Annotated in this window: 37 protein-coding genes and 1 tRNA gene (1 of these 38 running past the window's edge); 27 read left to right on the top strand and 11 right to left on the bottom strand. The window is 70.5% G+C overall.

All coding sequences use genetic code 11. The annotated features are described in order from the left end of the window. The 4 genes from AB0G74_RS23975 to AB0G74_RS23960 form a co-directional block, all read left to right on the top strand. Positions 1 to 1,874, top strand: partial view of a M48 family metalloprotease gene (locus tag AB0G74_RS23975; protein ID WP_361149690.1) — the 3' portion only. The gene continues 301 nt to the left of window position 1, outside the view; 1,874 of the gene's 2,175 nt are visible here — the last part of the coding sequence; the start codon falls outside the window, past its left edge; the stop codon is at positions 1,872 to 1,874. A 184-nt stretch (positions 1,875 to 2,058) separates the two neighbouring features. Beyond that, complete coding sequence (locus AB0G74_RS23970; RefSeq protein WP_361149687.1) at positions 2,059 to 3,033, top strand: hypothetical protein; 975 nt, start codon at positions 2,059 to 2,061, stop codon at positions 3,031 to 3,033. Positions 3,034 to 3,130: 97 nt separating this feature from the next. Further along, entirely contained in the window at positions 3,131 to 3,427 is a 297-nt protein-coding gene (locus AB0G74_RS23965) for a metalloregulator ArsR/SmtB family transcription factor (RefSeq protein WP_361149685.1), read from the top strand. Continuing rightward, positions 3,424 to 3,816, top strand: coding sequence for a VOC family protein (locus AB0G74_RS23960; RefSeq protein WP_361149682.1), 393 nt, complete (start codon positions 3,424 to 3,426; stop codon positions 3,814 to 3,816). The genes AB0G74_RS23965 and AB0G74_RS23960 overlap by 4 nt, the downstream gene beginning before the upstream one ends. Positions 3,817 to 3,971: 155 nt before the next feature. Here the strand turns inward: AB0G74_RS23960 and AB0G74_RS23955 are convergent, their stop codons facing one another. After that, positions 3,972 to 4,652 carry a GntR family transcriptional regulator gene (locus AB0G74_RS23955; RefSeq protein WP_361149680.1) on the bottom strand — a complete coding sequence of 227 codons (681 nt, stop codon included), beginning with the start codon at positions 4,650 to 4,652 and terminating at the stop codon, positions 3,972 to 3,974. A gap of 278 nt (positions 4,653 to 4,930) precedes the next feature. On the opposite strand from AB0G74_RS23955, the gene AB0G74_RS23950 reads away from it, so the two are divergent. Together AB0G74_RS23950 and AB0G74_RS23945 are read left to right on the top strand one after the other, a co-directional pair. After that, positions 4,931 to 5,362 (top strand): hypothetical protein, encoded by a 432-nt coding sequence (locus tag AB0G74_RS23950; RefSeq protein ID WP_361149678.1) that lies wholly within the window; start codon positions 4,931 to 4,933, stop codon positions 5,360 to 5,362. A gap of 102 nt (positions 5,363 to 5,464) precedes the next feature. Then, entirely contained in the window at positions 5,465 to 7,081 is a 1,617-nt protein-coding gene (locus AB0G74_RS23945; RefSeq protein ID WP_361149675.1) for a hypothetical protein, read from the top strand. A gap of 181 nt (positions 7,082 to 7,262) precedes the next feature. On the opposite strand, the gene AB0G74_RS23940 is transcribed toward AB0G74_RS23945, so the two are convergent. Next, positions 7,263 to 8,135 (bottom strand): TetR/AcrR family transcriptional regulator C-terminal domain-containing protein, encoded by an 873-nt coding sequence (locus AB0G74_RS23940; RefSeq protein WP_361149673.1) that lies wholly within the window; start codon positions 8,133 to 8,135, stop codon positions 7,263 to 7,265. Positions 8,136 to 8,518: 383 nt separating this feature from the next. Here AB0G74_RS23940 and AB0G74_RS23935 point away from each other — a divergent pair, with 383 nt between their 5' ends. The 3 genes from AB0G74_RS23935 to AB0G74_RS23925 all read left to right on the top strand — a co-directional run bounded on the left by AB0G74_RS23935 (position 8,519) and on the right by AB0G74_RS23925 (position 14,205). After that, entirely contained in the window at positions 8,519 to 9,529 is a 1,011-nt protein-coding gene (locus AB0G74_RS23935) for a helix-turn-helix domain-containing protein (protein WP_361149671.1), read from the top strand. Between the two features lie 74 nt (positions 9,530 to 9,603). Then, the gene (locus AB0G74_RS23930; RefSeq protein ID WP_361149669.1) at positions 9,604 to 13,584 is read left to right on the top strand and encodes a hypothetical protein; all 3,981 of its coding nucleotides are present in this window, start codon (positions 9,604 to 9,606) and stop codon (positions 13,582 to 13,584) included. A gap of 15 nt (positions 13,585 to 13,599) precedes the next feature. Beyond that, positions 13,600 to 14,205 (top strand): GNAT family N-acetyltransferase, encoded by a 606-nt coding sequence (locus AB0G74_RS23925; RefSeq protein ID WP_361149666.1) that lies wholly within the window; start codon positions 13,600 to 13,602, stop codon positions 14,203 to 14,205. Between the two features lie 136 nt (positions 14,206 to 14,341). Here the strand turns inward: AB0G74_RS23925 and AB0G74_RS23920 are convergent, their stop codons facing one another. After that, positions 14,342 to 16,477 (bottom strand): DEAD/DEAH box helicase, encoded by a 2,136-nt coding sequence (locus tag AB0G74_RS23920; RefSeq protein ID WP_361149663.1) that lies wholly within the window; start codon positions 16,475 to 16,477, stop codon positions 14,342 to 14,344. Then, positions 16,474 to 17,808, bottom strand: coding sequence for a BREX system ATP-binding protein BrxD (brxD, locus tag AB0G74_RS23915; protein ID WP_361149661.1), 1,335 nt, complete (start codon positions 17,806 to 17,808; stop codon positions 16,474 to 16,476). The genes AB0G74_RS23920 and brxD overlap by 4 nt, the downstream gene beginning before the upstream one ends. Positions 17,809 to 17,979: 171 nt before the next feature. On the opposite strand from brxD, the gene AB0G74_RS23910 reads away from it, so the two are divergent. Together AB0G74_RS23910 and AB0G74_RS23905 are read left to right on the top strand one after the other, a co-directional pair. Further along, positions 17,980 to 19,788 (top strand): DUF262 domain-containing protein, encoded by a 1,809-nt coding sequence (locus AB0G74_RS23910; RefSeq protein ID WP_361149659.1) that lies wholly within the window; start codon positions 17,980 to 17,982, stop codon positions 19,786 to 19,788. Positions 19,789 to 19,796: 8 nt separating this feature from the next. Further along, on the top strand, positions 19,797 to 20,852 hold the full coding sequence (locus AB0G74_RS23905) for a CBS domain-containing protein (RefSeq protein WP_361149657.1): 1,056 nt from the start codon (positions 19,797 to 19,799) through the stop codon (positions 20,850 to 20,852). 49 nt (positions 20,853 to 20,901) lie between these two features. On the opposite strand, the gene pglZ is transcribed toward AB0G74_RS23905, so the two are convergent. The 4 genes from pglZ to AB0G74_RS23885 form a co-directional block, all read right to left on the bottom strand. After that, complete coding sequence (gene pglZ, locus AB0G74_RS23900) at positions 20,902 to 23,829, bottom strand: BREX-2 system phosphatase PglZ (protein ID WP_361149655.1); 2,928 nt, start codon at positions 23,827 to 23,829, stop codon at positions 20,902 to 20,904. Further along, positions 23,826 to 27,743 (bottom strand): phage resistance protein, encoded by a 3,918-nt coding sequence (locus AB0G74_RS23895; RefSeq protein WP_361149653.1) that lies wholly within the window; start codon positions 27,741 to 27,743, stop codon positions 23,826 to 23,828. Before AB0G74_RS23895 ends, pglZ begins: the two co-directional genes overlap by 4 nt. A 211-nt stretch (positions 27,744 to 27,954) precedes the next feature. After that, a complete protein-coding gene (locus AB0G74_RS23890) occupies positions 27,955 to 28,161 on the bottom strand; it encodes a DUF397 domain-containing protein (protein WP_361149651.1) in 207 nt (68 codons plus the stop codon). After that, positions 28,158 to 29,030: a helix-turn-helix transcriptional regulator gene (locus AB0G74_RS23885; RefSeq protein WP_361149649.1), complete on the bottom strand. Its 873-nt coding sequence runs from the start codon at positions 29,028 to 29,030 to the stop codon at positions 28,158 to 28,160. Before AB0G74_RS23885 ends, AB0G74_RS23890 begins: the two co-directional genes overlap by 4 nt. 172 nt (positions 29,031 to 29,202) lie before the next feature. Between AB0G74_RS23885 and AB0G74_RS23880 the strand changes: the two genes are divergently transcribed. Then, the gene (locus AB0G74_RS23880; RefSeq protein WP_361149646.1) at positions 29,203 to 29,856 is read left to right on the top strand and encodes an ATP-binding protein; all 654 of its coding nucleotides are present in this window, start codon (positions 29,203 to 29,205) and stop codon (positions 29,854 to 29,856) included. Here the strand turns inward: AB0G74_RS23880 and pglX are convergent, their stop codons facing one another. Together pglX and pglW are read right to left on the bottom strand one after the other, a co-directional pair. After that, entirely contained in the window at positions 29,857 to 33,438 is a 3,582-nt protein-coding gene (gene pglX, locus AB0G74_RS23875; RefSeq protein WP_361149730.1) for a BREX-2 system adenine-specific DNA-methyltransferase PglX, read from the bottom strand. It lies immediately after the preceding gene. 215 nt (positions 33,439 to 33,653) lie between these two features. Then, positions 33,654 to 38,303, bottom strand: a complete 4,650-nt coding sequence (gene pglW / locus AB0G74_RS23870; RefSeq protein ID WP_361149644.1) for a BREX system serine/threonine kinase PglW — start codon at positions 38,301 to 38,303, stop codon at positions 33,654 to 33,656. Between the two features lie 202 nt (positions 38,304 to 38,505). Here pglW and AB0G74_RS23865 point away from each other — a divergent pair, with 202 nt between their 5' ends. Both AB0G74_RS23865 and AB0G74_RS23860 read left to right on the top strand, forming a co-directional pair. Then, positions 38,506 to 39,933 (top strand): HNH endonuclease, encoded by a 1,428-nt coding sequence (locus tag AB0G74_RS23865; RefSeq protein ID WP_361149642.1) that lies wholly within the window; start codon positions 38,506 to 38,508, stop codon positions 39,931 to 39,933. A gap of 288 nt (positions 39,934 to 40,221) precedes the next feature. Continuing rightward, a complete protein-coding gene (locus AB0G74_RS23860) occupies positions 40,222 to 42,108 on the top strand; it encodes a DNA/RNA helicase domain-containing protein (protein WP_361149638.1) in 1,887 nt (628 codons plus the stop codon). A 172-nt stretch (positions 42,109 to 42,280) separates the two neighbouring features. On the opposite strand, the gene AB0G74_RS23855 is transcribed toward AB0G74_RS23860, so the two are convergent. Then, a tRNA-Arg gene (locus tag AB0G74_RS23855) sits at positions 42,281 to 42,352 on the bottom strand. A 147-nt stretch (positions 42,353 to 42,499) separates the two neighbouring features. On the opposite strand from AB0G74_RS23855, the gene AB0G74_RS23850 reads away from it, so the two are divergent. From AB0G74_RS23850 to AB0G74_RS23790, 13 genes are all read left to right on the top strand, one after another. Then, positions 42,500 to 42,982, top strand: coding sequence for a response regulator (locus AB0G74_RS23850; protein WP_361149635.1), 483 nt, complete (start codon positions 42,500 to 42,502; stop codon positions 42,980 to 42,982). Between the two features lie 54 nt (positions 42,983 to 43,036). Further along, positions 43,037 to 43,984, top strand: a complete 948-nt coding sequence (gene nrtL, locus AB0G74_RS23845; protein WP_361149632.1) for an ArgS-related anticodon-binding protein NrtL — start codon at positions 43,037 to 43,039, stop codon at positions 43,982 to 43,984. A 13-nt stretch (positions 43,985 to 43,997) separates the two neighbouring features. Further along, a complete protein-coding gene (lysA, locus tag AB0G74_RS23840) occupies positions 43,998 to 45,389 on the top strand; it encodes a diaminopimelate decarboxylase (RefSeq protein ID WP_361149630.1) in 1,392 nt (463 codons plus the stop codon). A gap of 97 nt (positions 45,390 to 45,486) precedes the next feature. Then, on the top strand, positions 45,487 to 46,776 hold the full coding sequence (locus AB0G74_RS23835) for a homoserine dehydrogenase (RefSeq protein WP_361149728.1): 1,290 nt from the start codon (positions 45,487 to 45,489) through the stop codon (positions 46,774 to 46,776). A 6-nt stretch (positions 46,777 to 46,782) separates the two neighbouring features. Next, positions 46,783 to 47,841 (top strand): threonine synthase, encoded by a 1,059-nt coding sequence (gene thrC, locus AB0G74_RS23830; RefSeq protein ID WP_361149626.1) that lies wholly within the window; start codon positions 46,783 to 46,785, stop codon positions 47,839 to 47,841. 521 nt (positions 47,842 to 48,362) lie between these two features. After that, positions 48,363 to 49,379, top strand: a complete 1,017-nt coding sequence (gene thrB, locus AB0G74_RS23825; RefSeq protein ID WP_361149623.1) for a homoserine kinase — start codon at positions 48,363 to 48,365, stop codon at positions 49,377 to 49,379. A gap of 548 nt (positions 49,380 to 49,927) precedes the next feature. Next, positions 49,928 to 51,931 (top strand): transcription termination factor Rho, encoded by a 2,004-nt coding sequence (gene rho / locus AB0G74_RS23820; protein WP_361149621.1) that lies wholly within the window; start codon positions 49,928 to 49,930, stop codon positions 51,929 to 51,931. 288 nt (positions 51,932 to 52,219) lie between these two features. Continuing rightward, positions 52,220 to 53,356, top strand: a complete 1,137-nt coding sequence (locus AB0G74_RS23815) for an LCP family protein (RefSeq protein ID WP_361149619.1) — start codon at positions 52,220 to 52,222, stop codon at positions 53,354 to 53,356. A 268-nt stretch (positions 53,357 to 53,624) separates the two neighbouring features. After that, a complete protein-coding gene (gene rpmE / locus AB0G74_RS23810; protein WP_358827644.1) occupies positions 53,625 to 53,846 on the top strand; it encodes a 50S ribosomal protein L31 in 222 nt (73 codons plus the stop codon). A gap of 105 nt (positions 53,847 to 53,951) precedes the next feature. Continuing rightward, complete coding sequence (prfA, locus tag AB0G74_RS23805; protein WP_361149616.1) at positions 53,952 to 55,031, top strand: peptide chain release factor 1; 1,080 nt, start codon at positions 53,952 to 53,954, stop codon at positions 55,029 to 55,031. 48 nt (positions 55,032 to 55,079) lie between these two features. Then, a complete protein-coding gene (gene prmC, locus AB0G74_RS23800; RefSeq protein WP_358827642.1) occupies positions 55,080 to 55,925 on the top strand; it encodes a peptide chain release factor N(5)-glutamine methyltransferase in 846 nt (281 codons plus the stop codon). Positions 55,926 to 55,995: 70 nt separating this feature from the next. Beyond that, on the top strand, positions 55,996 to 56,643 hold the full coding sequence (locus AB0G74_RS23795) for an L-threonylcarbamoyladenylate synthase (protein WP_361149613.1): 648 nt from the start codon (positions 55,996 to 55,998) through the stop codon (positions 56,641 to 56,643). Next, positions 56,640 to 57,290, top strand: a complete 651-nt coding sequence (locus AB0G74_RS23790) for a protein-tyrosine-phosphatase (protein ID WP_361149610.1) — start codon at positions 56,640 to 56,642, stop codon at positions 57,288 to 57,290. The genes AB0G74_RS23795 and AB0G74_RS23790 overlap by 4 nt, the downstream gene beginning before the upstream one ends. Positions 57,291 to 57,671: the final 381 nt, after the last annotated feature.

Raw genomic sequence — 57,671 nt, 5'->3', positions numbered from 1 at the left:
CCCGGTGCGTCGACGGCGTACGGCTCGATCAGGCCCTGGTCGTCCTCTGCGGCCCCCTCGCCCTGCTGCCGCTCGCCCTCCTCGTCCGGGCGGCGGCCCGGTCCCGGGCGCTCTCCCCCCGGCGGACCCGCCCCGCCGGGCCGGAGATGGCGGCCCGGCTGGCCGCCGTCGTACCCCCGGGAACGGCCCGGCCTCCCGTCCTGCTGATCCGCCGCGGCCGGGGCCTCGGCCTCGGCGCCCGTGCCGAAGGCACCGCCCGCCGCCCCCGGGTGATCGCCGGGGCCGGGGCCCACCTCCAGTCCGAGGCGGATATCGGCGCCCTGCTCCGCCACGAGGTCGCCCATATCGCCGCCCGGGACGTCGGCCGGGTCCGGCTCGCCATCGCCGCCTGGTGGATCCTGTGCGCCGGGGTCACCGTCCCGCTCGCCGCCGAACTGGCCCTGGACCCGGGGAGCATCGGCGGCGCGGTCGCCCTCCGACTGGCCGCCGTACTCGCCGTCTCCGGCCTCGCGCTCTGCGGCGTACTGCGGATCCGGGAGCACGACGCCGACGTACGGGCGTCCGCCGATCCGCGCGACGCCGGAGCCCTCGCCTCGTACGTCTCCCGGGACCGGCCGCCGACCGCACGGCGCCGGATCCCCCGGCTGCTCGGCCTGGCCACCCACCCCACCCGCGAGGACCGGCTCGCCGTCCTGGCCCGCCCCGGCCGGCTGTGGGGCCTGTCGGTGCCGGAGAGCCTGGCCACCGGAATCGCCGCCGGACTCGTCTTCACCGACGCGGCCCTCCTGATCACCGCCCTCACCCCCGACAGCATCGCCACCGGCTACCGGATCACCGGCGCCCTGACCGGCTGGGCGGTCGCCGGGGTCGTCACCGTCGCGCTGTGGCGGGCGGTCGCCGTACGCCACCCCGACGCCTACGGCCTCCGGCCCGCCCGCCGGGGCGCCGCCCTCGGTACCGGCCTGCTCGCCGGATCCCAGCTCTCCGCCCGCGCCTCCGGCGACTGGACCGACGCCTTCGGCACCGCGGACGGCCTCGCCGCCGACTTCTCCCTGCTGAACGCCGCCCCCGGCCGGGCCGCCGCCCTCGCCGCCGCCCTCGTCGTCGGCGGGGCCCTCTTCGCCACCTGGGCCGCCGCCCTGGCCCGCGCCGCCCGCGCCTCGGCCACCGGACCCCGGTCGGGACCGGCGTGCGCGGCGGCGGTCGCGCTCTCCGGCGCCGTACTCGCCGTCCCGCTCGGTACCTGGTTCCTGTTCGCCGCCCTCGCCGCCGTCGAGGCGGACTCCGTGCCGTACTGGGGCGCCGTCGACTCCACCGCCTGGGTCGTCGGCGCCACCCTCACCCTCCTCGGCGCGCTGACGCCCTTCGCCCTGACGGCGCTACGCCGCCGGGCGCCCCGGCCCCGGCTCGTACCGGCCCTCGCCACCGCCCTGTTCGTACTGCCCGCGGCGGCGGTCTGGATCCCGCTCGCGAACGCGGACGATCCGAGCCCCCGCCGCGTACTGCTCCCCGGCACGATGCCCGCGCCACCCGGTTCCACCGGGGTGCTGCGCGCCCCGGTGGAACCGGTCCGCGACGACCGGCCCGTGGACATCGACGACCTTCCGGTCCTGCCGCCGCCGGACGAGGAGGGCCACCAGGAGGAGGTCCGCGACCCCTTCAAGGCGTGCCTCGCCCTCAACGTCGGCAAGTCGGCGCTCTGGGCCGGGCCCGAGGGGCGGAAGGAGACGGCCGAACTCCTCGACGCCGTCGACGACACCGTACTGAGGGCGGTCTCGGCCGCCCTGAAGGACGCCCGTGGGGCACCCGTGCACAGCGATGTGCAGCAGGCGGCGATCCTCCGCTGCGATCTGCTGCGGCGCTACGGCCGGTGAGCCGCGCGGGGGCGGGCGGGGCGGCCCCGGGCCTCTGGTGTCGGCCCCGGGCCTCTGGTGTCGGGCCCGGGTCCGGCCTCCCCGGGGGGTTCCGTACACCGACACCGGCCCCCCGCGCCTCCCGCCCGCTCGTTCTCCGTTCACAGCCCGTCAGGAGTCCGTGATGACGCCGTACCCGTACCGCATGACGCCCCACGTACCCGGGAGCCGTCCGGCGACCCCCGGGGGAGCCTTCCGGCGCGCCGGGCGCCGTACCGCGGCCGTACCGGCGCTGGTCACCCTGCTGCTCGCCGCCGCGACCGGCTGCGGTGACGACGGCGGCGGGGGCGACGACCGGGCGGGCCGGGTCCGTACGAGCGCCTCCGCGACCCCGGCCCCGGAGCCGTCGGGCGTCCGGCCGCCCCCCACCGGCCCCGCCACCGCGAGCCCTTCGACCGGCTCGCCGTCGCCGGGCGGAAGCCGGAGCCCCGGGCCCTCGGGCACTTCCCCGGGCCCGCACCCCACGGACGGCGGTACGCCCCCGACCCCGCCGCCTCCGCCGACCCCGCAGCCCACCACGCCGCCGCCACCGTCCCCGCCCCCGCCCCCGGCGAAGCCGCCGACGGCCGACCGGCTCAACCGGGCCCTGCTCCCCACCGCCGGGCTGCCCGCCGGATACGTCCGCACCGTCCTGCCCAGCCATCCGCCGAACCGTTCGAGCCGCCCCGACTGCGTGCGGCGGCTCAACGCCCTGGAACTCCACCGCACCAACCACCCCGGCGCCGTCGAGACCCGGGCGGCGTGGGCCCGGAGCCGTAGCGGACCGTTTCTCCAGCAGGTGCTGCGGTGGTACCCGGGCCGGGCCGCGTCCGCCCAGGTCTCGACGGCGGCCCGGGAGCTGTCCGGCTGCGGTACGTACGAGCTGGCCTGGCCGGACGGCGATACGGCCCGCCAGACGGTGACCCCGCTCGGCGGGGCGGGCATCGGCGACACGTCCTGGCACGCCACCATCACGGTCCGGTACGCGGCGGCGACCGTGGAGGAGACGATGGTGCTGGTCGCGGTGCGCGGCTGCCTGATCGTCCTCAGCCATCTGGGCAGCCCGGAGGCGCCCGCCAGGGCCCAGACCCTGGGACTCGCCCGGACGGCGGCGGCCCGGCTGCCGGACTGCCGCACCTGAGGCCCCGACCCGGCCCCGGCTGAAGCCCCGGCCCCCGCTGAGGCCCAGCCCGGCCCCCGCTTGATAGGCAAGCTTTGACTTGCCTATCGTGGGGGTCATGGCAGAAGATGTCTTCAAGGCGCTGGCCGACCCCACCCGGCGGCTGATCCTGGACGAGCTGGCGGACCGGGACGGTCAGAGCCTCTTCGAGATCTGCGCCCGGCTGACGACCAAACACGGCCTCGGGCTGTCGCGCCAGGCGATCAGCCAGCATCTGGCCGTACTGGAATCGGCGGGTCTCGTCGTCCCGCGGCGCCAGGGCCGCTACAAATTCCACGACCTGAACACCGAGCCGCTGACGCATGCCGTCACCCGATGGCTCAAACCCCCCGACGCATCGGAGAAAACCCCATGAGAATCCATGTCACCAGCGTCTTCGTCGAGGACCAGGAACAGGCCCTGCGCTTCTACACCGACGTACTCGGCTTCGTTCGGAAGAACGACGTACCGCTGGGCGGCGGCGCCCGCTGGCTGACCGTCGTCTCCCCGGAGGCCCCCGACGGCACCGAACTCCTGCTGGAGCCCTCCGGCCACCCGGCGGTGCCCCCGTACAAGACGGCACTGGTCGAGGACGGCATCCCGGCCGCGTCGTTCGCGGTGGACGACGTGCCCGCCGAGTTCGAACGGCTGCGGGGGCTGGGCGTGGTCTTCACCCAGGAGCCGCTGACGATGGGCCATGTCACCACCGCCGTACTGGACGACACCTGCGGCAATCTGATCCAGATTGTCCACGTGGCGGGATAGCCGGATCGTCCGGTACGGCCCGGACCCCGGCCCCGGACCCCGGCCCCGGCCCCGGACCCCGGCCCCGGGCGCGGTACCGGCCGCCTCGACGGGCGTCGCCGGGGGCGTATTCGGTGTACGACCCCCGGCGCCCGCCCCTCGCCACCGGCTCCGGCTCAGTCCGCGTTGCCGATCCGCGCCGTCCGCTCACCGACGCGGTACGCGGCGCTCAGCCGGATGTGCTCGGTCATCACCCGCTCGGCGCTCTCCCCGTCCCCCGCGCCGATGGCGTCGAGGATCTCCGCGTGCGCGTCGACGATATGGCGCTGAACGTGGTTGTCGTCCAGCCAGAGCGACGCGTCCTGCGGAACCGGATAGCTGTTCCGGATGGCCCGGGCCTGCTCGCCCAGGAACGCGGGCCCGCCGATGTCCGTGATCGCCAGATGCAGCCCGCGGCTCAACTCGCCCAGCCGCTCGCGCCGCCCCGCCGCGATGTCCTCGACCATCGACGCGTGCACGGCCCGCAGCCCGGCCAGCTCCTCGGCCGTGATCCGGGCGGCGGCCAGCCGGGCGCCCAGACCCTCCACCACGGCCCGTACGTCGTAGTACTCCACCAGGGCCTCGTCGCTGAGATCGATGACCGTGGCCCCGTGATGGCTCTCGTAACTGATCAGCCGGTCCTTCTCCAGCCGCCGTAACGCCTCCCGCACCGGAGTGATCGACACCCCCAGCCGGGCGGCCACCGGCGCCGCCCGCAGCGGCGAACCGCCCGGGATCCGGGCGTTGCGGATGTCGTCGAGGAGGACGCCGTACACATAGTCGGCCTTGCTCTGAGGCGCCGTCCGCCGCTTCCGCACACCAACCACCCCTTCCGTTCAGGCAGTCCGCCGTGCCCGGAGGCCGTGCGCACCCGGTCGGGGCGGTAACTACCCATTTCTCGGCGTGATTTGACCGCGAGCGCGAACCTCTTTGCGGTCCGCGCGCCCGATCTTCCGGCGTGCGGCCGGGCCGAGGTATCACTTCCGGCACAGGGCGCGCAGCCGCCCCGCGTACCGGGGTGACCGACCGTGCCCCGTACGGAGAACGTCGCCAGGCACCAATCCGTGAACCGCTTAAACCCCTGAAAAGGATCACAGTGAAGAAGCGCCTTCTCGGCACACTGCTCTCGGCCGCATTCCTCGGCTCCATCGCGACGGCCGCGCCCGCGAGCGCCGGGCCGACAGGACCTACGGCTGTGGAGAACTTCCACGTCTGCTACAAGAACTCCGACTGCAACATGGGATACACCTCGGGCACCATCGACTGGGGCCCCGTCTTCGACTTCCCGCCCAGCATCAAGGGGAAGGTGCACAATCGGGTCGGAAGCGACTACTCCACGACGGTCAAGATCGAGTACTACCAGGGTCCGTTGCTCGTGCACTCGGACTCCCGGACCGTGAGGGACGGCAGTAAGACCTTCGAGATCGGTTACACCCACACTTACGTGGACCGGATCAAGTTCAAGGTGTGCCAGAACTTCTCCACCGGGGAGCAGTGCGGCCTGCCCGAGAACTACAGCCGCGCCTGACCCACGCCCCCGGCCGCCCGCCGACCCCCGTCGGCGGCCGGTCCGGTCCGTTCCGTCCGACAGCGCCCCATGACGTATCCCACCCGATGAGGGGGACCCGACTTGCACCCACGACCGTACGGAAGGAAGACCCCGCGGCCGTCGACCGCCGCGGCCCTGTTCGGAACCGTCGTCGCCCTGCTGGCCCTGCTGCTGCCGGGCGCCGCGTCCGCCGGCTCTGTCGACGCCACCGACTCAGCCGAATCGACCGGACCGGCGGCCGTAGCCCTCCCCGGCGGCAAGGCCAACTGGGTGGTCTCGGTCGGCCGGCTCCAGGACACCAGCGACGCCGTACGCCCGCCGACCTGGACCCGCCTCGGCTACTACGTCTTCGGGACGGACGGCACCGTCAGCACCCAGTACTGGCAGTGGGGCCAGGCCGACCAGGCGCCCCGGATCAACGCCAAGAAGGCCGACTGCGGCGGAGCCGTTCCCGTCTGCGACGTCCGTACCGCCGACGGGTTCACCGCCGCGCCGACGGGCGCGTACCGGGGGACGTACACCCACACGCCCGGCGGGAAGCTGACCGTCGTCTGGCGGACCGGCGCGACCGGCGCCGCCCTGCCGAGGCCGCTGACCGAGCACTGGGACGTCACCGCCGGACTCGCCTCGGGCGATGTCGCGCGGATCACCAGCCCCACGTTCTACCCCGGCGTCCAGGACAGCCCGACCCGCCCCGGACCCGTACAGTTCCCGGCCCCGGGAGAGTTCAGCGACTACGAGGCGAACTTCGGCGTCGGCTACGGCAGCAACGCCCCGCTCACCGCCCAGAGCCGGACCTCGATGAGCGCCCTGGTCAGCGACGCCCGCTACAACGCCCGCCACTACCTCGGGTCCTTCGTCTCGATCGGCTCGGGCAAGGTCCACCGCGAATGGGCCGGGGGCTACTTCACCTTCGGCGCCCGCGACGGCGAGAACACCGCGAACCCTTGGAAGCCGTGCCCCGACGGCGGCTGTATCGGCTATCTCCAGCACGACACCGGATGCAAGGACGTGAACTACCCGGACAAGGACCGGGTCCGCTACCTCGCCGAGATCGGCGGCGGCCGGCAGACCGCCTCCGAATACTGGTGCCAGACCCTGACCAAGGGCGCCAAGGACTGCTATCTCGCCAACTCCCACGTCCAGCCGATGCTCCAGGTCGTCGGCGACTCCGGCCGCTTCTACGGCTGGGTCGGCGTCGAGGCGTCCCCGCACGTCGACACCCGTACCCTCCAGCCCACGGAGTTCTGGACGCAGTACTACTTCGGGATTTTCGACCAGGTTTCGTATGAAGAACTGCGACCACTGATCCCGGTCCGGGCCGTGGTGCCCCAGGCGCCCGCGACCGACTTCCGGCTGGACTACGGCAACAGCAACGCCATCGGCTATCTCCGCTGGCCCCGGGGCGGTGCCGAAGGGCCCGTCACGTACAGCGGACGGAACCGCCCCGTGAGCGGCTGCCGCTACGCCGAGTTCACCGCGTACGCGGCGGACGGCACCTCCGTATCGAGCACATCGAGCCAGTTCTGCGCGGGCAACCCGAACGCGACCGTCCGCGACTTCGCCGGAACCCTTACCCTCCCGGGGACGAACCCGGGGCCGGTACGGCGGGTCAAGGTCGTGTACTGGGTCTCGGACCAGCCCGGGGAGTGGCGCCCGGGTCCCGAGACCACCTGCACGGCGACCGGCTGCTCCTGAGCCCGGCCGCCGGTCGCACCCGGCTCCCGGCACCACCGACCGCCGCATGAGAGTGGCCTCCATGGCGGCGGCGCGTGCGACCGAGGAGCCGGCCCGCCTCCGTCCCGTCCCTCTCCCCCGGGGGACGGGACGGAGGTCTGTCCCCGGTTTTCCGGGTCCTTACTTGCTTCGGGCGGGGCCGTTACGACTCCGGAAGAGCGGCCTCCGCCCGTACCGGCTCCTTACGCGCCCCCTCCGGCCCGGCCCCGGGCCCCTCCGCTCCGGCCCCGGCCGTACCGGAACCGGTCGCAGCCGTACCGGAACCCGCCCCGGGCCCCTTCCCGGCCGTACCGGAACCCGCCCCGGCGGCTACCGTCCCCGCCGCCAGCCGTGCCGAGATCCCGTCGAGCAGGAACTCCAGCCCGTCGGTGAACAGGTCGTCCCAGCCGGTGCAGTAAATACTGTCGTTGCGGACGAGGTTGGGATACCGGTCGCTGTTGTCCCGCAGCAGCTCCCGTCCCGCCTCCCGCTCCGCGTCGGGGACGCGGACGGTCGACCCCGACCAGGTGAACCCCATCACATGGTTGAACACGGCCCAGGTCGCGGATTTGAGTTCGGTGCCGCACAGCCCGGCCCGGACGAGCGCCGCCTGGAGAAGCTCCATCCGGGCCAGGAAGTTGGGCCCCACCGACGGCGGACGGCTGGCCAGCGCGGCGGTCGCCCAGGGGTGCCGGAGCAGGGGCTCCCGGATGCCCGCCACCACCGCCTGCACGTCATCCCGCCACGACCGCCCGGACAAGTCCGCACCGCCCGGCGGCGGCCCGAAGACCGCGTCCAGGGCGAGATCGATGACATTGTCCTTGGTGTCGATATGCCAGTACAGGGATGGGGCCATCACGTCAAGGCGGTCCGCCAGCCGCCGCATGGTGAGCCGGTCGATACCCTCTTCGTCCAGCAGTGCGACGGTGGCCGTCGCGATCCGGTCGAGTGAGAGCGGGGGCTCGCCCCGTGGCGTCTTCTCGGGCCACAGCCAGATGTTCCAGGTCGTACCACCCCTGGTCTTCCCGCCCGTCACGCCATCACGCTCCACGTTCCGTTGCCGTCGGTGCGCCGCCCCGCCGTCCCCTGCCCCGGGCGTCCGGCGGAGCCCGGCCGGTCGCGTTCCGGCGGGCGTACGAACCTCCGCGGACCGGGCAACCGGCCCCGGAAACCGGATGGTTCGGGGGTGGTGATTCGGATCTGCCGTGCCGTCAGTGTAGTAGCGTGAAGGAGCGATCTAACAGTGTTAGGGATGTCGACCAACGTTCGACGACGTAAGTAGACAGGCCGGGGACCGACCACCCCGACAGCCCTTCCGGCGGCTCTACGACCGGCTCCGCCGTCCCGCGCCCACCCCCGCGGGCACCGCGCGCCCCGCGCCACGACCGGGCGACGGCGGCTTCGCAGAGAGGCAGTGCATTGATCCCACTGATCGGAACGGACCTGGTTCCCGTCACCGACCGCTTCGACTGGTTCACCGACCTGGTGGGCCGTGACGTCGCCCCGGTACGGATCGGCTGTCCCGACCCCACCGCCTTCCAGGCGCGCGCGGGCACCCTCGAACTCGACAGCACCGCGTTCTCGATGTTCGAGTACACGCCCGTGCAGTCGGTCCGGACGCCGTCGCTGATCCGCCGCTCCGACCCGGAGCACTACCAGCTCGCCCTTATCACCGGGGGATCGATGATGTTCTCCCAGTACGGCAACTCGGTGGCGCTGAACACCGGTGACTGGGTGCTGTTCGACACCTCCCACGAGCTGGAGTCCTGGACGACCGACCCGGCCGGGGTGCGCCATGTGATGCTCCGGCTGCCGCGAATGGTGATCCCGCTGCCCGCCGACCGGACCGACGGACTCCTCGCCCGACGGCTCACCGGCGGCGGGGGAGTCGGCGACGTCCTCCGCGGCTATCTGCTCTCCTGCGCCCGGCACGGCGGCCGGATACCGCAGGCCGACCGGCGCAGGCTGGACACCGTCACACGCGACCTGGCCGTGACGTTCCTCGCCCACCACCTCGACCGGCAGCGGACCCTGCCGGACGAGACGCGCCGTACGGCCCTGCTCACCCGGATCGACTTCTTCATCGACGTCAACCTGGGCGACCCCCGGCTGACCCCGGCCGCGATCGCCGCCAAGCACCAGATGTCCCTGCGTACCCTGCACGCCCTCTTCGAGGGGCGCCGGACGACGGTCGCGGCGACCATTCGGGAGCGCAGGCTGGAACGCTGCCGACGGGATCTGTGCGATCCGGCGCTCGCGTCCTGGCGGGTCGCGGACATCGCCGCGCACTGGGGGTTCACCAACCCGTCGGTCTTCAGCCGGACGTTCCGGGCCGCGTACGGCGCGGCGCCGGGCGCCTACCGGCGCACCGAACTCCCCGCGGGCCCGGGAGAAGGGCGGGCCGACCGGATTGTCAGTGGCGCGTGCTGAGATGGGAACCACGGAGGCCGCCGGGGTCGTGACGCGGCGGTGGGAACCGGGGAGCACGGGGGACGGACACGGACATGCCGAGGACCGAGCGGACGGAAGAGCGTGACGGGCAGCGGGGGCCGGACGGCCCGGCGGAGCCGCCTCTCACGGCGGGCGAGACGAGGCTGCGGGACGGACTGCTGGCCCTGCTGACCGCCGGAGGCCCGGTGGGGGAGGCCCCCGGCTCACCCGCGCGGGCCTCGGCATCGCCACCGGGGGAAGCGGCGGCGGCGCTGCGGGCCGTGCTCGGGTCGGGCCGGACGCCGGCGGCGGCCGTCGCCCGGCTCGCGGAGACGGCGCGCGCGGCCGGTGAACTGGACGGGGATCTCGTCGCCGCCCTGATCCACCACACCCGCCCGGCCCGCGCGCTGGCGACCCTGCCGCTCACCCCGCCGCCCGACGGAGGAGCCCCGCGCGAAGGCACCGCTGGGGAGGCGGCGGGCGAGGCCCCGGCAGCCACGGCCCCCGGGACCGCCCCGGCCGAACCGTCCCCGCCCTTGCCGCAGAAGGGCGGCAAGGCCCCGGAATCCGCCGCTCCGCACCTCGACCTCACCACCCCCGAACCCGCCCCGGCTCCCACCGACGGGGCCGCGCCCGGCGCAGGCCCCGGCGCCACCCGGCCCCGGACCGAACTCGCCGTACTGGTGGAGCGCCATCTCGCGGCGGACCCGCGCCGCTGGCGCGGACTCCACGACCGGCTCGGCGCCTTCCCCGGCACCCTCCCCGATCTGCTGGCATCCGCTCCCGTCCCGGTCGCCGACGCCCCGCTGCCGCCCGCGTCCACCACCGCGACCCTCGCCCTGCTGCTGGAACACACCCCGCCCGCGTGGGCCGTCGCGGCGGTGGCCGCCCTGCCGGACCGCACGGTCAAGGACCTGCTGTCCCGGGGGACCGCGCCCGGCCCCGTACTCACCGGTGCCGTCCTGCGGTACGGCGACTCCCGGACCCGGACCGCCCTCGCCCACCACCCCCGGCTGGACGCCCGGACCCTCAAGGACCTGGTCGCGGCCGACGACCCCCGGGTCAACGCCGCCGTGTACGGCAACGCGCGCTGTACGCCGTCGCTCCGCCGGACGATCGCGCACGCCGTCGACCGGGTACCGCTCGACCCCGGACTCCGGGCCGAACTGCTGTCGTCCAGCGCCGAGTCGACCCGGGGCAGAACCGCCCCCTTCCTCGGCAGCGGAGACCCCGAACTGGTCGTCAAGGCGCTGGCCCACGGGGCGCGCGGAGTCGCCCAGCGGTACGCGCTGCTACGGATCTGGGAGCGCCGGGGAGCCGGCGCGCTCCGGGCCGTACTCTCCGACCCGTCGGCGGCCCGCTCCCTCCTCCCGGCCGTCCGGGACGAGGTCTCGGCCGCCCTCGACGCCCCGGGCGAGGCGGCCCGGATGCGGTCGGACGGCGAGCCGTACGAGGACCCGGCGACCCTGCCCCGGCTGCTGGCCGCCGCCCGGGGCACCAGCACCCTGCGCGATCTGCTCAACGAGCCGTACGCGCACGACATGCCCGCGATCGCCGCCGCCAACCGCCGCACGCCCTTCATGCCGAAAGCCGCCCAGGACCTGATCCGCCACGAGGACGCCACGGACGAGGACCGGGCCGCCTTCCAGCTGACCCTCCTCAACGACGCCTGGCGGCGCGACCGGGTGGCGGGCGACCTCACACCCCCGGGGCGGCGGCTCGCCACCGAGGAACTGCCCGACACGGCGGGCCGGTGGGCGGTCGGCATGGTCCGGGCCGGACTGCTCACCCCCGTCGAACTCCTCACCACGGCGCGCCCCGCCGCGCACGCGGTCGCCGCCCTGGCGGCCCTGGCGGAGGAGGGCCTGTGGAGCCCGGCGGACCGTACGGCGCTGACGGCTCTGCTGCCGCCCGCCGACGGCCTCACTCCGGCGGTCCTCCGGGCGCTCGCCGCCCACCGGGGCACGCTGCCGACGGCGCCGACGCCATCACCCCTCGAATCCGCCTCCGCGCCCCTGCCGTCCCCTCCGCCGAACCCGTCGCCTCCGCCACCCCCTTCTTCCACGCGCACCGCGCCCCCTTCCTTCACACCCCCCTCGGAACCGGGCAGCGAGTGGGCCAGGGCGGCGCTCGGGGCGGTGGATCTGCTGCTGGACCTCGCCCCCGGCGGAGCGGCACCACTGCCCGAGGACCCCGGGGTGCTCCGCTATCTGGCGGCACACAAGGTCTCGGACACCCCCGGCCGTTATCACCCGGACTGGCTGGAACGGGCGCTCTCGGAAGGGGGCGCACCGGAGCGGGCGCACCGGTGCGAACCGCCGACCCGGGACGAGGCGCTGGCGCTGCTCGGCGAGGCGACCGACTGGGGCCGGGCCGAGCGGCTGCTCGAACGGGCCTGGGTGCACGGGGTGCTCCGGACCGAGGACCTGCTGACCCGCTGCCCCGCCGGATGGCTGCTGATGGGGCACTACCGCTGGGACGAGTTCACCTTCACCGCCGCCTGGGAACGAGCCGTGGCCAAGCTGCTGGAACAGGAACTGGGTACGGACCCCGGGGCCTGGCTCGCCCTCGCGGCGGTCGCCGACGAGGCACTGGCCGCGACCGACTGGAACCGCCCGGGACCCGGCCCGAGCTGGCAGGACCTGCTGGCCCGATCCCGTACGCCCCGGCCACCCCACCCGTCCTCTGCCACCACCCCCGGAGACCGCCCGTCGTGGTCACCGGGGGCGGGCGGAGCCGGTCCCTCCGCGCCACGCCCCGCCCCCGCCACGGCCGACGAGGCCCTGCGACTGGTCGCGCGCGGCGACTACCGCTGGCCCTGGCCGCTGGGCGCCCTGCTGTGCCTGGCACCGGAAGGGGCCGTGGCCGCCGTGCTGGAGAAGGCGGCCCCGGACACGGCCTGGCGGCTGGCCGCGTACCTCATGCGCCGCACCCCCACACCCCGCCCGGCGTTCGAACGGCTGCTGGCCTCCGGGGACCGTACGGCCCGCCGGATCCTGGCCCGGGAGGCGCGACGGCTCGACGAGCCCGCCATGGCCCGGCTCGCGGACCTCGCCGACCCGGAGGTCGACCTGACCCTGCTGCGCGGCGGTGCCGACAGCCGGATCCGGCGACGAATCGTGGCCAGGCCCGGCCGGCTGGCCGCCGACCTCATCGCGGGCGCGGCGGCGGACCCCGCCGCACCGATCCCGGGCGGCCTCGCCTGGCTGGAGTCGGCCGAACCGGACCTGATCGCCCTCACGGTCACCCGCGAGGGCAACCGGCTCAACCTGGCCCAGCAACTGACGGCCTGCCTCAACACCCTGCGCCACGGCGGCCCGAAGGCACTGGCCGGACTGGCGGACGGGGGAGCGCTCGGGGCCACCGCCACCCGGCTGGTCCAGAAGGCGCTCGCGGCGGCGGACCCGGCCGCCCCGATCACCGCCCGCCGGGACCGCGAACTCGCCGCCGACCGGCTGGTGAAACGGCTCCGCCGGGCCAAGGGCCCCTGGGAGACGGCCCGGATCCTCGACGACCACCCCGGCACCCCCGACTTTCCGGGGCTGGAAGCCGCCCACGCCCGGGAACCGATCCCCGCCTGGGAGACGGTCGTACGGAACGCCCGCGCGCCCCACGACCTCCAGCTCCGCCACGCGGCCCTGCTGCCGGTCCCGACCCGCCGGACACCCCCGGCGGACCGGGCCCTGACCCTGGCCCGGCTCCGCCACGGCCTCGGCAACTGGATCCGCGGACCGGTCGACGTCCTCTACGACGACCTCCTCCGGGACGGCCGGATCACCGGCCGGGAACTGGTCCTGGAAACGGCCCCCGCCGCCACCGTCCTCGCCTGGCTCAACCGCGCCCGCCGCCGCGACGACACCCCCGGCAAGGAGATCGCGAACGCCCTGGCGGCGGTCGCCGAACTGCTCCGTACAACCCTCGGCGACGACCCCGCGGCCTGGCACCGCACCTTCGCCCGGCTCACCGAACAAACCCCGGGCCAGTACCTCCTCACCCCCCTGCCCGAACTCCTCGCCGCTTCACCCACCCCCGCCCCCACCAGCCCCAACAGCTGATTGCAAAATACATCTATGGCTCTCAAGAACCCCCCGGCCACGGCGGTCCCCGCCGACGCCGCGACCATCAGCCGCTCCCTCGCCCGCGCCTTCGACGACGACCCGATGATGCGCTGGTTCTTCCCGGTGGACGAGACCCGCGAGGAGTCGCTCGCCGCCTACTTCGGCACCATCTTCAGCCGTCAGTACGTCCACAACGCGGTCTGCGAGCGCACCGAGTCCGCCGCCGCGTTCTGGGTCTCCCCGGAGGGCCGGGACAAGGCCGTCCCCGACGAGGACACCATCCGCGAACTCACCGCCATCCTGGGCGACCGCGCCGACCTCTTCGGCGCCGCGGTCCAGGCCGCCGCCGCCCACAGCCCCCAGGAACCCCACTGGTACCTCGCGGTCATCGGCGCCGACCCCGCCGCCCAGGGCACCGGCCAGGGCGCGGCCCTCCTCCGCTCCGGCCTCGCCAAGGCCGACGCGGCGGGCCTCCCCGCCTACCTGGAGTCCTCCAAGGAGTCCAACCTCCCCTTCTACGAGTACTTCGGCTTCACGACCCAGCAGGAGCTGACCCTCCCGGGCGGCGGCCCCACCCTCTGGTCCATGCGCCGCGCCCCCCGCCCGGCCTCGGCCTGACCCCCACTCGCCGGGGAGTCTGCCGATCGACTTCCCGGCTCCACCTCCGAGACCGGGGCAAGAGCCCCGACTTGGCTACCTTCCACGACTCCTCCATAGGCTTCCCCGCGAAGAGTGTTCGGACCCGAGGCACGCATCACACGGTTGCCCTGGTGACGAACTGGGTCGGCTTCCGCAGAATTGCTGCCGCGCCGTCGAGATCTGCGAGCCGTGCGGCGAGTGTTGCTTCCGCGAGCCGGGGCGGCAATGCCGTACTGAACTTGAGGCCCGTCAGCGCAAGTGGGTCCACCACAGGCAGGCAGAGCTGTACCGATGCGTCCGCTGTGGCCTCCGCCCAGTCCTGAGGTGTGACGTCTTCACGCAGCCGCAGATACGCCCCCGTCGGGCGTTGCAGTGGATCGGCGACCGAGCCGAGGCTGGCGGCAAGGGTGGCATTGGCCCGATGACCCGCCCAGGTCCACCACCGCACATTGGTGTCCCGCCCGCAACGGTTCACCACCGTTCCCTCGGCGTGCACCAACAGGTGATTCTCTTCGCGAGCCTTTGTCAATGCACCCTGGGCGCGGCGGGTGAGAGTGACCGGGGGAGTGGCTCCCAGCAGCACCTCCCGCACCGCACGAGCGAGCTTGTACGAGGTGGCGCGAACCGGACCGAGTCCGCTCCAGCGGGCCCGTCCACCACCGTCCGCCGCTTCTACGAAACACCGGCGCCTCGACCAGTCGATATACGTCACCTGCCAGTTGCGGCCCGCCAGCAACAGCCTGCGGGGGCCAGGAACTGCCTCTGTCAGCAGCGCAGGGTCGGTCGTACCGATCTCGGTGCGGCCAGCCAGCACCGTGAACTCGGGCGCGGCGGTGAAGACCGCGGTCAGATCCATGAAGTGGCGGTAGCCGAATCGCTTCTCGGCCTCGGGCCCGATGAACAGCATGCCGCCGTCCTGGTCCAGATAGCCCTCCGCCACCAGATGCCGCACCACCGGTTCCGCGGCCGGGCCGAAGGGACCGAGTCCGCCCCACCCGTCCTTCCAGAGCTGATCGCCCACCCTGTGTTCCTGAAGGCAGAGCGCCAGGATCTGCTGGGCGGCGATATGCCGGGGCTCCGGCGGAGCCGTCACCGGTTCCACCCAGCCGCGGCCCCATTGCAGCAGCAGGGCGGCGGCGGCGAGCAAGCCGTCTTCGTCAAGGGCGAGGAACAGACAGTTGCGCTTCGACCCCGGGCGTCGGCCCGTACGTCCGAGCCGTTGCAGGAAGGAAGCCACGGTGGCGGGTGCGTCGATCTGAATGACCCGGTCCAGGTCGCCCACGTCGATGCCCAGCTCCAGGGTGCTGGTGGAGACGATCACACAGTCCCTGGCTTCGGCGAATGCTTCCTCTGCCCGTCGTCGTTCGTCCGCGGAGAGGGAGGCGTGGGACAGGAAGGTCGTCACTCCCTTGATCCGCAGGCCGGCCGCGAGTTCCTCGACTTGTTTGCGCGACTCGCAGAAGACCAGACGCTTCTCGCCGTGGTGCAGTGCCGCGATCACCGTGGCCGCATTGGCGAGCGAGCCCACGTAGTCGAGCTGTACGTCACCCGGCGGAGGGCCGGGCGGGTGCTTTTCGCGCAGATGCGGGGCGACGACCCGAGCCGGACGCTGATTCGCGCCCGATCCCTGCAGCCAGTGCAACAGCTGTTCCGGATTCCCCACCGTCGCCGAGAGTCCGACCCGCTGGATCGGGCGCTCAACCACCCGCTCCAGCCGTTCCAGCACCGCGAGCAGATGCCAGCCCCGGTCGTCACCGGCGAAGGCGTGTACCTCGTCCACCACGATCGACTGCAGACCCGAAAAGAACGTCCGGTGGTCGACGTTCGCGCTGACCAGCATCGCTTCCAGTGACTCCGGTGTGGTCAGCAGGATGTCCGGCCGTTCACGCAGAATCCTTGCGCGCCGGTTCTGCGGAATGTCACCGTGCCAGAGCGCGGCTGTACGTCCGAGCCACGAGGCGTACATCTCCAGGCGTGGCAGCAGATTGTTGAGAAGAGCCTTGAGCGGGCACACGTACAGCACCGAGGTGCCGCTCCACTGCTCCGCCGCCATCCGGGAGAGCAGAGGGAAGGCAGCCGCTTCGGTCTTACCTCCCGCGGTCGGAGCGAGTAGCACAGCGTCCGAGCCCTCCAGGAGCGGCTCGATCGACTCGTACTGGAGCGGGCGCAACCCCGGCCAGCCGAGCACGTTGACGATATGGTGCGCGAGGCCGGGGTGCAGGAGGTCCAGTGCATCCGAACCGTGGGTCACGGCAGCTCCAACTCGACCTCGTCCGGGTTCAGAGCTGCGGCGTTGCGCTCGACGGCACTCATTTCGGACGGATGCATGGTGAGGGCGTAGTGCGTTCGCGGGGCGAAGTCCTCGAACTGGTCGATCCGGTCCAGCACATCACCCACCAGCTTCTTGAGGAACAACCGGGGTGCCACTCCCACCTTGCCGCCCAGAGCCCCGCCGACCGCCTTGGCCAGTTCGGCGACGTAGGCGTCGTCGGCAACCGTGAGTACCCGATCCGGAGCGACGGATCCCGTCGCATACAAATCCCGGATCGCGAGCCCCAGGGACACCAGCGACTCCTGGGTGAAGCCCGGCAACCTCAGCTGTACCGCGCGCGGATTGTCGAAGCGGGGATCGGTGGTGAAGTCGGTGGCCAGGCGCTGGGCAAGCGGGGCGAGGCGCTGAGCTCCCTGACGCCCGTCGTAGAAGGCCGGAGTGCCTGTGATTACCAGATAGAGCCCCGGGAACCGGCCCGAATGGACCTCGTCGATGAGCTGACGCAGCGCGTTGAGTGCCTTGTCCCGGGCGTCGGAGCGGACCCGCTGAAGGGTTTCGACCTCGTCCAGGACGAGGAACAGTCCCGCATGCCCGGAGTCCCGCAGCACGGTGAGCAGCCCCTGAACGAACCCGAAGGCACCGAAGTGGTCCAGGTCGCCTCGCACTCCGGCGACCCGGCGGGCCGAGGCAGCCACATGGGGCTGTCCGCCCAGCCACGCCATGACTGCAGCCGCAGTGCCTTCGTCACTGCTCTCCTGAGCGATGCGGTATCCGCGGAGTGCGGCGGCGAAGGACGGTGCATGCCGTGACACCTCGGTCAACCGGGCGTTCATCAGCCGGTCCACCTCTTCGGACAGGTCTTCGTCGGATGCGCCCCCGGCCAGGGCGTCTTCCTCCAGGGCGTAGAACCAGGCATCGACTACGGGGCGAAGCGCGCTGGGCGGAAAACCGGAGGTGGCGAGCCGCTCGGTCAGCCGCCGGTAGACCGTCTCCAGCTTGTGCAGGGGTGTTTCGGTCTCCGAGATCTGGATCTCGGCCACCGCGAAGTTCCGCCGTTTGGCGCGCTCTCCCAGCCATCGGGTGAAGAACGTCTTCCCGGAGCCGTACTCGCCGCGAACGGCCTTGAAGACGGAGGAGCCGGAGGCCACGGCTGCCAGTTCCGCATCGAGGGCTGTCTCGAACCGGTCCAGCCCCGTAGCCAGCAGGTCGAGCCCGGACTCGGGTACGGCCCCGCGGCGGATCGCGTCGATGACATCACGGCGGCGGGCCGCACTGACAGGGGCAACGTGCTTGGACTGATCGATGCTCACTACCACAGTGTTCCATCCGTCCCCTGCGTCCCGCCCATGCGTCGCTATCCGTAGCGGGCGGCCCTCCGCCGAGAGATTCTGCCGTCCGGAAATGGATATTGACTTCCTGCTGATCTCGTTGATGCAATGCTCTATTGCACTGTTCGCGTACGAGCCGGGGGAACACACGGCGTGTCTCTTGACAATCCGCTGCTGAAGAAGCTGCTCCACGATGTCGGGACGGGGGCGCTGCAGCTTCCCGACTTCCAGCGTGAGTGGAAGTGGGGCGACGAACGGATCAAGGCATTGATTGCGACCGTCACCCTGGACTATCCGCTGGGCGTGGTCATGGCACTGCAGACCGCGGGAACATCTCCCTTCCGGGCCCGGCCCCTGCACGGTGCGGAAGCTGTCGGCGAACGTACGCCCGAGCTTCTGCTGCTGGACGGTCAGCAGAGGCTGACCTCGCTCTTCCAGGCTCTGCACCGGGACCAGCCGGTGGAGACGGTCGACGGCCGAAACAAAGACATCAAGGTCTGGTACTACATCGACATCGCCAAGGCCGTGGGACCGCCCTCCGACCGTGACGAAGCCATCGTCTCCGTGCCGGAGAGCCGGATCGTCGAGGGCTCGTCCCGCCGTCCCGGACTCGACCTGAGCACGATCGAGCGGGAGTGCGAAGCGGGCATGTTCCCGCTCCACATCGTCTTCGACACCCAGCGCACGACAACCTGGCAGAAGGAGTACGTCAAGCTGGACGACGCTCATTGGGATGCCTGGTCGGATTTCAAGGACCTGGTCCTCAATCGGGTCCAGGCGTTCAACGTCCCTATGATCAATCTGCCCGCCGACACCACGATGGACGCGGTCTGTGCGGTATTCGAACGAGTGAACACCGGTGGTATCCCGCTCAACGTCTTCGAACTGCTGACGGCCACCTACGCCGGCGATCAGGCCCATGTCCGGGAATTCGGCACCTACTACCAGCTGCCGGAGGAATGGAAGGCGATCAAGGAACGGCTCGTCTCGCAGCACCCCGTCTTCGGCAGCCTGGAGACGGCGGGCTCCGACGACGGACTGAGCAGCAGCGACTTCCTTCAGGCCGTGGCCCTGCTGCGGACCTGGGAACTGAAGCAGTCCGGCATGCCTGGCGCCGTCTCCTGCAAACGGCGTGACCTGCTGAACCTCCCGCTGACGGACTTCCGGCGCCTCGCCCCGCGTATCGCCGATGCCTTCGCCTGGGTGGGCTCCTTCCTCGCCAACCAGTGCATCGTCCGAAGTCGCGACCTCCCCTACCGCACCCAGCTCGTCCCGCTCGCCACCGTGCGCGCCATCCTCGGCGAGGCCACCGACGAGTTCGCCGCCGAGGAGCGCATCGGCCAGTGGTACTGGAACGGTGTGCTCGGCGAGATGTACGGCGGAGCCATCGAGAGCCGCTTCTCCCGCGATGTGGAACAGCTCGTCGCCTGGATCAGGGGTGAACACCATGCCGTCCCCGACACCGTGAACGACGCGGCGTTCTTCGCCGACCGTCTCGACACCCTCACCACCCGGAACAGCGCCGCCTACAAGGGGATCTACGCCCTGCTGATCAAACAGGGCGCAGTGGACTGGTACTTCACCGAGGCGCCGCTCAACCCGGCCCGCATCCTCGCGCACGCCGTCGACGTTCGCCAGATCTTCCCCAAGAGCTGGGCCGACAAACAGGGCGGACGCCATGCCAAGCACGTGTATTCGATCGTGAACAAGACGCCGCTCTCCCATCGCGCCAGCCGCAGTATGACGGGACTGCCGGGCTCGTATCTGAAGGCTCTCCAGCTCGAGTCCGGTATGCGGCCCGAGTGGTTCGACGATGTCATCGCCACCCATCTGATCGACCCGTCCGCGCTGCACGAACTCGACTACGAGCGGTTCTACGAGAGCCGGGCCAAGCAGTTGCAGGAGCTGGTGGACGCGGCCATGGGCAAGCGCACTGTGATCCGTGACGGACTGGGTGGATGAGCGGCTCGATGTCCGACCAGCCGTCCGAGAAGGACCTGCTCAAGCTCAAGGGCCGGAGGATCCCCGTCCTCGACCTGCTGAGGTTGTTCGGTGCCCGCCGCCGGGAGCCGTCGATCGTACTCGTCATGGAACAGGCACTCGACGCGGCCGGTCTCACCACGATCCCGTCGTTCGCGACCTGCGGTCACCAGGCCGACGTCCACATCGTCGCCGTGACGGTGGTCTTCGCGGAGGAATCGGCGCCGGACACCGAGAGCACCGGCACGGAGGACGAGGAACCGGCCGTTGTCCTTCCGCAGCACCCGCTGCGCGTCGGAGACATCCTCGATCCGAACTCCGGTGTGGTCTCCCTGCCCCCGACGGCCGGGCTCCAGACGGCGACTCACCTCATGCGATCGCGTAATTTCTCCCAGCTGCCCGTTATCGAAGGACAGTCCTATGTCCGGGGGGTGGTCACCTGGAAGTCCATTGCACGTATGTATGAACAGAACCTTCCGGTCAGCCTGGCTTCGGCGATGGAGACCGATGACCTCTCGGTGGTCGAAGAGAGTCAAGATTTCTTCGCGCTGCTCCCCTCGATCAGCGAGAAGGGATACGCACTCGTCCGGCGCAACGACGGCATCATCGGTGGGATCGTGACAGATGCCGATGTCACCGAACGCTTCGCCGCGACGGCCCGGCCGTTCTTTCTTGCCGGGGAGATCGAGTTCCGGTTGCGCAGGTGCCTGGGCAAGGCGGTCTCGGAAGAAGCCATCAAGGCCGTGCAAGCGGCGATGAACAACAAGAAGACCGGCCAGGTCTCGGATTTGACCTTCTTCCAGTACGAAGTGCTGATCGACGGCCAACAGCAGCAGTATCCGGCGCTCTGTGCCCAGGCCGACCTGAACTGGGCCGCGCTGAAGTGGGGCGGACTGGACCGCGGACAGTTCCTCTACGACCTCGCCCAAGTTCGCAAGATCCGTAACAAGATCGCGCACTTCGACCCGCAGCCCCTGCCCGAGGAACGGCTGCAGCAGTTGATCGCATTCCGTCAGTTGCTGCGCGAGTACGTACCGGACCTGTGATCCCGTGACGAGGGTGGGCCCGCGGAGCCAGCCGCGGGCCCACCCCCGTTCACAGTTCGAACTGCTGCCGCAAGAGGCCGGTGTCGAGTCGCAGCGTCCGCCCGTCCGCCAAGGTTTCCAGCACCTGGACTCCGTCGTAGTTCAGCAACTGGCGCAGTACGGCTGCGAACCCCTCCGGACGCCGGGACGGCGGCAGATTCACCCGCTGCGCGAGTGCCGTGACGGGCAGCGTCCCGCCGGATCCGAGCAGGGCGTGCAGGGCCTGTTCGATGCGTGCCATATCCGGCCGACGGGCCAGCATGTCGACCTGCAGGACAAACGTCTCCGAGGCCAGCAGTGCTCCGACCAGCGCCTCGTCGGGTGCGACCAGCGCGACGGACAGCAGACTGTCCTGGCTCGGCGAGGAGGGAACCACCACCTCGTCGAAGAGGGCGTCGTGGCTCCTGGCCAGCTCCGCCGCCGCCTTGGAGCGCTTCGCGGACACCTTCGCCACGGTCCGCGTGAGCGGTGCTGACTCCGGCTCCCGGGTCTGCGGGACGGCGCCCGACGCTTCGGCGTTCCACCAGGCCGGCCGCTGACTTCCCAACTCCCGCCAGCCCTTGGGCGGGGTGGCTCCGAGCGGCAGAAAAGCCATGACCGGAATGACGAACTCGGCGAGTGAGGCGCCACCGTGGTATCCGGCCCGCCGACTGCCGTAGCGGGTGTCCGTGTCCCACAGGGCCACGATCTCACCGCCCGGATCCGGGGCGACCACCCGTGGCCCGGACAGCCTGACCTCGGCTTCGGCGAGCGGCTCCGCCGGACTTCCGGCCGCGCGGTGCCGGGCCGACTGCGCCTGATCCACGGGCACCGGCTGCGCGTACCGGTCGATCACATGGCCGTGGTCGCTGGTGAGGATCACCGCCCGACCCTGCACGGCGGCGTATCGCAGCAGAGACCGGAGCGCTCCTATGTGGGACAGCCGCCACGAACCGTCGCCGAGTTTCTGCTCGCTGGACAGCCGGTCGTCGACGGTGTTCAGCACCACGGCCACATGAGCGAGATCGCCTTCGAGCGCTGCCAGCAGCTCGGGGCCGAGCCCGTCGCCCCCACTGTCCGCCCGCAGATCGTTCTTGTGGAAGACCGCCGCCTGCCGTCCGCCCCAGAACCGGTGCGCCGGGAAAAGCCGCTTCTCGTCCTGCTGCGTTCCCTGCATCAGCCGAGCCGCGAACAGCGAAGTCCGGGAGACGGCGGTGACCGTGGGCAGCGCCGCGGCCATCCCTCGCCGCTCGGGCGTGCCCTTGATCCCGGGCAGCGGATCGTACTCGGCCCAGGACTCGCGGAGTTCCTCACCCAGCTCGACGGCGACGGCCGTGCTCATCCCGTCGACAACCAGCAGCAGTATCCGCCGCTCGGTGAGATCCGCTACCACCGGTGCCACCACTGCCGGGAGGAAAGTCTCCACCGTGAGCATCGAGGCGGAGTCCTGACCATCCCGGGTCGAGACGGCCAGCGTCCGAGCAAAAGCTCTGTCGATGGCCCGTCGGTGCTCCCTGACCGAGGTGCACAACCGGTCGTACGCCGACTTCAGAACGGGGTCGGTGTCACCGCCGGCCTGGACATGCTCCAGCGCCATGTCCACCCAGCCGGTCTCCCGCATATGCCGCTGTACGGCTTCCGCCACATGCGGGATCTCGGCCTCGGGCCGGGTCGCCAGCCACCGGGCCAGCCTCCCCGCCATGACGGCACGCTCGATCCGCACGGACTCGTCCTCGCCAGTGGCCAGCCGGTGGGCCCGCAGCGACCCCAGCGCGACGGCCAGCTGTTCCGGGGTACGGGCCGTGAGCGCGTGCCCGGCTTCGGCGAACCGCGCTTCCAGTCCCTCCCGGAGCAACGGGCTGCGCCGCGCCGCCGTCTCCGCGCCGACCTGCCGGACGAGTACCCCGGCCCGGTTCAGCAGGGCGGTGATCAACCGGCGTGCCGCGGCGACGGCCTCTTCGGACTCCGGTCGGGCCGAGACGCCTGCCAGCAGCAGACCGGAGACGAACTCCTCACAGGCCCTGCCGAAGGCCGCGACCATCGAGTCGAGTGCTTCACCGCGGACCGGCGGTTCCTCCCCGAACCAGCGTTCCGCCCGTCCCCGGGCCCGGTAGACATCGGCATCCGCCTGTACGTCCGTGTGTACCCACAGGGCCGCGCACAGCAGACCGAAGGCCACCGCGTCCGCTCCGTGCTCGGCGGCCACCAGCGCCAGCAGTGCCTGTCCCGCCTGCCCGCCCTGTTCGTCCTCACCGAGGAAGTCCGCCAGGCCCGTCCGCTCTTCGGCGCGCAGGGCCAGGAAGCGGTCCGGCCCGCCGGACTGCAGCGACCACCGCAGTAGCGCGGGTACGTCGAGTACGTCGTCCCCGAGCGTCGGCCCGTCGGCGGGCCGGTCGGGGTCGTACCGGCCGATACCCAGCCGTCGCAGCGCGAGTTTGGTCAGGGCGTCCCGCCGGTTGAGCATGCCGCCGGTGAGGGCCGGCCAGCCCCCGGGCGGGGTGGCGTCCAGGAGCGCCTCGGCCGCCCAGTTGGCATCCAGCAGCCGCCCCTCGGTGTCGCCCCCCGCACGGAAGGACTGGCGCACGACATCCCAGATGTCGACGGCGTTGATGCGCTGCTTGTGCACCTTGGCGAGAACGTCGGGACCGAGCTCCGACTCCTCGCGGTCGGTGAGGACCACGAGGACCGCGGGGCCGTCGGCTCCGGGCGCCAGATGGGCGAGCGCCAGTTCGTAGACGGCGAGTGGGGACGAGGCCGGGGCGACCCGGGCCTGCCCGCTCTCGCCCCAAGCCACCTCAGGAGCCCCGTCCCACTGAGGCGTCGCACGCAGCAGTACGACGCAACGCCCGGACGACGCGAAGGTCTTGGTCCTGGCGGTCAAATACTGGGTGACGGTGGCCGTGTTGAGCCGTACGGCGCTGGTCGGAACAGAGCCGGCGGTCCGGGCCTGTCGGCTCACTCGACCACCCGCCAGCTGATCTCGACCGTCGCGTCGGGCTCGGCGGCCACCAGCTCGGCCAGCTCCGCGTGCAGCTCCGCCAGGGCCCGGGCGGCCTTGGTCCGTCCGCCGCCGGACCGGCGCTTGGCCCGGCCACCGGTCGGATGCGTGGTCGGGACGGGCGGGCTGCTGGAACCGTCGTTGAGGTCGATGTCGTCCGGCCGCCGGGGCTCTACCGGGGCGGATACGCCCGGAGCGGTCGGAGCCACCGGAGCAGCGGGGGCCTTGGCGCGTTCCAGCACCTTCACCATCGACTGCTTCGCTTCTTTGAGCGCGTCCTCCAGTTTTGCGGTCCGCTGATCGACCCGTGCCGCACCGCGCAGCGTCTCCAGCACGGCCTCACCGGCCGCACCGTACCGGTCCGCCAGGCTCAGCAGCTCCCAGGCGGCCGTGACGAGTGCGTTCTTCACCACCTCCGCCTGCCGGACCGAGGTGCTGTAGCGACTGGGTGGCACGTCGCCCAGGTCGTAGGCGGCGAAAGCGGTGATGATCTGCTTGGGGGTGGCCGAACCGCCGCCCGTACCGCCGAGTCGGAGCAGCTCCTCCAGAAGCCCGTGGGAGCGGTGGGCCAGGGCCAGTCGGCCGGATTCGTCCGTACTGTCCAGCCCGAGCAGTATCGTGTGGCGCTCCAACTGATCGACGAGGGCCCTCACATCGTCGTGGTACTGGGCCGCCTGTGCGGTGATCTGCCGGGCGAACTGGCCCACCAGCCGACCGCGGCGCAGCGTCGGCGGCTTCTGGCCGAAGATGTCCCAGGACCTCCGTCCCGCCTCCTCCCACGCCTCTTCGTCGGGCAGCGGCTGGGTGCGCAGGGCGTCGATGGGCTTGACTCCGGCCGGTTCGGGCGACGGGTCCAGCGGAGATCCGGCCCGTACCCACACCCGGTCGTCCATCTCCGCGTACGCGGAGATCACCAGGTTCGCCAGCAGCGGGTCGAGCCCCATCGGCTGCGGCTTGTCGATCCAGTCGGTGAGCTTGACGACGGTCAGATCACCGGGACCGCCGTCGGTGCGGGCCTGCAGCGCGAAATGCTCCACCCAGCGGGTCGACAGCCGGAAGTACGCCTCCTTCTGCTGGCCCAGCTGAAGCGGCTCGGCGAGGCGCCGCATCGCCGTCCGGTCCTTTGCCTGGACCTCGGCCTGCCGATCACCGGCTTCGGCAGCCGCCCGAACATAGCCGAAGACGGTACGCACATCCGCGGTCTTGAAGGAGGTGCCGGTGTTGTCGGGGTCCAGATCGGGGTGCGCGGGGAACTGCTGCGCCAGCGCCTTCGAGGCGATGTGCCGAATGGCGTCCCCGAGGGACTGGCCGACCGAGACCCGGAGGTCGGGCACCTCGCGCAGCGACGCGAAATGGTCCTCGAAGGACGTGTCGACATCGGCGGGCACCTTCTGCGCGCAGCCGTACGCCTGCCGGAAGGCCGCCTTCACGGTCTTCCGGAGGTTTTCTCGTTGTCCCTGCAGCAGGGCCTTGGCACGGGCCCTGTTGTCGGCGTTGAGGTGCTGGGCGTACTGGGTGTCGAAACGGCGCTCGTCGGCCAGGGCGTAGTCGATGGTGACCAGCCGCTGGAAGTCCTGGAAACGGGCCGCCGACAGACGCGTGGGGATCCATGCGATGGTCTGCGGCGCCAGACCAGGCCGTTCCCGGAGCCGCTCCAGACGGTTGGCCGCTTCGCGGGCCGAATGCGAGCTCTCGTCGTACGGCAGGTCGACGATCAGGCGCCACTGGCCTTCGCGGTCCGGTACGAAGACGTGGTCGGGCATGGTGTCGGTGTTCGCGGCGTCACCGAAGACGACCTCCGCGGTCCGGCTCGACCCGCGCCATACCAGTCGCAGCTCGTCGGCGTCGCCGAGCTGGTCCTGGCGCTGGACCCGCAGCTCCTCGGCCAGCAGCCGCTTGGCCAGGGACCGGCGGTTGGACGGGTTGTTGTTGACGTTGGCGTTGGCGATGACCGAGTCCACGTCGACACCGGCCAGCTCCAGGCGGACCCCGGGGTTGGTGTCGGTACCGATGGGCTTGATCTCGACGAAGCGCGCGGACCAGTCGGCGACCTTGGCCTTGATCACTCCGACCTCGGCGCCCGGGATGGGGGAGAGGACCGAACCGTGGTTGAGGGCGCTGAGTCTGCGCAGGGTCAGATCGCGCAGGGCGGGGACGCTGGGAGCCAGAGCAGACAGAAGGAGGGTGCAGATCAGCCGGTTGTCGCCGACGAAGCCCGTGCAGCGGCCCGTGAGCTGCGGATCGGTGATCGTGCCGCGGCGGTGCCGGTACCGCTCGATGTCCTCTTCGGTGACGTCGTACGTGGCGAGGAGGTGCGGGCGCAGCTTGGTGCGGTACAGCTTGTCGGCGGCCTGGAACTCCGCCTTCAGACTGTCCACGAACGGCTTGTCACCGCCGTCGGCGATCACCGGGTAGAGGTCACCGAGCGGAATGAGGCCCTCGAGGGTGGCGTCGTCCCGGTGGTCGGCGAGGAGCTGGCCCATCAGCTTCAGACCTGTACGGGAGCGCTGGAGCGCCGACGAGATATGGACCAGGGTGTCCATGAAAGCGGGGGAGAAGGGATACGTCAGCCGGAACGAGTCCTCGTCGGCACCGGTGGTTCCCTCGTCGGAGCCGAGCAGGGTGTCCCAGACCTGGGGGCCGACCCGCTTGATCTTCGCAAAGGCCGCGTCGAGCTTGGCGGCGGCTTCGGCGTCCTTGGGGCGCAGCAGGCGTGCGTTGGCGATCTGCGGGAGGTTGCGGTCCTCCAGGGTGATCTTGTCGAACCGGCCGGAGGCGAGGTTGAGGCTGTCCTGGATCGCCGTCTCCGCGGCGCCGGAGGTTTCCTCGCCGACCAGCTCGCGCAGGTCCCGCTGCCGGGCGATGAACGACACGATCGGGATGGCGCGGCGGGAGTCGGCACCCTCCACAAAGTTGGTGATCTTGTCGGCCTCACGGGAGACGAACCGCTGGTCGTGGATGCGGTTGGCCAGCCAGAGGATCAGCTCGTCCATGAAGAGGATGAGCCCGTCGTAGCCGAGCGACTTCGCGTGCTCGGCGATCACGGCGAGGCCAGCGTCGAGCGAGATGAAGCCGTACTCGTCCTCGACGGCGTTCTTGGCGAACCCGGGGAACCATGTGGTGCTGGCATCGTGCACCAGCTTGGCGCGCAGTTCGGCGGGCGTGGTCGGGTTCACCAGGTTGAGATTGGTCTCGCCGCCGTCCAGCTCCTCGGCGACCAGCGCGGTGTCCAGGAGGTCAGGGGTCCAGGAGAAGGCGTCACCCCACTCGTCGTCGCCGTCGTCCTCGGCACCCTCGGCTCCGGCGAGCCCGGAAATGAAGGCATCGTCACCCATCCGCTGCCGGTGGGAGCGGATGTCCTCGAAGAGCGCGTCGGTCCGGTAGACCTGGGGGGTCGGGGCTTCCGGGTGCAGTTTCTTGACATGGCTGACATAGCCGCCGAGGACCCGCTGCTCCAGGGACTTCGCCCCGAGCATGTGGTACGGGACGAGCAGGAACCGCTTGCGCTCCACACTCAGCCACTCGTGCTTGGCGAGGACCGGGTCGAACTCGTTGCGGGAGAGAGCGACCCGGTCACCGCGGAGCAGCGAGTGGAGGACGGCCATGAAGTGCGACTTACCGGAACCGAAGGATCCGTGGAGGTAGGCGGCCTTCGAGGTCTGTCCGTCGAGAGCGGCCTTGATCAGCCCGAGCGCCTCGTCGAAGTTGTCCAGCAGCCGCTCGGTCACTACATAGTCACGGAGCGCCCGCTCGGCCCCTGCCTCGGTCACCGCCTCGGCGAGCTTGAGGACGAAGTCGGAGGTGGAGATCGACGTCTTGATGTCGATCACATCGCGAAGCAGGGGGGCTGTGGCGGCGTTGGCGTTCGAGGCCATGTCTGGTGCGCGTCTCCTGTTTCCGGCGTCGTCGTCCTGCGAGGGGAGGGTTCGACGGCGCGGATCGCCGAGGCCGTCACGCGTGGTGTACGGGTGACCCCGGGAGGTACTCGACGGAGGCGCCGCCGGGGTCCGGGCAGGCCGCGGACCACGGCCGATCGTACCTCGGTGCATAAAGAAAAGAAGCAGGGTTGCACCAGGCCGGAGCAGGTCAGCCGAGGCGCGTGACGAACGCCTCCCAGGCGCGGGGGGTAAAGGTGATCACGGGCCCGGTGGGGCGTTTGCTGTCACGGACGGGGATGGCACCGGGGATGTTGTCGGCGATCTCGACACAGTCACCTTGCCCGCCGCTGTAGCTGCTCGTACGCCAGCAGGCTATGTCGTCGCTATCGACTGCCGCCGGGCCTTCTTTGATCATGTCTTGTGCTCCTTGGTGACGCGCTGGATCAGTGCCAGGGACTCCGCTGGCGGCAATGCTGTCATGCGCGCGTCGTCAAAGAGCGCTCGATACTGGGCGACTTCCGGCTCCCGCTCCATCCAGATGTTGCCGGTAGGCGCCTCGGTGAGCACGAGATCGAGAGAGGCGAGCTGGGGAAAGCTCATGAGCACGTACGGGCCGAACATTCCGGAGTGGGCACCGCGCGAGAACGGCAGTACCTGAATGGTGATGTTGGGCTGCTGCGCCATCGCCAGCAGGTGCTCCAACTGTGCTGCCATGATCGCTGGTCCGCCGACCTGCTGGTGCAGGACGCCTTCCGCGAGCACCGCCCAGAATTCGATCGGATTCTCGCCGGTCAGACGCTCCTGCCGGGCGAGCCGGACCTCGACGAATCGGTCGATCTCCTCGGCTGTCCGCCAGGCACGTGAGGCCACGGTCACGGCGCGCCCGTACTCGGGGGTCTGCAGCAGCCCCGGGATCAACTGCACTTGGTAGGTGCGAATGCCGGCGCAGATCGACTCGGTCTCGATCTGGTCGCGGTACGCGTCACTGAGAACTGAGGCGTACTCGTGCCACCAACCCTCGCGCCGTCTGCGGTTCGCCCTCAGTGCGAGCGAAGTCAGCCGTTCCACCGTTTCCGCGTCCGTCACTCCGTACGCCTGCATCAGAGCGATGAGGTCCGGTGTGCGAACGGGGACGTGTCCGTTCTCTATGCGGCTGATCTTCCCCTTCGTGCAGTCCAGCACGTCGGCGGCAGCCGTGGTGGTCAGTCCCGCGGCTTCCCTGGAACGCCTCAGTTCATCGCCGAGTTGGCGCCCCAGGACGGTGGATGGCTTCACGTTTGGCATGGGTCACTCCCTACCAGACGGCGACGACTCACCGCGTTAGAACTACCCGATTGGATGAATCATGCGCTAGATATGCATTCAACGTTGCATGGATCGTCGTTTGCCCGGCAATCTCCTTGTGCCGCATCGGTGACGACGCGGCTTGGCGTACATCGATCTCTTGGGAGCTGTCATGGCTGCACAGATCGACGTCCACTTCCGGCTGTCGCGGCGACCGCGCAGCGTGCCCAGGGCACGATCCGCGTTGCACGCGGTACTCGCCGGTTGGGGTGCCGGGGACGAGTTGCTGCACACGGCGGAGCTGGTGATCTCGGAACTGGTCACCAATGCCCTCCGGGTCCGTGTGCCGAAGGACCGCCAGGTCGGTGTGCGGATCACGCATTCGGCTACGGAGGGCTTGCTGCGGCTGGAGGTGAGCGATGCCGGGGCAGGGCGGCCCGAGCTGAAGGTCCCGGACGACGACGATCCCCATGGCCGGGGGCTGTCGATCGTGGAGGAGCTGAGCCACCGCTGGGGTGTTGATCAGCGGGTGGGCGGGATCGGCAAGACGGTGTGGTCCGAGCTGAAGGCTCCTGGCCTGGTGCCGTGCCCCGCTACCCGGGAGATCGCGGCTATCGCGGTGCGGAGTGGCCAGTCGGTGCGGCTCTGGGGTGAGTGGCGCACGATTCGCAGCGTCCGGTCGGAACAGCAGGCGACCGGAGGTGTGGTCGTTGTCCTCGGCCTGGCCGATGGACCCCCGCTGCGGGTGCCCGCCCATGAACCGCTTGCGGTACGCGGCTCCGGGCTGTCCTTCCCGTCCCGGGACGGGAAGGACAGCCCGGAGTGATCAGCTCTTGGCGGAGCGCCGACCGCGCGCCGCCGCTGCGGGCCGCCAGTTGCGGAGGTCGTCGTCGGTGAGGCCGAGTTCGCCCTGCTGGGTGGCGCGGTAACCGTCGAAGAAGGCTGCGGGGGAGCCGCTGTACAGAACGTCGAACTCGTTGTGCCACTGGGTGAGCCAGGGCTGCAGTTCGAGGAGCCCCGCGAGGAGCGGAGTCATCTCCTCCTTCGACAGCTCACCGTGATTGGTGAAGTACGCGGCAAGCGCCTGCGCCTGCTCCCGGTGATCCCAGCCGGCCCAGCCGAACAGCTCGGGCGTCCCGGAGATCGCGCCGGTCGCGTACGAGATGAACCGCTCCTTGGGCACGTCGAGCTTGCCTCGCGCCCGCCAGTAGGACGGCTTGAGGAAGTCGGCGGAGGTGTACTTCGGCGGTACGGGGATGCTGTCGCGGATCCTGCGCTTCTCACCCTCGTCCGCCGCGGCGTCCTCCTCACGCTGGAGGTCCCAGACGTGCTCCCAGTCGGCTCGCTTCTTCAGGGCGGCGGGCTTGTAGCGGAGCGCGGAGAGGAAGGGAACGTGCTCATCGGCGAGGAGGGCGGAAACGACGTCTGCGAGCTCCTTGCGGGGCGCATAGATCTCCGCGACGGACACGAAGTCCTCGTCGCGCGAGAGCACGTCGGTGAGCTGTGCACGGCTGAGGATGGCGGGCTGCCCATTCTCGTCGTACCAGTGCTCGCGCTTCTCAATCCGATCGAGCAGCCACGCCCGCAGAGCCTTGTCCTGAAGCGCGTCCCACCCTTCGGTGGCCCAGCGACGCTTGTACTCGGGCCGCTCGATCATGCCGATGGCACGGCTGGTCTCGATGACATGGATGCGCTTCTGCACGACAGCCCTGTAGGCGTCGGACCAGTGCTCGGGCAGCTCGGTGATGGGCGTGGACCAGTGCCGCTTAAACCACTCACCGGAGGCTTCACCGGCTGCAACCTGCCGCGCAAGCACAATCTCGAATGCCCGCTCGCCAAGTGCAAGCTCGGGAACGTCTGCCTCGGGCGCGCGCAGATCCTCGGAGTGAAGATTGTATAGCGAATAAACCTGCCAGTCGAGCTCCTCTTGCAGCGCAATCATCTGTGATCGATTTGAATCCCAAACCTCGCGAAATTCTCTGAGGCTAGCGACTGTGGGGGTAATTCCTCCTTCTCTGTAAAGGGTGGTGGATCTAATGCCAGCGATCGCTTGAGAGTGACTGTCTACGGCGGATGCCAAGGCGATTGGTTGTTCTTTTGGGAGAGGGAGAGATTCGAGTCTGGTCCCAGTGAATTCGTAGAATTTCTCCCAGTCTTCGCTGGCAATCCCCCCGCCGATTCCTCCGTGCCCCTTGTCGTGACATACTTGCTTGAGCCAGAAGCAGGTGACGGAGCTGCCGAGGATCCCGAGAAGTCCGATGAGGTACTCTTCGGAAGGATTCTCGCGAAAATTGATTACCAGAGATGAGTGCTGGAATACGTTGGCACTTCGGCTGATGGTGAAGTGATTATGCGTCGCCACGAATGCGAAGGTGATGCTGGGCTGGATCTTGTAGCGCTCAGGGAAGAACATTGAGTACTCAAACCATTTCAAGCCGCGCCCGGTTTGAGTTTTTCCAAAAGCTGTTCGCTCGCTCAGGATCCTCTTTGTGGGCCAAAGAGCTTTCCGTACCGGGTCAGGCGCCTCTGGTTCAAGTGTTTCTTCGGAATATGGCCAAAAGGCGAATGTGGGGTTGTTGATCGAGTAGTCGCGAATTTCTGTTCCGTCGACCAAGGGGCGTTGGTGTGTTGCGGGTACGCAACGGCGCCTGAGGTAGTCGGCGCCTACCATGTAAGCGCTGTCCTCTCGCGTGACTGCTCCGGCTCCGACGCTCTGGGTAATCTTTGCTAGATGTCCGCTCGATGACCTCTCGATCTCTTCGAGCATTTCCAGGCCGCCGTCTGTCAGGATCCAGGGGTGCTTTGCAAAATGGAATTCCCTTTCAAGGTCTCCTGCTGATACCCACCTACTCGTTGATCCTGGGAGGTCGATTTGGGACGTTATAGCATTCCATACGAGTCCTCTCTCGGCCTGGTTGGGAACTTCAGGTTCGCCTCGTACGCTGCGAATGGTGCGGATGGTACTCGTGCGGGAATTGCCGGATCGGCGACGTCCAATTAGAATTACAGTGGGTGTGCCATGGCCGGGAATGTATGCCCCTGATGTGTCGATTACCTCGCTGAGCTCAACCTTGTGTGCGAAGTACTCCTCGATCAGTTTGGCGCCGAACTCTCTTTTCATGAAGGAATTCGATGTGATCTGGCCGACCATCCCAAAATGATGCCCGCTCGGTTCGCCTGTCCTTGCCAGCTGAAAGAATCGTTCGGCGAATGGCACGGACAGTGCGTATGCTCCCGAACATGACTTGTAGAGGTCCCGGTAAAGCGCGTTCAGTTTTCTATCTTTGACGGTGATGTATGGAGGGTTTCCCACTACCACGTCATACCGCCCCTGCTCCAAAATGCCCTTGTGTTCGTGGACGTCCTCTGTTGCGTAAGAGAAGTAGGCCAGTTCGTCCCTTTGCTCCTCTGGGTCAACGAAAACCAGCTCGCCCTGGCCGTTTGCGTCCTTCACCCCGAACTCAAGCTGCCGCGCCTTGATCAGTGAGTCCCCCACCGCCAAGTGAACCGGCCAGTCGTACCGCGCCGCATCCCGCAACGTACGAATATTCGCCGCCGCCATCGCTGCCATCAGCAGCCGGAACCGCGCAATCGCCACCGCGAACGGATTCAGGTCCACCCCATGCACCGCATCCAGCGCGATCTTGACGCGCTCGTGCGGGTCCTGCCCGATGCCCCGCTTCGTCAGCACCTTCAGCATGCGGGCGAACGCGCCCAGCACGAAGTGGCCCGACCCGCACGTCGGGTCGATCATCTTCAGCTTGTCGACGGTGCCGCCCATCTCGCGGATCACCGGGTCCATCGTCCGCTGGAGGATAAAGTCCTCCACGAACTCCGGCGTCTGGAGCAGCGCGTACGTCTTCCGGGCCGCCTCCGAAAGATCCTGGTACAGGTCGCCCAGGAAGCGGGTGTCCCAGCCCTCCGTACCGTCCGCGTTCAGCGGGTCAGTGAAGTCGTGGACGAGAGCGTCGTCCGCGTCCCGCTCGCGCCAGAACTCCACCAGCGCCCGCGCGCCGTCGTGGGACAGCGGGATCTGGAACAGCGGGTTGTGCCGACGGTTGAAGAGCAGCTTGCCGGCCTCACCGGCACCCAGCTCCTCGAAGGCACGCTCCAGCCAGCCTCGGAACGTCGGGTCCTGCTCCACCTCGATGTACTGCGCGTACCGCGCCTCCGCGAGATCGCGGCGCTCGGGCTCGGCCGCGGCCAGGTAGGGCTCGGGGATCAGCCGGTTGTCCTCGCAGAAGCGCACGAAGACAGTGCCCAGCACCCAGGCCACCGCGACCTGGGTGACCCGCTCGTCCAGCCAGGCGTTCCAGGTCGCCGCCGTGCGTCCGAGCTTGAACGCTTGGTCGTACTCGGCCCGCAGCCGCCCGGCCACCATGGCGCGGTCCGCGCGGTCCGTCGGCATGCTGCCGAGCTGCTCCGGCACCCACGCCATCCAGACCGGAGTGCCCGCGTCGGCCTTCACCAGCTTCGTGTGCTCGGCGCGCAGTGGCTTGAGCGTGGTCTCGCCGTCCTTGACCTGCGCGGCCAGGTCGATCTCGGCCGCCTTGACCTGCTTGGTGAGGTCGGTCAGCAGCTTCTTGCGGTCGATCACGTCGACAGGTCTCCCGTCATCCAGCATCACCCCTGCGCGGTCGAACGGTGGTGGTTCTCCACCCACGCGTTCGGCAGCGGAATCCACTCGCCCAGCCCTGCCTGATGCGGCACGGCTACCGTTCCCAGCCTAGGCGGACGGGCCGGATCGTTCTGCGGGCACAGCAGCCACAGCCCCCGCCTCCCGCCCCGGGCCCGCTCCGCCAGCCTGTCCAGTACACCCATGGCGTCATAGCGCGCCAGCACTCCGGCATCCGTCAGCAGCAACGGAGACCCGGGAGACCCGGCCAGCCCGGCGGTCAGCCGCGGCTCCACCGCGCCCCAGGCCGTCGCCGCGTACTCCGCGAACTTCAGCGCGGCCTTCGAACCTGGCTCCGCCACATCCGCACGCAACAGGGTCTCCCAGGTCGGCCTCGGCCGCTGGTCCACCAGCCTGTGCAGGGCGTCCAGGAAGAGCCCGGTCACCGAGACCGCCTCCGCCCGGAAGCGCTCGCCCGCCAGCTCCCGTACCGCCCTCGGCGTCAGGGTCACCGGCACGGTCAGCACCCGGAAACCGTCCCGGGAGGCAGAGGACAGCAACCGCTCCTCCGCCGCCACCGCGTCCGCGAGCTGAGGATCGTCGATGTACCGGTGCGCGGACAGGGTCGCCGTGGGCCGGCGCCGGTCGACGAAGGACACGAACGTCGAATCGTCCTTGCGCTGCCTCGGCAGATAGCGCGAGACGGGGGTGCCCGCGCGGGACGACAGCTCCAGGTCGAAACCCGCGTCCCTGAGCGCCTTCGTCAGCGGGCCGCCGGTCGGCAGGGTGCTTCCACTACGGGGGTCCAGCAGCTCCGGGAACCGGGCCCGGACCCGCTCGTGGACGTCCTCGGCGGTCAGACCCGGCTGGCGGTCGCGCTCCAGACCGGGGGTAAGACGTACGAGACCGGCCTGGGTCAGCCGCAGCGCTCGTACCAGCGGCAGCTCGCGTGGATAGATTTCCAGCCGGGGTGTGGCGGCGGCACCGTGGGAGGCGGCAGCCGCGATCTCGACCAGGCGGCGTTCGTCCCAGCCGACCCCGGCCGCGCTCGGCGGCGGAACGGCGTCCAGCTCGGCCAGCACGGTGGCGGCCGTGGGCAGGGTGTCCAGCTTCGCGAGGCGGTTCGCGACCTTGCCCAGCCGCGTCGCGTAGGCCAGCAGGCCGGGCCCGGACGGTGTCTCCGGCGGGTCGTTCTCGCCGACCTCCAGAGCCAGCAGTCCCGTGCGTCGGGCCTCGTCGGCGGCCTGGCGGTTGAGGGCGTGCTGGAACTCGGCCTCCGCCGGTGCGGCCTCCTCCATCTCCACCACCGCCCGCACCGCGGCCAGCCCCATCGCCCGCCGCTGGGCGAGCTCAAGCAACTCCGTACCCCGGCGGACTGCCAGCGCGTCGGCGACCTCCGCGGCCGACGCCACCCGGCCCATGGAGCGCAGCAGCTCGAGAACCTCGGCGCGCAGGCTCTGCACGGCCGGCCGCTGCCGCCACCGTCGGCGCTGCTCCTTCAGCATCAGGGAGACACTCGACGGAGTGACTCCCAGCATCTGTGCAACGTCCTTCTGCATCGGCCAGACGCCGATACCGGGCGCGCCCTGCTCATCGGGGATCCGCAGCAGCAGCCGCACCATTTCGCACTCGTTGCGGTTCGAACCGTTCTTCTTCAACTCCGGCACGAAGATGGTGGCCAGGGTGTCCAGACTGATTCGGCGGAGGTTCCGCTCGGCGATGTCCTTGCCGCCGTCCGTGTCCACCAGGGACTCGGCCACCGCTGTCTCGGCGTTCGACAGCTCCTGCTTCGCGGCCTTGCGGCCCTGCGGCGTCAGGGGTGCCACGGGCTGCTGCGCCAGGAGCTTCCGCCACTGCTTGATCCGGGCCAGAACCTCCTTACGGGTCTTCGCGCCCAGGCCCGGCGCGTTGACGAGAGAGCCGCGGGAGTAGTCGAGGAGCTGGCCGACCTCGTTGACGCGGAGGCTGTAGACGAAGGACTCGGCGGCCGGACTCAGACCGGCGGCGGAGAGCGGGGTCGTACGCTCCACCGCGGCGGCCAGCCGGTCGCGCTGCTCCTCGGCGGTCTCCTCCTCCGCGTCGGCGATCACGGCGGGACCGCGCCGGGCATCCTGCGCCCCCGGCGCCTCGGCCGGCCGCTTCGCCTTGCTCGACGGCTTGGCCTCGTCCATCGCGAGGAAGATCCGCTTCCAGGCGTCCCGCATCGGCTTCAGCTCGGGGAAACGCCGGGCCGCGTCCCGGTGCAGGGCCTTGCGGAAGAACTCCACCAGTCCCGCGCGGACCGCGGAGTCGAAGGCGTCGGCGGCGATCGACGGGTACGGCTCGTCCTTTGCGTCGGTCTGGCGGGCCAGCACGGCTCCACCACCCCAGACCGGCAGCTCGCGCGATGCCATCTCGTGCAGGGTGACGGCGAGCGCGTACCGCTCCGCGTGGGCGTCGTACACGGAGCGGTCGGTGAGGGTGCCGATGAACGGGTCGAGATAGCCCTCGGTCCCGGCCTCGGTCTCCTGTACCGGGAAGCCCGCGAGCGAGAAGTCGATCAATACGAGTTCGCGGGTGCGGTTGCGGCGGACCCGGATCGCGATGTTGTCGGGCTTGATGTCCCGGTGCCAGACGCCCTCGCCCTCCAGGAAGTCCACCGCGCCGAAGAGGTAGTCGCCGTAAGCCTCCAGCTGGTCGACCGTAAGACGGCCGAGATCGCGGAGCTGCCGGGCCACGGTTTCCTCGCGGCGACGGGTCCTGGTCGAGCCGGGCGCGGCGGGCTCGTCACCGGGATCCCGCTCGTCGCCGACGTACTCCATGATCAGGACGGTGCGCGGACCGATCCGCTGCGGCTCGGGCTCGATCAGCCGGATGATCCCCGAGTGCGGGCGCAGCTGGCCCATGACTGATGCCTCGCGCACCAGGACGTCATTGCTGCGCTCCGAGACGGCCACTTTGAGGACGGCCAGGGACTTCGCGAAGGGGACGTCGGGTCCGGCCGTGAGGTCCCGTACGAGGAAGGCCCGGCTGGTCGAGCCGGTGCCCAGGCGTCGCCGGATCTCCCAGCGGCCAGCCAGAACATCGCCCGCCACCGCTTCCAGCGGGTCCTTCTCCTCGACGGGCCGGGGCTCCGCCTTCGCGACCTCCGGCTCCGGTTCGACCGGAGCTTCGGCAGCCGCAGGCCCGGGGTCGGCCGTCGGCTCCGTCAGGGTGTCCTCGACGACTTCCAGCATCTCCAGGAAATCGTCGACCGAGGTCAGCCGGTCCGACACCTGGTAGGCGGTCGCAGCCTGGACGAGCTCGTCGATGAACTCCGACAGACCGTCCACGACCGCGCTGGGACGCAGGCCCTCGCCCGCCTCGTAGCGGGCCATCAGCTCCGCCTGGCTGGCGGCCGGCGCCTTCCCGGTGGCCAGCAGATAGGTAAGGACCCCCAGACCGTAGACGTCCAGGGCCACCGGGTCCGGCCTGGCTGCAGTCAGCTCGGGGGCGAGATAGGGGTCCGCACCCTCCGCCAGATGTGCACCGGCGTGGGAGAAGGTCGTCGGCGCGTGCCGGTCGCCGCCCGCGCTCGCCCCCGCCTGGCCGGGTACGCGCTGGACCGCGACCTGCCAGTCGGAGATCTGCAGATACGGGGTGAGCCAGCCGGCCTCCCCACGGTCCCGGCCACCGGGAGCGACATGGACGGCACGGGCGGCGAGCGTCCGGTGGTAGAGCCTGCGCCCGTGCGCGGAACGCATGGTCTCGGCGAGCTGGCGCACCAGGGCCATCCGGGACAGTACGTCCAGCTTCTCGCCGTACTGCACGAGGTACTCGTCGAGGCGCAGCGTCCGCGGATCGAAGTCGAAGATCAGCGCCGGGCCCGCGGAGTGGCCGGTCGGGTCGTACTGCTTGAGCTGGACCACGCCCCGGTGGCGGAAACCGCGCAGCACGGCGGCCTCCCGGCGGGCGGCACGCTCCACCGAGGCGCGGTGTCCGCTGTCGGATCCGCGCTCGCGCAGATAGACGCGGATACGGGCGGCCTCCGGCAGCTCGCTGTGGCGGGCCAGATAGTCGGCCCAGGTGGGACCCGAGTCGAAGGACTTCCGGTTCAGCAGGTAGGGGCCGACCTTGAACTCCGCGTCGCTGCGGGCGATGCCGATCTGCTCCAGGGCCGCGGCGATCCGGCGGGAGCGGGGCGCGTCGATCCGGCGACGCTCCTCCCGCGGCGGCTCCTCCAGCATCCCGACGAGCTGCCGCACGGTGTGGATGCCGTGCTGATGGTGGGCGGGCAGCAGATTGCGCAGGGAGTCGTCGGTGAAGCAGACCGCTTCCGAGACCCACACCTGTGCGCCGTGGCTCTTGAGGAGGGAGGCCAGCTCCTTGGCCTTCTTGTTGGCCAGGTGCAGCGGATTGCCGTGGGAGATCTGGCGGCCGCCCGGCTGGGTCTGCAGCCAGGAGCCGTTGCGGGACTCGACGGAACCGTGCCAGTCCTTGAGCTCGATCAGATGCACCCCGCCCGGTGCGATCACCAGGAGATCGACTTCACGGACATGACCCGTGCCCGCGGTGAAGGTGAAGTTCGACCAGGCCCGCCACGGATCGTGGTCCTTGAGCTCCTGCTGGATGGCCTGGAGGCCGCGCTGCTCGTGCGTGAACTCGGATTCGGTGACCGTCGTCCACCGGCCGTCCCGCATGCGCAACCCTCTTTGTGATGATTTTCGGCGTTCTGTGGCTTGTCGCGGAGGTCTATCGCCGCGCACTCGAAATCGTAACGGCTGAGTTCGGACGGAACGGGCGCACGAAGGCGCTCTCCACAGCTCCGCATTGTCGGATCGTATGACTAATGTGATCGTTATGACGAGGGGTAACCGGACGCAATCGATGAGCACTGCCCACGTGGACACCACCCGCCAGTGGCTGCTGCAGCCGATCGGGGGCCCGAGGCTCCAGGGGAAGAAGCACTATGCCCACTCCGTCGAAGCGGGCATCGACCTCACCGATCCCGAGTACGGGGACCTTCTGGGCAGCGAGGCGGAGGACCTGCGCGCACTGTTCTCGCAGCGTGTAGCCCGGTTCTGGGGATCGATCCGAGCAGCCAGTGCGGGGCACAGCAAGAACAAGGCGATCGACACCATGTCTCCCGGGGACGAGGTGCTCTTCCTCTCCGAGGGGGTTGCCATAGCCCGGGCCAAGGTGGTCCTGGTCTTCCGGAACCCCGCCCTGGCCGAGAAGATCTGGGGTCAGGACCCGGAAGGCAAACTCTGGGAGTACATGTACGCGGTGGACGACGTGGAGACGCTCGCCGTTCCGATTCCCGAACTGACCAAGGCGATCGGTTGGGAGAAGAAGGATTTCGTTCAGTCGCTCATCGGGCGGAGCGGCAAGGAGGCATTGGCCATCGATGCTCTGCTCCGCGGTGAGCGGCCGCCCGCCGTCCCGGCCCCGCGCCTCTCGAAGTCCGGCCTCACTCGCGACACCCTGTTTCGGACAATCAGGTCGCTCGAGATCGACCCGGCGCAGCAGTCAGTCGCTTTGCTCTGGTCCATCGGGCGGCTCGTCGAGCAGCGGGACCGGCTGGCTCCCTGGACCGAGCTCGAGCAGGAGGTCGGGTCCCTCCTGAAAGCGTTCGGAAACGAGGGCGAGAGCGTCGCAGCCGAGCGGCCGTTCCGACTCCTCCAGGCGGGCGGGTTGTGGGAGGTGCGAGGGGACACCGGGGCGGACCTCGAGATCTCTGCGGCCGCCCTGCGCAGGGCCCGGGCCCGGGGCGGCCTGAGCGAGGACGCGGCCAAGCTGCTCAAGAACGCCCGGAGTCGTGCCCAGGCGGTCGACCTCGTGCTCTCCAGCCATCTCTCCGGCACGGAGACGGACCGGACGGCATTGCTCGAGCGGACCGGCCTCGACGGCTACCTGAGTGCGGGCGGCCGGTCCGAGGAGGACGCGGGCCCGGCTCCCGTGGGCCGACGCCCCAGGAGCGGTTCGCAGCCCGACCGCGATCGGCAGACGGCTGCGCTGGTCAAGGATCTCTACGGGAGCGTTTGCCAGGTATGCGGTGAACCCCTGGAAACACGCGGCGGCCCCTACAGCGAGGCCGCTCACATCCAGGGCCTGGGAAGTCCTCACCTCGGCCCGGACGTGCTGGAGAACCTGCTCTGTCTCTGCCCCAATCACCACAAGCAGTTCGACACCTTCAGCATCTTCATCGACGAACACTGGTCAGTGCGCCTGACGAGCAGCGGCGAGGCGAGGTGGGAACTCACCCGCCGACACCGGATCAACCCCGAGTACGTCGCCTACCACCGGGACCTGTGTCTGCGCGGCTGGTGACCAGCAGTCGCTCCGCGTCGCTCTGCAGCGTCTCTCTGAATAGTCGGGTCAGGTGGCGAGATGGTGCATACGGTTCGCGGCGCGGGACTTGTACCGGATGAAGGCTCGGCGGGACCCCGAGTAGGTATCGAAAGCACTAACCGTCCACAGTGTGTCCGGGCCGAAGCGAACTTCGCGGCAAGAGGCGCTTTCAAATGAGATCGATGCGGGTGAGCGAGCTTTGCACAGAACCTCCGTGTCTGGGTGTGTGTGGTCGGGCTGTCGACGACTGCTGATATAGGTCACGCCATGCATCTGTACGAAGGGTCGGTCGCGGAACTCGCGCCAAGGGTCAATCAGCCGGATTTCATCGTCGAAGCCCAGCGGCGGTTCGTGGCCGGATTCGGAGTTGCGCCGAATTGGGAGGAGGTCAGAAGTTGGCGCTTCAGCTGGCCCGCACTCATGGACACTTTGGTCCGTGCGGGCCTCGGAGACCTTCACATTCTGCTGGAGTACTCCCTCCCCGCGACGGGACAACGCATCGACGCCCTTCTCCTCGGCGAGGCTCCGGACGGCCGCCTGTGCACAGTCGTGATCGAGCTCAAGCAGTGGACCAAAGCCGAGAGCAGTTTGCTCCGCCGCGGCGTTCTCCGGGTCGGCGCACGTGACGTGCAGCACCCCGCCCGACAAGTCGGGTGTTATGCGCAATACCTGAAGGATTGGGTAGCGCGAGAGGAAATTCCGTTGCTCGTACGAGGGGTCGCGGTCCTCCATGACGCCGAGGCCCCTCTGATCGACCGGCTCCGTGAGCTTGCAGAGGCCGGTCCCTCCAGAGACTTTCCGGTACTGGGCCGAGGTGACCTGACCGCCACTCCATCGGCAGCCGCGCTTGCCGAGCGGCTGGGCTGTGCGGACCTTCGGCCGGCCTCCCCGGTCCGGCGCGGTGAACTGCTGAACGCGGAGCACCGCCCCAACCCCGGACTGTTGTCACGCATGGGCAAGGCGATCGAAGGCAATGACGCCCTCACACTGATCGGCGAACAGGATCTCGCTCGGCAGGAGGTACTGCATGCCGTCGAGACGGCCCGGACACACGGCACGAAGAGCATCATCGTGGTGACCGGCGGCCCGGGGACCGGTAAGACCGTCATCGCCGGGCGGATCATGGGAGATCTTTGCGTCCGCCCCGACACCAACCCGCGACTGCTGTGCCCCTCGGGTACGCTCACGCACCAACTGAAGCGCATCGTAGGGGAGGTCTCCCGCGGCCTCATCGCCACCTTCCTCGACAAGATTCCCGTAGGGGTGACGTCCGGGAGTGTGGTCCTCATCGACGAGGCCCACCGGGTTCGCACCTATCCCGACGCCCCGACCAGCAGATTCCCGTTCACTCTCGGCAAGCTCATCGACCGGGCCTCGATTACCGTCCTCTTCCTCGACGAACGCCAGATCGTGCGCCCGAACGAGGGCATTACGCGCGAAGAACTCGAACGCTACGCAATGAGCACGGGCTACGACTTCCGGCACATCGACCTCACCACCCAGTTCCGCTGCAACGGATCCCAGGCATACCTGCGCTGGGTCGACCAGCTCTTCCAGCCCGACGGCACGGCGGCACCTTGGGAGGGCAGCGACTACGACCTCGCCCTGGCCGATGACCCCGAACAGTTCAGCCGCTGGGTCGAAACCCATGTGAGCAGCGGCCCGACCGCACGCATCACAGCAGGTTTCTGCTGGCACTGGACCAGAACACCCACACCGCGCCTGCCGCCCGAAGTCGTTCTGGAATGGGAAGCGGACGGCCGTCGGCAGACCTGGGCCCGGCCCTGGAACTCGCCCGCCGAAAAGGCGAACCCCGCCCACCCGGGTGTGCCCGCCCGCCCGTTCTGGGCGACCGATACCGGAGGCCATGGACAAGTGGGCTGCATCTACACGGCCCAGGGCATGGAGTACGCCTACAACGTCGTCATCATGGGCGACGACCTCATACGCCGAGACGGCCGCTGGCGGGCTCGCCCCGACGCCAGCCATGACGACGTGTTCGAAGAGGTGCCCCCGCACCGGTACCTCCGGTACGCGCTCAACATCTACCGAGTCCTCGCGACCAGAGGCACGCTGGGTACCCGCTTCTACTCGACCGACCCGGCCACACAGGCCTACCTGGAAAGCCTTCTTCCGTCGCACCAACCCGAGTAGGTGCTTGACCTCGTTCGGGCCACCGCCCGGTGGCCCGAACGAGGTCAGGGGCGATGTGAGAGGGGTGTTCGTCAGGCCATGAGGGCAAGACGAAGGGCCGGACCCGATGTCACCGGGTCCGGCCCTTCGTTCTTTCGACACTACGACAGCCCGACCAACCTGAGCTGCGAAGTGCCCCCGGCAGGATTCGAACCTGCGCACACGGCTCCGGAGGCCGTTGCTCTATCCCCTGAGCTACGGGGGCGCACTGTCCGCCTCGGGCTGTTTCCCTCGGCGACAGGTAGAACACTATCAGCTCTCCGAGGGTGCCCGTGAACAGGTATTTCGGTGGCGTGGTCGGCGAGGTGAGGGGCGCCGGCGGGCGGGGCGGGGTCGCCCGGAGGGGGGGGAAGTGGGGAAAACCCGGACGCGGTCGCGGGCGTCGACCTACTCTCGAGTTGTGTCAGGTGCGTCCGGGCGGGTGCTCGTTGTCGATGACAATCGAGTCATCCGGCAGTTGATCAGGGTCAATCTCGAGCTGGAGGGCTTCGAGGTGGTGACCGCGGGCGATGGTGCCGAGTGCCTGGAGGTCGTGCGGGAGGTGCGGCCGGATGTGGTGACGCTGGATGTCGTGATGCCGCGGCTGGACGGGCTGAGGACCGCCGCGCGGCTGCGGGAGGATCCGGCGACGCGGCATCTGCCGGTGGCGATCATCAGCGCCTGTACGCAGTACGAGGTGGAGAGCGGGATCGCCGCGGGGGTGGACGCCTTTCTGGCGAAGCCCTTCGAGCCCGCCGATCTCGTACGGCTCGTGCGGCGGTTGACGGGGTGCGACGGGCCGCCCGTCGTGGAGGACCGGCGCGGGGCCGGGCGGGCCGGGAGTGCGCGGGGCTGACCGGATGGCGAAACGGGTCGCTGCCCGGGTCCCCTCCTCGCCTACGCTGGTCCCGTGACCCCCGCCCAGCTCTCCCGTACCGTGCGCCACGCCGTGTGCCGCGCGGTGGAGGACGGTGTGCTGCGGGTCGCGGTGCCCGATGACGTACGGGTGGAACGGCCCCGGCCCGGTGGGTGCGGGGACTGGGCCACCGGGGTCGCGCTGCGGCTCGCCGGGGACGCCGGGGAGCCCCCGCGAGTGGTCGCCGAGCGGCTGCGGGAGCGGATCGCCGACCGGCCGGGAGTGGCCGCCGTGGAGATCACCGGGCCCGGGTTCCTCAACATCACCCTGAGCGGGGATCCCGCCGGGCGGCAGCGCGAGATCGTGGCCGGCGCGCACCGGGCGGTCCGGGCCGTCGCCGACGAGCGGCGCCTGACCCCGCCCGTTCCGGGGAGCCGGGCCGTCGTCTGGGACGAGGTCGTCGGGCTGCTCCGCCGTATCGACGGAAGCGACGCCGACGGGCAGGTACGCCGGCCGCCCGTCGTCGACCATCACGACACCACCGCCGTCCTCGGCGCCGACGCCACCCGCTGGGCCTTTCTCTCCGTCGCCGCGCAGGACGCCGCGCGGGCGGACGCCGGACTGCTGCGGCAGCACGAGAGCAACCCCCTCTTCACCGTGCGGTACGCGCACGCCCGGGCCCGCGCCCTGAGCCGGAACGCCGCCGCCCTGGGGTTCGGGGCGGAGCCGGCCGAGTACGCCGAGACGGACGCCGAGCGGTGGATCGCCGACTTCCCCGGCGTCCTGAGCGCCGCCGCCCGGCTGCGGGCGCCCGACCGGGTCGCCCGGCATCTGGAGGGGACCGCCGACGCCCTGCTCGGGCTCCAGCCCGCCGTACTGCCCGTCGGCGGGGAGAAACCCCTGGCCGCCCACCGTTCCCGGCTCGCGCTCGCCGAAGCCGCCGGGGCGGTGCTCGCCGGTGGCCTCTCCCTGCTCGGCATCAGCGCACCCGACCATTGGTGAAAGAGATACGACGATGAGCCGTTCCGCACACCCCGCCGGGCCCCGGCACGCCGATGTCCTGCCCGAGGGGCACTACGCGGCGCCGCCCGCCGACCTCAACGCCCTCGACCCGGCGATCTGGGCCAGGACCGTGACCCGGGACGCCGACGGCGTCGTGACCGTCGGCGGGATTCCGGTGACCCGGCTGGCGGAGGAGTTCGGCACGCCCGGCTACTTCCTCGACGAGGAGGACTTCCGGGCCCGCTGCCGCGCCTGGGCGGAGGCGTTCGGACCCGGTGCCGACGTCTTCTACGCCGGGAAGGCGTTCCTCAGCCGGGCCGTCGTCCGCTGGCTGCACGAGGAGGGCCTCAACCTCGACGTCTGCTCCGCGGGCGAGCTGCGGACCGCCCTCGACGCGGGCATGCCCGCCGAGCGGATCGCGTACCACGGCAACAACAAGTCCCCCGAGGAGATCGAGCGGTCGATCGAGGCCGGAGTCGGCCGGATCGTGCTCGACTCCTTCCAGGAGATCGTCCGGGTCGCCCATATCGCCGAGCGGCTCGGCAAGCGGCAGAAGGTACTGATCCGGGTCACCGTCGGCGTCGAGGCGCACACCCACGAGTTCATCGCCACCGCCCACGAGGACCAGAAGTTCGGCATCCCGCTCGCCGGGGACCAGGCCGCCGAAGCCGTCCGCCGCGCCCTCGGCCTCGACGGGCTCGAACTGGTCGGCGTCCACTCCCACATCGGCTCGCAGATCTTCGACACCTCCGGCTTCGAGGTCGCCGCCCACCGCGTCGTCGGCCTGCTGAAGCGGGTCCGCGACGAGCACGGCGTCGAACTGCCCGAGATCGACCTCGGCGGCGGCCTCGGCATCGCCTACGTCCCGGGCGACGACCCCCGTGAACCGCGTCACATCGCCAAGGCCCTGCACGAGATCGTCACCCGCGAGTGCGAGGCCGCCGGGCTGCGTACCCCCCGGATCTCGGTCGAGCCCGGCCGCGCCGTCGTCGGCCCCACCGCCTTCACCCTCTACGAGGTCGGCACCATCAAGCCCCTGGAGGGGCTGCGGACGTACGTCAGCGTCGACGGCGGCATGTCGGACAACATCCGCACCGCGCTCTACGACGCCGAGTACAGCGTCGTCCTGGTCTCCCGCACCTCCGACGCGGCCCCGATGCTCAGCCGGGTCGTCGGCAAGCACTGCGAGAGCGGCGACATCGTGGTCAAGGACGCCTTCCTCCCGGCCGACCTCGCCCCCGGCGATCTGATCGCCGTCCCCGCCACCGGCGCCTACTGCCGCTCGATGGCCAGCAACTACAACCACGCGCTGCGCCCGCCCGTCGTGGCGGTGTCGGAGGGCGCGGCGCGGGTGATCGTCCGGCGTGAGACGGAGGAAGATCTGCTGCGTCTCGATGTCGGTTGATGGAGATAGATGTCTCGGATACCGGACGGAGCATAGAAAATGCTGTCCGGTGCGTGAGACTGGTCCCACCCGAAATGCTGAGAAACGAGGTCGGATGATGCGTACGCGTCCGCTGAAGGTGGCGCTGCTGGGCTGTGGAGTGGTCGGCTCAGAGGTGGCGCGCATCATGACGACGCACGCCGACGACCTCGCGGCCCGGATCGGCGCCCCCGTGGAGCTCGCGGGGGTGGCCGTCCGCCGCCCCGACAAGGTGCGCGAGGGCATCGACCCGGCCCTGGTCACCACCGACGCCACGGCCCTGGTGAAACGGGACGACATCGATGTGGTGATCGAGGTCATCGGCGGTATCGAGCCCGCCCGCACCCTGATCACCACCGCCTTCGAGCACGGCGCGTCCGTGGTGTCGGCGAACAAGGCGCTGCTGGCCGAGGACGGGACCACCCTCTACGCCGCCGCCGAGCGGCACGGCAAGGACCTCTACTTCGAGGCCGCCGTCGCCGGTGCCATCCCGCTGATCCGGCCGCTGCGCGAATCGCTCGCGGGCGACAAGGTCAACCGGGTCCTCGGCATCGTCAACGGCACCACCAACTTCATCCTCGACAAGATGGACGGCTCCGGCGCCGGCTACACCGAGGCCCTGGACGAGGCCACCGCCCTCGGATACGCCGAGGCCGACCCCACCGCCGACGTCGAGGGCTTCGACGCCGCCGCCAAGGCCGCGATCCTGGCCGGGATCGCCTTCCACACCCGGGTCCGGCTGGACGACGTCCACCGCGAGGGGCTGACCGAGGTCACCGCCGCCGACATCGCCTCCGCCAAGCGGATGGGCTGTACGGTCAAGCTGCTGGCGATCTGCGAGCGGGCCGCCGACGGCAAGTCCGTGACCGCCCGGGTCCACCCGGCGATGATCCCGCTCAGCCATCCGCTGGCCTCCGTCCGCGAGGCGTACAACGCGGTCTTCGTCGAGTCCGAGGCCGCCGGGCAGCTGATGTTCTACGGTCCCGGCGCGGGCGGCGCGCCCACCGCGTCCGCCGTCCTGGGCGACCTGGTCGCCGTCTGCCGCAACAAGCTCGCCGGGGCCACCGGGCCGGGCGAGTCCGCCTACACCCAGCTGCCGGTCGGCGCCATGGGCGAGGTCGTGACGCGGTACCACATCAGTCTCGACGTGGCCGACAAGCCGGGCGTGCTCGCCCAGGTCGCGACGGTCTTCGCCGAGCACGGGGTGTCGATCGACACCGTCCGTCAGCAGGGTAAGGACGGGGAGGCATCCCTCGTCGTCGTCACCCACCGCGCGCCCGACGCCGCCCTCTCGGGGACCGTCCGGGCGCTGCGCGAGCTCGACACCGTGCGCGGTGTCGCCAGCATCATGCGTGTTGAAGGGGAGTAACCAGCAATGACCCACCAGTGGCGCGGCATCATCGAGGAGTACCGGGACCGGCTCCCGGTGACGGACACCACGCCCGTCGTCACACTCCGTGAGGGTGGGACGCCGCTCGTCCCGGCGCAGGTGCTCTCCGAGCGCACCGGCTGCGAGGTCCACCTCAAGGTCGAGGGAGCCAACCCGACCGGCTCCTTCAAGGACCGCGGGATGACGATGGCGATCACCCGCGCCAAGGAGGAGGGGGCGAAGGCGGTCATCTGCGCCTCCACCGGCAATACCTCCGCCTCGGCCGCCGCCTACGCGGTACGGGCCGGGATGGTGTGCGCGGTCCTCGTCCCCCAGGGGAAGATCGCCCTGGGCAAGATGGGCCAGGCGCTGGTCTACGGTTCGAAGATCCTCCAGGTCGACGGCAACTTCGACGACTGCCTGGATCTGGCGCGAAATCTGTCCGAGAACTATCCGGTGGCCCTGGTCAATTCGGTCAATCCCTATCGGATCGAGGGTCAGAAGACGGCGTCCTTCGAGATCGTCGACGCCCTCGGCGACGCCCCGGACATCCATGTCCTGCCGGTCGGCAACGCGGGCAACATCACCGCCTACTGGAAGGGCTACCGGGAGTACGCGGCCGACGGCCCGGCCACCCGCACCCCCCGGATGTGGGGCTTCCAGGCGTCCGGCTCCGCGCCGATCGTCCGGGGCGAGGTCGTCAAGGACCCGTCGACCATCGCCACCGCGATCCGGATCGGCAACCCGGCCTCCTGGCAGCAGGCGCTGGCCGCCCGGGACGACTCCGGCGGCGCCATCGACGAGGTGACGGACCGTGAGATCCTGCGGGCCTACCGCCTGTTGGCCTCCCAGGAGGGCGTCTTCGTCGAGCCCGCGTCCGCCGCGTCCGTGGCGGGTCTGCTGAAGGCCGCCGAGGCCGGAAAGGTCGACCCGGGGCAGCGGATCGTCTGCACGGTCACCGGCAACGGGCTGAAGGACCCGGACTGGGCCGTCGCGGGCGCGCCGCAGCCGGTCACCGTGCCCGTGGACGCGCCGACGGCCGCCGCGCGGCTCGGACTCGCCTGAGCGTCCCGTACGACCCTGTCCCGTACGGCTCCGCCCGGTCCGGCCCCCGCGGCCGGGCCGGGTCCCGCGAGGCCGGCCCCGGGGTCGGCCTCCGGGCCTCCGCAGGTCGGCAGTGGCTGGAAAGCGTCGCCGTGTTCGAGCCGTTCGGCCCCGGCCGGGGCGTAATACCCCGGTGGAAAGCATCCCAAGCCGGGCGGTGACGGAGGCCGAGGCACAGGAGGCTCGCGACACGCATCGTGCGCCTCCTGTGCGCCCTATGTCGCCGCGGAACCTTCCTTGGATAGGCTGTACCGAACCCACCCACCGCATGTGCCGGTGCAGGGGTGCGGCCGTCCGTCGCGGCCCCCGGGGGTCGACCCCTCCCGAATCCGCGCGCCGCCCGTCAGTACATCCGTAGATCCGCACATCCGTTCCACCCTTCCCCGACCACGATTCCGCAGTTCCCCCCGAGAATCTCGACACCACAGTCACCGCACGTCCCTTGCGTCACAAGGGTCAGAGCCAAGGAGAGTCATCGAGCGATGGCCGGTCCAGCGTTCCGCGCCGCCGCCGTCCGGGTGCGCACCCCCGCCACCAGCGCCAACCTCGGCCCCGGCTTCGACGCCTTCGGGCTGTCGCTGGGGCTCTACGACGATGTCGTCGTCCGGGTCGCGGACTCCGGACTGCATATCGACATCGCGGGCGAGGGCGCGTCGACGCTGCCCCGCGACGAGAGCCATCTGCTCGTCCGCTCCCTGCGTACCGCCTTCGACCTGCTCGGCGGACAGCCGCGCGGCCTCGAAGTGGTCTGCGCCAACCGGATCCCGCACGGCCGCGGCCTCGGCTCCTCGTCGGCCGCCATCTGCGCCGGGATCGTCGCCGCCCGCGCGGTGACCATAGGGGGCGAGGCCCGGCTCGACGACACGGCGCTGCTGGAGCTGGCCACCGAGATCGAGGGGCACCCCGACAACGTCGCCGCCTGCCTGCTGGGCGGCTTCACCCTCGCCTGGACCGACGGGGGAGCGGCCCGGGCCATCAGGATGGACCCCGCCGATTCCGTCGTTCCGGTGGTCTTCGTCCCCGAGAAGCCGGTGCTCACGGAGACCGCGCGCGGACTGCTGCCGCGTACCGTCCCCCATGTGGACGCCGCCGCGAACGCCGGTCGCGCCGCCTTGCTGGTCGAGGCGCTGACCAGGCGTCCCGAGCTCTTGCTGCCCGCCACGGAGGACCGGCTCCACCAGGAGTACCGCGCCCCGGCGATGCCGCAGAGCGTCGACCTTGTCAACCGACTGCGCGCCGACGGCGTCCCTGCAGTCATCTCCGGTGCGGGCCCCACGGTGCTCGCACTGGCCGAGAACAGTGCGGCCGACAAGGTCGCACGGCTCGCGGGCGAGGGCTGGGCCGCCAACCGGCTGGCCTTCGACGCCGCGGGTACGAGTGTGCTGCCGCTCGTACCGTCCGACGCCGTGCCGCCCGCCGCGGATCCGTCCCCCGACGGCTCCGGGCGGACGCGTCGCGCCGGGGACGGTACGCGGCCGGGCGACACGTCCTCCGGGTGAGCCGTCCGGGGGCCGTGGGCCGTCGCGGGGGGTACGCCGTACGACGCGGTGACCGCGCCGGACGCGCCGTACCGGCCGCGGGGTGCCACCGGAGCACCGCGGCCCCGGGATTCCACCGGAATCCCGGCCCGGGAGCGGCGCGGATCACCGCGGTGATTTCCGGGGACACGAGATTGCCGGTGATGGAGAGGGGGAATGTTTGTTGGAGCCGGTAGTGTTAACCTCAAGTCAGCGCCCGAAGCCTTCATGGCTCGGAGCTTCGTGTCCCGCATCGGGACCGCCAATTCTTCCGGGAGCCTCCCCGACTGCCTGAGCAGCCTGCCTGAGCAGTATCGAGCACGCTCCGGAACCGGCACGACACCTCACGCTCCGCCGTTCAGTGGCCGGGCGGGGGGACCTCGGGCCGGATCGCAAGTATCTGCTTCTCCGCCGTCCGCAGAGCCGGCGGGGACCACCGCCCCGGCACGGTCGTATCACCGACCGCGTTCGGACAGCACAACCGGTCGCCGAGCCAGATGGCCGACGTCCGCTCCAGGGAAGGACCCTTCGTGAGCGACACCACCGATCTGATGGGCGTGACTGCCGACAACCCCGTCGACACTTCCGCGCCCGCCGCAGGTGCTGCCTCCGGCACCACCGCCCGGCGCCGCCGTTCCGGCACCGGCCTCGAGGGCATGGTCCTGGCCGAGCTGCAGCAGGTCGCGTCCGGCCTCGGGATCAGGGGCACCGCGCGGATGCGCAAGAGCCAGCTGATCGAGGTCATCAAGGAGGCGCAGGCAGGCGGCGGGGCCGCCCCGGCCAAGAAGACCGCCGAGCCGGAGGCCAAGGCCGCCGAGGCGAAGCCGAAGCGCCGCGCCACCTCGAAGGCGCGTACCGACGCCGACGCCGGTGACGGGGAGAAGGCCGCGCCCGCCGAGAAGACGGCGAAGGCCGAGCCGGCCGAGCAGGCCGCCCAGCAGCAGATCGAGATCCCCGGCCAGCCGGCCAGCGACGACACCCCGGCCGTCGAGCGCCGCCGTCGCCGTGCCACGGCGCAGGCGGGCAGCCCCGAGACGCACGCCGAGGGCTCCGTCGCCGTCAAGGAGGCCAAGGAGGTCTCCCGTACCGACGCGCAGGACGCGTCCGGTCAGGACGGCGAGGGCCGCAAGGACCGCGGCGACCGCGGTCAGCGCGGCGACCGCGGCGACCGCCGGGACCGCCAGCGCGGCCGCGGCAAGGGCGACGACCAGCAGGGCGGCCAGCGCCAGCAGGGCGGCGGCCAGCGGCAGCAGCAGGGTGGTCAGCAGAGCGGCCCCCAGGACGACTTCGACGAGGACGGCGGCGGCCGGCGCGGTCGCCGGGGCCGTTACCGCGACCGCCGGGGCCGTCGTGGCCGTGAGGAGTTCGCGGGCGAGCCGCAGGTCGCCGACGACGATGTGCTGATCCCGGTCGCGGGCATCCTCGACATCCTCGACAACTACGCGTTCATCCGCACCTCGGGCTACCTCCCGGGCCCCAACGACGTGTACGTCTCCCTGGCTCAGGTCCGCAAGAACGGGCTGCGCAAGGGCGATCACGTCACCGGCGCGGTCCGGCAGCCCAAGGACGGCGAGCGCCGCGAGAAGTTCAACGCGCTGGTCCGGCTGGACTCCGTCAACGGCATGGCGCCCGAATCGGGCCGCGGACGGCCGGAGTTCAACAAGCTGACGCCGCTCTACCCGCAGGACCGGCTCCGTCTGGAGACCGACCCGGGCGTGCTGACCACCCGGATCATCGACCTGGTGTCGCCGATCGGCAAGGGGCAGCGCGGCCTGATCGTGGCCCCGCCGAAGACCGGCAAGACCATGATCCTGCAGGCGATCGCCAACGCCATCACGGTCAACAGCCCCGAGTGCCATCTGATGGTCGTCCTCGTCGACGAGCGGCCCGAAGAGGTCACCGACATGCAGAGGTCGGTCAAGGGCGAGGTCATCTCCTCGACCTTCGACCGCCCGGCCGAGGACCACACCACCGTCGCCGAGCTGGCCATCGAGCGCGCCAAGCGCCTCGTCGAGCTGGGTCACGACGTGGTCGTCCTGCTGGACTCCATCACCCGTCTGGGCCGCGCCTACAACCTGGCCGCGCCCGCCTCCGGACGCATCCTCTCCGGTGGTGTCGACTCGACCGCGCTCTACCCGCCGAAGCGGTTCTTCGGTGCCGCGCGGAACATCGAGGACGGCGGCTCGCTGACCATCCTGGCCACCGCGCTGGTCGACACCGGCTCGCGGATGGACGAGGTGATCTTCGAGGAGTTCAAGGGCACCGGCAACATGGAGCTGAAGCTCGACCGGAAGCTCTCCGACAAGCGCATCTTCCCGGCGGTGGACGTCGACGCGTCCAGCACCCGCAAGGAGGAGATCCTGCTCGGCGGCGAGGAGCTGGCCATCGTCTGGAAGCTCCGCCGGGTGCTGCACGCGCTCGACCAGCAGCAGGCGATCGAGCTGCTGCTGGACAAGATGAAGCAGACGAAGTCGAACGCCGAGTTCCTGCTCCAGATCCAGAAGACGACGCCGTCCTCCGGTAACAACGACTGATCGCGTCGCAGCCGCAGTACCCCGCGGGCCCCGTCACCTTCGCAGGTGGCGGGGCCCGCGTCTGCGTACGGTGGCGCCCGGACCACGGTCCGTGGCGGTTTTCTCAGCGTCTTCTCACGCGCTTCTCACGACCCCGTGCAACCCTTTTGAGGGCAGGCACGTCCTACCAATGGCTGAACAAAGCTGGACATAACCGGAAATCTGTCACCGAAGAGCGACGGAGGGTGAGAGCCGCGAGATCGCGGCGGGACCGCCGGGAGGCGCGCGGAGAGCGAGAGCGGAGAGACCATGAACGAGCGGAGCGGCCGCGAAGGCCGGATACCCGGGGGCGGCGGGAGCGACCACCGACCGCGCTCCCGGCGCCGCAGAGCCGCCGTCTTCACGGCCTGGGCCGCCGCGGCGCTGATCGTCGTCGGCGGGTCGGGACTCGGCTACCTCTACCTCCAGCTCGACGGAAACCTCCAGGGCGTCGACATCGACACCCAGCTCTACGGCAAGGACCGGCCCCCGGACATCGGCGACGGCTCCATGGACATCCTGGTCCTCGGCTCCGACTCCCGCTCCGGCGCCAACAGCGAGTACGGCCGCGACGACGGCGCCGCCCGGGCCGACACCGCGATGGTCGTCCATGTCAACGAGGGCCACCGCAGCGCCACCGTGGTCTCCATACCCCGCGACACCCTGGTCGACCGGCCGGTCTGTACCGACCCCGACGGCGACCGGATACCCGGGGCCCGGAACGCGATGTTCAACAGCGCCTACGAGGTCGGCGGACCGGCCTGCGCCGTCGCCACCGCCGAGCGGCTGTCCGGGATCCGCATGGACCACTATCTGGAGATCGACTTCACCGGCTTCAAGAAGCTCGTCGACGAACTCGGCGGAGTGGAGATCACCACCACCGAGGCGATCCGGGACCGCGACAGCAGGCTCGACCTCGCCGCCGGAACCCACACCCTCGACGGCGAACAGGCCCTCGCCCTGGTCCGTACCCGCAAGAGCGTCGGGGACGGCAGCGACCTCGGCCGGATCCGGCTCCAGCAGGTTTTTGTGAAGGCGTTCATCGCCCAGGTCAGGGATGCCGGACTGCTGACCGATCCGGTACGGCTCTTCGGCGTCGCCGACACCGCGACCAAGGCCGTCACCACCGACTCCGACCTCGCCTCCGTCGCCAAGCTCACCGGCTTCGCCCGGTCACTCGCCGGAATCGGCCCCTCGGACGTCCAGATGGTCACCCTGCCGGTCGGCTACGACCCCTACGACCCCAACCGGGTCGTCCCCATCGACAGCGACGCCCGCCAGGTGTGGCAGGCCCTCCGCGACGACGAACCGGTACCCGCGTCGGCGCTGCGGGACTCCGCCGCGGGCCGGGGCGGCGCCGGGCCCGTGACCAGCACCGTCCCCGGCACCGTGGCCCCCGCCGGCTGACCCGGACGGGCCCGGCGGGCGATACCCCGGACGGGCCCGGGACCCGGCCTGCGGACCGGCCGGGACCAGCCCCTCGGGCCGGCCGCGACCCGGCCGCGATCCCGTATCCGGTGTTCCGGGACGCCCCGGGCGGTCCGGGGGAATAGTTCCGGACCGACCCCGGTTTTGGGAGATACGGCCGGTCCTGGCAGACTGGTCCGTCGGCCCCGGTTCACGCGCGAGCATTCCGCCCGAGCGACCCGGCGCCCTCCCGAAACTAGGAGACACCTTGAAGCGCGAGATCCACCCCGAGTACGTCGAGACGCAGGTCAGCTGCACCTGTGGCGCGTCGTTCACCACCCGTAGCACCCTCACCAACGGCACCATCCGTGCCGAGGTCTGCTCCGAGTGCCACCCGTTCTACACGGGCAAGCAGAAGATCCTCGACACCGGTGGCCGTGTGGCCCGCTTCGAGGCCCGCTTCGGCAAGGCCGGCTCCGCCAAGAAGTAGCGAGCCAACTGCGCCGGTCACCGGCCGTCCCCGTGCCGGGGCGGCCGGGACCGGCGCTTTGACGTCCCGCAGAACCTTCGTACGTAAGCAGAGCAGGAGCCCCCGATGTTCGAGGCGGTCGAGGAACTCGTCGGTGAGCACGCCGACCTTGAGCAGCGGCTGGCCGACCCCGCCGTCCACGCCGACCAGGCGAACGCGCGCAAGCTCAACAAGCGGTACGCCGAGCTGACGCCGATCGTCGGGACGTACCGCTCCTGGAAGAGCACCGGCGACGACATCAGGACCGCCCGCGAGCTGGCCGCCGACGACTCCGACTTCGCCGCCGAGGTCAAGGAGCTGGAGAAGCAACTCGACGAGCTGACCGAGAAGCTCCGGCTGCTGCTGGTGCCCCGCGACCCCAGCGACGACAAGGACGTCATCCTGGAGGTCAAGGCCGGCGCCGGAGGCGACGAGTCGGCCCTCTTCGCCGGGGATCTGCTGCGGATGTACCTCCGCTACGCCGAGCGCGTCGGCTGGAAGACCGAGATCATCGACGCCACCGAGTCCGAGCTGGGCGGCTACAAGGACGTCCAGGTCGCCGTCAAGACCAAGGGCGGCCAGGGCGCCACCGAGCCCGGCCAGGGCGTCTGGGCCCGGCTCAAGTACGAGGGCGGAGTGCACCGCGTCCAGCGGGTGCCCGCCACCGAGTCCCAGGGCCGGATCCACACCTCCGCCGCCGGGGTCCTGGTGACCCCCGAGGCCGAGGAGATCGACGTCGAGATCAACCCCAACGACCTGCGGATCGACGTCTACCGCTCGTCCGGGCCCGGCGGCCAGTCCGTCAACACCACCGACTCCGCCGTCCGGATCACCCACCTCCCCACCGGCGTCGTCGCCTCCTGCCAGAACGAGAAGAGCCAGCTCCAGAACAAGGAGCAGGCCCTGCGGATCCTGCGCTCCCGGCTGCTCGCCGCCGCCCAGGAGGAGGCCGAGAAGGAGGCCGCGGACCAGCGCCGCAGCCAGGTCCGTACTGTCGACCGCTCCGAGAAGATCCGTACCTACAACTTCCCGGAGAACCGCATCTCCGACCACCGCGTCGGCTTCAAGTCGTACAACCTCGACCAGGTACTCGACGGCGACCTCGACGCCGTGATCCAGGCATGCGTCGACGCCGACTCCGCCGCCAAGCTCGCCGCCGCTCAGTAAGACCGGCGCAGTAAGACACGTCCGTACGAAACGGGTGGAGGACGACCAGTGAACCTGCTGCTTGCCGAGGTGGCCCAGGCCACCCAGCGGCTGGCCGACGCCGGCGTACCGTCGCCGCGCTTCGACGCGGAGGAGCTGGCCGCGTACGTCCACGGGGTGAAGCGGGGTGAACTCCACCTCGTCAAGGACGCCGACTTCGACGCCCGCTACTGGGAGGCCGTCGCCCGCCGCGAGGCCCGCGAACCCCTCCAGCACATCACCGGACGGGCCTTCTTCCGCTATCTGGAGCTCCAGGTCGGCCCCGGGGTCTTCGTACCCCGGCCCGAGACCGAGTCCGTCGTCGGCTGGGCCATAGACGCGGTCCGCGCCATGGACGTGGTCGAACCCCTGATCGTCGACCTCTGTACGGGATCGGGCGCCATCGCCCTCGCCATGGCGCAGGAAGTGCCCCGCTCCCGGGTGCACGCCGTCGAACTCTCCGACGACGCCCTGCACTGGGCCCGCCGCAACGCCGAGGGCTCCCGCGTCACCCTCCACCAGGGCAACGCGCTCAGCGCCCTGCCCGAGCTGGACGGCCAGGTCGACCTGGTGATCTCCAACCCGCCGTACATCCCCCTCACCGAATGGGAGTACGTCGCGCCCGAGGCCCGCGACCACGACCCCCAGATGGCCCTCTTCTCCGGCGAGGACGGCCTCGACACCATCCGCGGCATCGAACGCACCGCGCACCGGCTGCTCCGCCCCGGCGGGCTGGTCGTGGTCGAACACGCCGACACCCAGGGCGGCCAGGTGCCGTGGATCTTCGCCGAGGAGTCCGGCTGGACCGACGCGGCGGACCACCCCGACCTGAACAAGCGCCCCAGGTTCGCGACCGCCCGCAAGGCGACCCCGTGACCGGGCCGGCGACCGTGCCGCAGACCCGGCCGACGCAACCGTACGTGCACGTGCCCAAGGAGGCTTGCTGATGGCCCGGCGATACGACTGCAACGACGCCACCGACCGCACGACCGGGCTGCGCGAGGCGTCGTCCGCCATCCGCCGCGGCGAACTGGTCGTACTGCCCACCGACACCGTGTACGGCGTGGGCGCCGACGCCTTCAGCTCCGAGGCCGTGGCCGAACTCCTCACCGCCAAGGGCCGGGGCCGCAATATGCCCACACCCGTCCTCATCGGCTCCCCGAACACCCTGCACGGCCTGGTCACCGACTTTTCCGAAGCCGCCTGGGAACTCGTCGACGCCTTCTGGCCCGGGGCGCTCACCCTCGTCGCCCGGCACCAGCCGTCCCTCCAGTGGGACCTCGGCGACACCCGGGGCACCGTCGCCGTCCGGATGCCGCTGCACCCCGTCGCCATCGAACTCCTCACCGAGGTCGGCCCGATGGCCGTCTCCTCGGCGAACCTCACCGGCTACCCGGCGCCCGAGGACTGCGACGCCGCCCAGCGGATGCTCGGTGAGGCGATCTCGGTCTACCTCGACGGCGGCCCCACCCCCGGGATCGTGCCGTCGTCCATCGTGGACGTCACCGGCGAGGTGCCCGTCCTGCTGCGGGCCGGCGCCCTCGACGCCGACGAGCTCCGCAAGGTCGTCCCCGACCTCGAGGTGGCGCCTTGATCGCTCCTGACCAGGGGCGTGGCACCGAGACGGACGACTGCTTCCGGATACTCCACGTCAGTACGGGCAACGTCTGCCGCTCGCCGATCACCGAGCGGCTGACCCGGCACGCCCTCACCGACCGCCTCGGCGATCTGATGGCGAGCGGACTGATCGTGGAGAGCGCCGGGACCTGGGGGCACGAAGGCGCGCCCATGGAGACCAACGCGGAGATCGTGCTCGCCGACTTCGGCGCGGACGCCAGCGGGTTCACCGGCCGGGAACTGCTCGACGAACACGTGATCCGGGCGGACCTCGTCCTCACCGCCACCCGGGACCACCGGGCACAGGTCATCTCCATGGGCCACTCGGCGGGGCTGCGGACCTTCACCCTCAAGGAGTTCACCCGCCTCGTCCGGGCCATAGACCCGGCGACCCTGCCCGACCCGCGCGACGAGGGCGTCGTCGAACGCGCCCGGGCGCTGGTACGGGCCGCGGCGGCGCTGCGGGGCTGGCTGCTGGCGCCCAGCCCGGACGCGGACGAGGTCTACGACCCGTACGGGGCGCCGATCACGTTCTTCCGCTCGATCGGCGACGAGATCGACCAGGCGCTCGACCCCGTCCTCACGGCCCTGACGGGCATCCCCCGCGCGGACGCCTCCCGCTGAGGGTCCCGCCACTTCCCAGGTGCGACCGGGGGCCCGACCGCCCCACGATCCGGTCCGCGCCCGGCGGCCTGGTGTTGTTCGCGGTCCGCCCCACCGTCGTGGTTGTTCGCGCAGTTCCGCCCCCTATGCCTTCGGCGTTGGGGGGACCCCCAGCGCCTCGGCCCTCCACGGCATCGCGGAAATACCCTGGTCTCGCCCGAGGGCCTGATGTTGTCGGTGGTCCGCGCCACCGTCGTGGCTGGTCGCGCAGTTCCCCGCGCCCCTAAAAGCTCTCCCTCTCACCGCTCCTGAAAAGGGGCACCCGCCTCTCTGGGAGCGCCGCTCCCACCCGGTCCTCGATCTCCGCCTTCGCCGGCGAGTCGTCGAGGAACACCACGCGAC

This window comes from Streptomyces sp. NPDC020875 (genome assembly GCF_040641415.1).
Classification (GTDB): domain Bacteria; phylum Actinomycetota; class Actinomycetes; order Streptomycetales; family Streptomycetaceae; genus Streptomyces.
This window is presented reverse-complemented; position numbering and strand designations above follow the sequence as displayed.

Excerpts from the sequence above, each read along its gene's own strand:
- AB0G74_RS23970 (WP_361149687.1), top strand. The coding sequence starts at position 2,059 with ATGACGCCCCACGTACCCGGGAGCCGTCCGGCGACCCCCGGGGGAGCC.
- AB0G74_RS23965 (WP_361149685.1), top strand. The coding sequence starts at position 3,131 with ATGGCAGAAGATGTCTTCAAGGCGCTGGCCGACCCCACCCGGCGGCTG.
- AB0G74_RS23960 (WP_361149682.1), top strand. The coding sequence starts at position 3,424 with ATGAGAATCCATGTCACCAGCGTCTTCGTCGAGGACCAGGAACAGGCC.
- AB0G74_RS23930 (WP_361149669.1), top strand. The coding sequence starts at position 9,604 with ATGCCGAGGACCGAGCGGACGGAAGAGCGTGACGGGCAGCGGGGGCCG.
- AB0G74_RS23925 (WP_361149666.1), top strand. The coding sequence starts at position 13,600 with ATGGCTCTCAAGAACCCCCCGGCCACGGCGGTCCCCGCCGACGCCGCG.
- AB0G74_RS23905 (WP_361149657.1), top strand. The coding sequence starts at position 19,797 with ATGTCCGACCAGCCGTCCGAGAAGGACCTGCTCAAGCTCAAGGGCCGG.
- AB0G74_RS23895 (WP_361149653.1), bottom strand. The coding sequence starts at position 27,743 with ATGGCCTCGAACGCCAACGCCGCCACAGCCCCCCTGCTTCGCGATGTG.
- AB0G74_RS23890 (WP_361149651.1), bottom strand. The coding sequence starts at position 28,161 with ATGATCAAAGAAGGCCCGGCGGCAGTCGATAGCGACGACATAGCCTGC.
- AB0G74_RS23885 (WP_361149649.1), bottom strand. The coding sequence starts at position 29,030 with ATGCCAAACGTGAAGCCATCCACCGTCCTGGGGCGCCAACTCGGCGAT.
- AB0G74_RS23880 (WP_361149646.1), top strand. The coding sequence starts at position 29,203 with ATGGCTGCACAGATCGACGTCCACTTCCGGCTGTCGCGGCGACCGCGC.
- pglX (WP_361149730.1), bottom strand. The coding sequence starts at position 33,438 with ATGCCGACGGACCGCGCGGACCGCGCCATGGTGGCCGGGCGGCTGCGG.
- pglW (WP_361149644.1), bottom strand. The coding sequence starts at position 38,303 with ATGCGGGACGGCCGGTGGACGACGGTCACCGAATCCGAGTTCACGCAC.
- AB0G74_RS23860 (WP_361149638.1), top strand. The coding sequence starts at position 40,222 with ATGCATCTGTACGAAGGGTCGGTCGCGGAACTCGCGCCAAGGGTCAAT.
- lysA (WP_361149630.1), top strand. The coding sequence starts at position 43,998 with ATGAGCCGTTCCGCACACCCCGCCGGGCCCCGGCACGCCGATGTCCTG.
- AB0G74_RS23835 (WP_361149728.1), top strand. The coding sequence starts at position 45,487 with ATGCGTACGCGTCCGCTGAAGGTGGCGCTGCTGGGCTGTGGAGTGGTC.
- thrC (WP_361149626.1), top strand. The coding sequence starts at position 46,783 with ATGACCCACCAGTGGCGCGGCATCATCGAGGAGTACCGGGACCGGCTC.
- thrB (WP_361149623.1), top strand. The coding sequence starts at position 48,363 with ATGGCCGGTCCAGCGTTCCGCGCCGCCGCCGTCCGGGTGCGCACCCCC.
- AB0G74_RS23815 (WP_361149619.1), top strand. The coding sequence starts at position 52,220 with ATGAACGAGCGGAGCGGCCGCGAAGGCCGGATACCCGGGGGCGGCGGG.
- prfA (WP_361149616.1), top strand. The coding sequence starts at position 53,952 with ATGTTCGAGGCGGTCGAGGAACTCGTCGGTGAGCACGCCGACCTTGAG.
- AB0G74_RS23795 (WP_361149613.1), top strand. The coding sequence starts at position 55,996 with ATGGCCCGGCGATACGACTGCAACGACGCCACCGACCGCACGACCGGG.